Below are 57,671 nucleotides of genomic sequence, written 5' to 3' on the forward strand. Positions count from 1 at the left end.
GTGGGGCATTACTGTTTCATTTAATGAGTCAACTTCATGAAAATACCAGTGTTATCATTACGACAAACCTTGAGTTTTCAGAGTGGGGCACCCTATTTACTGAGGCAAAAATGACAAATGCACTTTTAGATAGGTTAATTCACCATTGCCATATTTTAGAAACGGGTAATGAATCTTATCGATTTAAACATCGTAATTAAGAAATAATAAAAGTGGATCACTTTTAAAGGATCTTTGTGGTTCAATTTTGGAAGATCATTGACACGTATAACTAAGCATATAACTAAAATCTGTAGCTGTAAACGTATAAACTCGTAAGAAAACGTATGAAGAAATAAAGTAAAATGGCGTTGAGGCTAGTGTTTATAAGGGTTTGGTTTATGAAAACGTAAGAAGAAATAAGATGAGAAAAGTCCGTTTGGTCCCCCCTACCGGACTTGAACCAGTGACCAAGCGATTATGAGTCGCCTGCTCTAACCGACTGAGCTAAGGGGGGAAAGTGCGGTGATTATAGAGAAATAATCCGTTGAAGTCTATAAGGAAAAGGATGGTCGCTGAAAAAACAACCACCCTTATACTCAATTATTGAAGCACGGAAATATCTGCTACTTGTAAGAACAAGCTTTGCAACGTATTCAGAATCGCTAAACGATTTTGGCGTAACGCCGGATCTTCTGCGTTCACCATTACAGTGTCGAAGAAATTATCCACCGGTGTACGTAAGTTAGCGAGTTTATCCAACACCTCTGTATATTTGCCTTGTGCAATTAACGGCTGCACGTCGGCTTTTAATGCCAGCACCGCTTCAGCTAAGGCTTTTTCCGCAGGCTCGACACAAGCGTTTAAATTAATCTCACCGATAGTAATATCCGCTTTCGCTAGAATATTTGCCACACGTTTATTTGCCGCGGCCAAAGCGTCTGCAGAATCTAAGGTACGGAAATGGGATACCGCACGCACGCGGGCATCAAAATCCGCTGGGCGGGTTGGGCGACGAGCCAATACCGCTTGAATAACATCCACTGCAATGCCTTCATCTTGATACCACGCGCGGAAACGCCCAAGCATAAAATCCACCACATCCGCAACCACATTTTTATTGGTGAGTTTATCACCGAAAAGTGCGGTGGCTTTTTGCACTAAATCTTCCAAATCAAGAGGGAGATTTTTCTCGACGATAATACGTAACGCCCCCAATGCAGCACGACGCAAAGCAAAAGGATCCGCACTGCCTTTTGGTGCTTGCCCGATACCGAAAATCCCAGTGAGGGTGTCGAATTTATCCGCTAATGCAACCGCACTTGCTACCAAGGATTTCGGCAACTCATCGCCGGCGAAACGTGGCATATATTGTTCGTTCAACGCTACCGCCACCTCTTCGTCTTCACCATCGTGGCGAGCATAGTGCATACCCATTACGCCCTGCGTATCGGTAAACTCAAACACCATATTGGTCATCAAATCACATTTTGACAGCAAGCCCGCCCGTTTCGCTTTGGCTTCGTCCGCCCCGATCTGTTTGGCAATTTCACCCGCAAGCTGTTCAATGCGATCCGTTTTATCACGCAATGTACCGAGTTGTTGTTGGAACAATACGGTTTCCAAACGTGGTAGGCGATCCACCAATTTTTGTTTTAAATCGGTTTTAAAGAAAAATTCCGCATCGGTTAAACGTGGACGCACCACTTTTTCGTTCCCTTCGATAATCGCACTTGGATCAGCTGGGTTAATATTCGACACGAAAATAAAGTGCGGTAATAATTTGCCCGCTTTATCATAAATCGGGAAATATTTTTGGTCGCCTTTCATTGTATAAACCAAGGCTTCCGCCGGTACGGCAAGGAAACGCTCTTCAAATTTCGCAGCCAACACGTTCGGATATTCCACCAATGAAGTCACTTCATCGAGTAAATCGTCCTCAATATCTGCCACACCACCAAGTGCGGTTGCTTTTTGTTGAGATTTTGCCAGAATTTCCGCTTTACGTTCGTTGAAATCGGCAATCACCGACCCCTTTTCACGCAATAATTGCGGATATTGATCAGCGTGTTGAATTTCAAATTCAGATTCGCCCAAGAAACGATGACCACGAATGGTGCAACCACTTGCCACACCTAAAATTTCACCTTCAATAAGTTCATCACCCAACAACATCGTTACAGTATGAACAGGGCGAATGAATTGCACGGTTTTATCCGCCCAACGCATCGGTTTTGGAATCGGCAATTTCGCTAAAGCGTTTGCCACAATCTCACCAAGCAAATTTTTTGTCGGCTGACCTTCAATTTTTGCCCGATGAACCAACCATTCGCCTTTGTCGGTAGCAAGGCGTTCCGCCTGATCAACGCTGATGCCGCAGCCTCTCGCCCAGCCCTCCGCAGCTTTGGTTGGCTTGCCTTCGGCATCAAACGCCGCCGATACCGCAGGACCGCGTTTTTCAATTTCTTTGCTCGGCTGTTGCGTAGCAAGTGCCAACACTTTCACCGCTAAACGACGTGGTGTAGCAAACCATTCAATTTTCTCAAAAGTTAAACCTGCTTGGTTCAATTCCGCTTGCACGTTATCCGCAAAGGCGGTGGCTAATGTTTTCAGAGCTTTTGGCGGCAGCTCTTCTGTACCGATTTCTACTAGAAAGTTTTGAGTTGTCATTGTTTTTCTCTTATCTAAAAATTCCGTGGGTTAAAACTATTATTTCTTCGTTTTTCACTTCATTAATTCGTTGCCATAATTTTCATTCCCGAGCAGTTTGATTGCTGCGTAATTTCTGAGCATTTTCCTTTAAATATTTTTCATAAGGCTGAATCATTCGCTAACTCGCCAATATCCAATCAAACTATAAAATATCAAATTCCAAAAACTAATTTTCCACTTCAAAATTATTTATGAATTTTGTCTTGTTCTTCGTTCTAATTGCACGCATTCACTTATAATGTTCTTCACTGTCAAGCGGTGATATACATCGTTGTTTTGTGTAAGAAAAACTTTCTCCGGCAGAAACTAAACAACCATACATATCCCGTTTTTCAATAATTTTTGTCGTTTGGGGTGTTTGGCTACAAGCACTTAAAACACCGGCAAAAATGACCGCACTTGCGGTCGTTTTGAGGTTTTTCTTCATTATTTATTTCGCTTCTTTTTGTGCCGCCAATGCGGTCGGATTTGGCGTAGCTTCTGCAATTTTAGTTAAACGGTTACGATCCGTGTGATGGAAAGGCTCGTCATAGTTCGGGATAATCATTACCGTATCCTGCTCGTAAGACCAAGTGCCGTCATCGTTGATTTTCACCTTAAGGGTGTAACTTTCCGTAGTAAAGTTTTGTTCAATAAACGGGTTAGAAATAATGCCATTGGTGAGTGAGCCCCGCACGGCTTTCACGGTAAATTCTTTTGCATCCGCTGCGGCATTTCCCGTTGCCATCAGGGTTTGTCCACGTGGAATACTTAAGGTGAAAAGAATATTACCCGTTGCCGGCTCCCATAACCAATAGCCCACTTGATCGTGGAAAGTTTCCACCTCATTGGGCTGAACAATACGGGTATGGTAGCGTAAACCATAAAAAAGCTGAGGACCGTTTGTTTGTGCATCAATGGGCTGTAATTCAATACGCTCGATATAGGGATCTTTCTCCGCACCTTCTGCTTTTGGATTGATATCCAACCCACGTTTGCCTTCCCAAATCCCAGCCATACCGGTTAAAGGACCAAGATTAGCTAAGGTGTTTACATCGGGTTCGGCTTCCGTGTAAATGTCTTTTGGATATTGGTAATCGGTCATTTTTATCTCCTGTTTAATCCTGTCTAAAGTGCGGTCGTTTTTCAGGTTATTTTTTACAACCTGGGAAACCTAAGGCTTCACGGCTGGCATAATAGGCCTCCGCTACCCCTTTGGTTAAGGCTCGAATACGTAAAATATAGCGTTGGCGTTCAGTCACTGAAATTGCTTTTCGTGCATCAAGCAAGTTAAAACTGTGCGCTGCTTTTAAAATGCGTTCATAGGCAGGCAATGGTAATGGTTTTTCTAATGCCAATAATTCTTGCGCTTCTTTTTCGTATTGGTCGAAACAGTAGAATAAGAAATCCGTATTGGCATATTCAAAATTATAAGTGGATTGTTCTACTTCATTTTGGTGGAATACATCGCCATAGGTGGTTTTACCAAGTGGGCCGTCTGACCACACTAAGTCATACACGCTATCCACGCCTTGAATATACATGGCTAAGCGTTCTAAACCATAGGTGACTTCGCCTGTCACCGGTTTACATTCTAAACCGCCCACTTGTTGGAAATAAGTGAATTGGGTGACTTCCATCCCGTTCAACCATACTTCCCAGCCCAAGCCCCAAGCACCAAGAGTTGGGTTTTCCCAGTTATCTTCCACAAAGCGAATATCGTTTTTGGTTGGATCAAAACCGAGCATTTCAAGGGAACCTAAATACAATTCTTGAATATTATCCGGTGAAGGTTTAATCACCACTTGGAATTGATAGTAATGCTGTAAGCGATTTGGGTTTTCACCGTAGCGACCATCAGTCGGGCGGCGTGAAGGCTGAACATAAGCAAATGCCATTGGCTCCGGGCCTAATGCACGCAATGCGGTCATTGGATGGGATGTGCCTGCTCCCACTTCCATGTCAAAGGGCTGAACAATAGTGCAACCTTGTTTTGCCCAATAATCTTGCAGGGCGAGAATCATACCTTGGAATGTTTTTACGTTGAATTGACTGCTCATAATCTTGAATATCAAATGTGATGAAAAAATGTCGCCATTATACTTGAAAGCAAGGGGCGGATAAAGGCGAAAAGTGCGGTGAGAAATAGGCGGGTTTTTATGAATGAAATTAACGCTTGATATGAAAAATCTCGATTAGGAAAGCAAAACCAGTTATGACAAAATACCCCTTTATTTAACCAAAGGAACATATCAATGAAAAAAAATCTAATCACAACCGCACTTTTGCTTGGTTCTTCCACTTTTGTCTATGGGGAGTCTTCCGACACAGAACTTCCGCCCATTAACGTTTATTCCGCTTATGCTACACCGGTCAATCAAGATCAAACCGCATCATCCGTTACCGTTTTGACTGAAAAAGATTTTGCATCACGTAATGCCACTTATGTGAGCGATGTGTTGAAAACCGTGCCGGGCGTGGCTATGGGAGTAAGTGGTGGGCGTGGAACTTCAACTAGCTTATTCTTACGAGGAGCGAATTCTAAACATACCGCGGTGATTATTGATGGTATTCGTGTAAATCCTGCTGATACTAACTTTGACTTTGGCGGATTATCTCTTAGCAATATTGAGCAAATTGAGGTATTGCGTGGCGAACAATCTGCTCTTTGGGGAAGTGATGCAATGGGGGGAGTGGTTTATATCACAACGAAAAGCGGTCTGTATAAAGACAAACCATTTAATATTGATTTTGATTTAGGTACAGGTTCACACCGTACACGTGATGGTTCAGTGACGATTGCTGGTCAAAAAGATGGTTTTTATTATGCCCTTCATGGTGATAGCCATCGTACTCGGGGTATTTCAGCACGTAGCGAACGTATATTTAATTATACAAGTATTGCAGGGAAAACAACCAGCAATGTACCAGCAAGTGAAAAAGATGGTTTCCATCGTGATCATCTGTCTCTACGCTTAGGTTTTGATGATGGTAAAAAAGGTATAGATTTTCTTACTTCACATTCTTCTCAAACACTACATTTTGATAATAGTGCAACAAATGAAAAAGCATTTGATGACAATACACATATCCGAGAAACTCATTACAAATTAAGTGGTTATGTAGGCAATTCAGATGACTTATTTGTTCATAAAGCATTGATAAGCCATATAAAAACAGACAATAATACAACCCAATATAGTTCATGGACATCTTCTGTGGGTAAAACAGAATATGAAAGCAAAAAATTAAATGCGAATTATCAGCTAGATATTAATTTTGATCGTGAAGGTGAAGTTAAACAAGCGATGAGTTTATTAGCTGATTATCAAAATACAAAATATATTGCTTCAACATATAATTTTAATAATAAAAAACTCACTGAAAAAAGTATTGCAGCCGAGTATCGTTTATTTACCGAATCAGATCACAGTCTTTCTTTCAGTGGACGTTATACCGACAACAGTTTATTTGAAAACGCTTTTACTGCTCGCATTGCCGGTGCTTACCGTTTATCGCCAAACTTTAAAGCTCATGCAAGTTTTGGCAAAGCCATTCATAATCCAACCATGTCAGAATTCTATGGTTGGGGTGGCACTTGGCTAGCAAATCCAAACTTGAAAGCTGAGAAAAGTCTAGGTGGTGAATTAGGTTTATTGATGGAAAGCAATAATAAGCACCATAGCTTAGATTTAACCTATTTTGCTCGTAATGTAGATAATTTTCTAAGTGACGAAAATTCAGTCTTGGGCGATTATTCTCGTGCGACTAACCGAGCAGTAAACCGCAATGGAAAAACAAAAATTAAAGGTATAGAAGTGACATATAGCGGTAAATTTACTAATAATCTTTCTGGCTACGCAAATTACACTTACACCTATATCAAATCTGAAAACGATCAGTATGGCTTAAATTATGTTCGCCGCCCTAAACATACAAGTAATCTTGGTTTAGCTTATCAAATCACTGAAAAGCTTGGCTCTAGTTTAAATGTTTCTTATATGGGCAAACGCCTTGATTCAGGTGATTTCAAAATGCCGTCTTACACATTGGTTAATTTAGGTGTGAACTATCAAATTATTTCAAACTTAAATATTTATGCTCATTTAAATAATGTTTTTGATAAAAAATACGAAAATATCATTGGCTACGGTCAAGACGGTCGCAATGTTTATGTTGGATTGAAAGGGTCGTTCTAAACCAAAAGTGCGGTCAATTTTAACCGCACTTTAGAACCACTTCATAAAAAACGGTATCCCAAATTCGATACCGTTTTTCTTTAATTTACTTCTTTAATTCGTAATTCTTTTGGTACTTCAAAGAACATATTTTCTTCCAGCCCTTGAAGTTCTTCCAATTCATTCGCACCAAATTCTTTTAAACGGGCAATGATTGATTGTACTAATTCTTCCGGTGCTGAAGCCCCTGCGGTAATCCCAATCGTTTCTACCTTATCAAACCAGTCCGGTTGAATATCGGCAGGATCGTCAAGGAGCTGTGATTGCACGCCCATACGGGAGGCTAATTCCGCCAAACGGTTAGAATTAGAGGAGTTTTTCGAGCCCACCACTAAAACAAGATCCGATAGTTTTGCCAACTCACGCACGGCTTCTTGGCGGTTTGTTGTAGCATAGCAAATATCATTTTTGTGAGGACCTTGGATTGAGGGATATTTTTCTTTTAATACTGAAATCGTTTCCGCCGTGTCATCCAAAGAAAGAGTGGTTTGGGTCATAAACGTCAGCTCATCGCTTTCTTGCACCGGTAAACGGGCAATGTCTTCGACGCTTTCAACCAGATAAATACCACCTTCATCATTGCTGTATTGCCCCATTGTACCTTCGACTTCCGGATGTCCTTTATGACCGATAAGAATCGCTTTCGTTCCTTTACGGCTAGCTCGAGCAACCTGCATATGCACTTTAGTCACTAACGGGCAAGTGGCATCAAAAACCTTTAATTGGCGATCTTTGGCTTCTTGGCGTACCGCCTGAGAAACGCCGTGAGCCGAGAAAATCACAATAGCGCCGTCCGGTACTTCACTCAACTCCTCAACAAAAATAGCGCCACGTTCACGTAAACCATTCACCACAAAACGGTTATGCACCACCTCATGACGCACATAAATCGGTGCGCCATGAATTTCAAGGGCAAGCTCTACAATGCTAATAGCACGGTCAACACCGGCACAAAAACCTCTTGGATTGGCTAAAATTATCTTCATTTTTGACCGCTCTTTTCTGTTTGTTTATCTTGTCCTTTTTTCTTTTCGCTTTTAAATGCATCCAGCATAAGCAAGCCCGCACCAATACAAATCGCCACATCTGCCACATTAAACACGGGGTAATGATAAATATCCCAATAAAAATCCAAAAAATCCACCACAAATCCGTGATAGGTGCGATCCACCATATTCGCCAATGCGCCGCCAATGATTAAGGCATAGGCGCTATTTTGTAGTTTTTGATCTGCGGTGTTTTTCTTTAAAAAATACATCAGCATCAGGGAAATACCGATAGCCAATACAATGAAAAAGTATTTTTGCCAGCCATCGTGATCGGCTAAAAAGCTGAAAGCAGCGCCGTAGTTACGCACATAAGTAAGATTGAATACAGGTAAGATATTAATGCTTTCGTATAAATCAAACTTCTGCACCACAAGATATTTCGTTAATAAATCAAGGGCAAAAGCCACCGCACTTAACCAAAGAAAGGAGAGACCGGATTTTGTTTTAGCCATAAAAAATTCCTAAATAAATGCAAAGTGCGGTCAAAATCAACCGCACTTTGAATATAACAAATCACATTATGCAAAATGGCGAATTTCACCATTACCTGCCACATTTTCCACACAACGTGGGCATAGCGCAGGATGTTGAGGATTGATGCCGATTTGGTCGGAATAATGCCAACAACGTGGACATTTTTCACCGCTTGAACGCACCACTCTCACCGCAATGCCCTCAAGTTCGCCTTCTGCTACCTCTGTTGGCTTATCCGCAAGTGGTTTGACTATGGCTTTTGAGGTAATGAGAACAAAGCGTAATTCATCACCAAGTTGTTCAAGCAATGCGCGGTATTCGTCATTGGCATAAAGGGTCACTTCTGCTTCTAACCCGCCACCAATCACTTTTTCATTACGGGCAATTTCCAACACTCGGTTCACTTCAGAACGTACATTAATGAGTTTTTGCCAATAGGCGTCATCTAATTTTTCGTTTTCACCTAATCCGAACAAGCCGGTGTAAAATTCTTCGGTGAAGACAAACTCCGCACGCTTATTTTCGATTGTTGGTAAATATTGCCAAATTTCATCTGCGGTGAAAGATAAAATCGGTGCCATCCAACGTACTAAGGCTTCTGAAATATGCCACAAAGCGGTTTGACAGCTACGACGAGCAAGGCTATCCGCTTTGGTGGTATATTGACGGTCTTTGATGATATCTAAATAGAATGATCCCATCTCCACGGAACAGAAACGCATTAAGCGTTGCACCACCGCATGGAATTGATAGTTATCATAAGCATCAATAATTTCTTTTTGTGCGTCCAATGCGCAAGCCACCGCCCAACGATCGAGGCTAATCATCTCTTCCGCTTTCACTAAATCACGTTTTGGATCAAAACCGTTTAGATTTGCTAACAAGAAACGCGCGGTGTTGCGAATACGGCGATAGCTATCTGCCGCACGTTTTAAAATTTCATCGGATACAGTCATTTCACCAGTGTAATCCGTTGATGCCACCCATAAGCGTAAAATATCGCCACCGAATTTATCCATCACTTCTTGTGGTGTCACAATGTTGCCGATGGATTTTGACATTTTTCGTCCTTGACCATCCACCGTAAACCCGTGGGTAAGCACCTGTTTATAAGGTGCTTTATTATCTGTTGCGGTAGAAAGCATTAAGGATGACATAAACCAGCCTCGGTGTTGATCTGAACCTTCCAAATACATATCCGCACTGTTGCCGGCAAATTCATCACGATTTGCCACCACGGAAGAATAGGTCGATCCTGAATCAAACCATACATCTAAGGTATCCGGTACTTTGCGATAATGTTCTGCATCCGCACCGAGTAATTCTTTTTCGTCCAAATCCCACCAAGCTTGAATACCGGCTTTTTCCACTCGTTTTGCCACTTCTTCAAGCAATTCTAAAGTACGAGGGTGTAATTCTTCCGTTTCCTTATGGACGAACATCGTCATCGGCACGCCCCAAGTACGTTGACGAGAAATACACCAGTCAGGTCGATTTTCCACCATTTTTTCAATACGCGCTTGTCCCCAACTTGGAATCCAGCGTACTTGTTTAATTTCTCCAAGCGCTTGTGGGCGTAGCCCTTTCACTTCCATACCGATAAACCATTGCGGTGTCGCACGGAAAATAATCGGGGTTTTATGACGCCAACAATGTGGGTAACTGTGCGTAATTTTTTCTACTTTCAATAAATTGCCCGTTTCTTGCAATTTTTCCACTACAAGGGGGTTGGCTTCAAATACGCCTTTACCGGCAAAAAATGGGGTTGTGGAAACAAATTTGCCGTCATTTGCCACAAGACATGCCATTGGCAAATCATATTTTTGCCCCACAATAAAGTCATCTAAACCGTGATCCGGTGCAGTATGTACCAAACCGGTACCACCATCGGTAGTAACATGATCACCTAAAACCACAGGCACACTATAATCGTTAAAAGGATGACGGAAACGAACTAACTCAAGGGCTTGACCTTTCACCGAACCCAATATTTCTATCTTTTCAATTCCAACAGCCTTCGCCACAGATTCAACAAGATCAGCCGCCAAAATCACTCTCTCATCGCCTAATTGAACAAGTTGATATTCTAGCTCCGCATTTATCGCAATCGCACGGTTAGAAGGAATTGTCCAAGGTGTAGTTGTCCAAATCACCGCAGAAAGTTTGCCGCTACCTTTGCCTTGTGCATTAAATTTGGCTTCAATTTCATCCGCACTTTCTGCCGGAAAACGGACATAAATAGACGGCGATACTTTGTCTTCATATTCCACTTCCGCTTCCGCCAAAGAAGAACCACAATCCAAACACCAATGGACAGGTTTTGAACCTTTATAGAGATGACCATTTTCAATCACTTTGCCAAGGGTGCGAATGATGTTGGCTTCCGTATCAAAATTCATCGTTAAATACGGATTATTCCAATCGCCCAAGACACCTAAACGAATGAAATCTTTCTTTTGACCTTCCACTTGTTCCGCTGCATATTCACGACATTTTTGACGAAATTCCGCCGCTGAAATTTTCTCGTTTGGTTTTCCCACCAAACCTTCCACTTTCAGCTCAATCGGTAAACCGTGACAGTCCCAACCCGGAATATAAGGGGAATCAAAGCCGAGTGCAGTCTTGGATTTAACAATAATATCTTTTAAGATTTTGTTTACTGCGTGACCGATATGAATACTCCCGTTTGCATAAGGAGGTCCATCGTGCAAAATAAAGGATTTTTTACCTTTTGCCGCTTCACGAATTTTTTGGTAAAGATTTTTCTCATACCAATTTTTCAACATCACAGGCTCGCGCTTGGCTAAATCACCACGCATTGGAAAACCTGTTTCCGGTAAATTAAGCGTGTTTTTGTAATCGACTGTCATTTTATTTTCCAATTTTTACTTTTTAAAATTCTTGCTAAAAAACGCTTTTGCGGTTTCAACATCCCGTTTAATCTGTGCTTTTAAATCATCAAAAGAGGAAAATTTCATTTCCTCTCTTATTTTATGGCAAAACTCAACCTCAACCTGTTCGCCATAAATCGTCTTTGAAAAATCAAATAAATGCACTTCTAATAATTGTATTACGCCATTAATCGTTGGGCGTCTTCCTATATTGGCGACACCGTTAAAAATCTCGCCGGATTTTAACCGCACTTTTACCACGTACACGCCTTGAATCGGATTCACTTGGCGATGCAAACGAATATTTGCGGTAGGAAACCCCAATGTTCTGCCTAATTTATTGCCATGAATCACACGACCAAAAATACGATAAGGTTTTCCTAACAAACTTTCTGCAAGGGATAATTCATCTTTTGCTAAGGCTTCCCGAATGGTGGTACTGCTAATACGTTGTTCATCCAAACAGAAACTGTGATTGTCTTCCACGGTAAAGCCGAAACGCTCTCCCGCTTTTTTTAACATGGCAAAATTGCCTTGACGGTTGGCGCCAAATTGAAAATCATCGCCAATACTTAAAAATTTTACGTGGAGCTGATTCACTAATGTTTGTTCAATGAACTGCCCTGCTGATTGTGCCGCAAAAGTGCGGTCGAATTTCGCTACAACTACCACATCCACATCGGCTTGCTGTAAATAATAGAGCTTATCACGCAAACGCATTAAACGAGCAGGCGCATTATCCCCCATAAAATATTCTCGGGGCTGCGGTTCAAACAATAGTACCGTCATGGGTAAATTTAATTCGTCCGCTTTTTGGCGAAGGTGGCGCAACACGGCTTGATGACCTAAATGCACACCGTCAAAGTTGCCGATGGTAAGCGCACAACCTTGTAACAGCCGGCTTGCATGGTGCAGCCCACGAATTAATTGCATTATTTTACCCACAAAAATGACAGAATTTCGGCATTATAACGATAAGTTAGTTTTTTGTCAGCAAATGGTGAGGACGAATACCCAAGAAAATCAACACCATCCCATAAACAATCGCTGCCAGTGCAATTAACCAAGCCAACCAATGGGTCCGTTGCATAAAACTCATGACCGCCCATTCACTAATCGTTGGAGTGTAATACCACACCGCCGCTCCCATAACACAGGCAGACAATAAAACTTTCACGAAAAAGACCGCACTTTGGCGTGAAAAATGATACACATCGGATTTCGCCAAACCACGATAAAGCAAGTAAGCATTAAGGGTCGCCGACATGGCTGAAGCCATGGCTAACCCCACATAGCTAAAGGGAATCGCCAATACATTAAATCCCATATTGCTCACCATGGCTATAATGCCGATTCTCACCGGTGTTTTGGTGTCTTGCCGCGCATAGTAGCCATTGGCAAGAATTTTAATCAGCATAAAACTCAACAATCCGGCATTAAACGCCCACAACGAATAGGAGGCGGCGTGCACATCCTTAAGTGTAAAACTCCCCCGCATAAAAAGCGTCAGTAACATAGGTTGAGCCAGTACGGCGATGCCTACCGCAGCCGGTACGCCAAGCAATAAAATCATTCGCACGCCCCAATCCATTGTGTTGCGAAAATCTACCGCACTTTGTTCGGAATTATCTTCCCTATTTACGTGATGACGTGCGAGTGTAGGTAAAATCACCGTAGAAATGGCAATGCCGAACAACCCGAGAGGAAATTCTAACAAACGATCTGAATAATAAAGCCAGCTAATAGATCCCGTCATTAAAAAACTGGCAATGACCGTATCCAGTAACAAATTAATCTGGCTGACGGATACACCAAACAACGCCGGAATCATCAATTTACGAATTTTTACCACGCCCTCATCGTGCCACGCCCATTTCGGTCTCACCAAAAGCCCGGCTTTTTTCATAAAAGGAATTTGGAATAAAAATTGCAATAAACCGCCAAGAAAAATCCCAATGGCAAGCGCAAGATCGGGATTATCCATTCTCGGCGCTAAGAAAAGTGCGGTCACAATCATCGCAATATTTAGTAACACCGGCGAAAAAGACATCACGCCAAACTTGCCCAGCGTATTCAATACTGCACCGAAAAGTGCAACAAAGGTGACAAACCACAAATAGGGAAAAGTAATTTTTAATAGTAAAGAGGCTTGTTCAAACTTATGGGCATCAGGGCCGTCATTCAGCCAATCGGTGAACCAGCCCATGCCAAATAATGCGGCAACAACAGGCGACCCCACCATCGCCAATAAGGTCACGATACTCACCAAACCGCCTAATGTGCCGGAAACTTTACCGATAAATTCACGGGTTTTGTCCAGATCACCCGTTTTACGATATTCTGCCAACACAGGTACGAAGGCTTGAGAAAATGCCCCTTCCGCAAACAAACGACGGAGAAAATTCGGAATACGGTTGGCAAATAAAAAAACATCAGCCGCCGCACCTGCACCAATCAGATGTGCGATGACGACATCGCGTACTAAACCTAACACACGTGATAATAATGTCATACTGCTGACAATCACGCCTGATTTTAAAAGTCGTTTACTCAAAACATTTTTCTCTTGGCTAAAAATTTTGCTTAATTGTATAGAAATTTTGTTTTTACGCTATATTCCACGTAAAAAAACTGATAAAATCCGCCCACATCGTTTGTGTGAGCCCCTATTGAAAGCGCTTGTAAAAATAACGATGCTTACTTTCGGTTGTGTCTCACCGAAATCAACACAAATTTTCCATTGACAAACGTATAAAAAATCGTCATATTGACGCCCTTTATTTTGTCACACTAATTAACAGAAATTTTAGGAGTTTGACCTTGGCTAATATCAAGTCAGCAAAAAAACGCGCGGTTCAATCTGAAAAACGTCGCCAACACAACGCAAGCCAACGCTCTATGATGCGTACTTACATCAAAAAAGTTTATGCTCAAGTAGCAGCAGGTGAGAAAGCAGCAGCTGAAGCAGCATTCGTTGAAATGCAAAAAGTTGTTGACCGTATGGCTTCAAAAGGCTTAATCCACGCTAACAAAGCAGCAAATCACAAATCTAAATTAGCTGCACAAATCAAAAAATTAGCGTAATTAAAACAGCTTAAAAAAAGACCGCACTTTGATGTGCGGTTTTTTATTGCCTAAATTATAGAAAAAGTGCGGTTAAAATTCTCTGTGATTTTTTCGGTATTATATAGAAAATGCACAAAAGCGGTCATTTTAACGAAATGTAGGGACACAGGCAGTGTGTCCCTACAAAAAAACAAAATAAAATTTGTGCAACAACGACATAATACCGTGATTTTTAACCGCACTTTTCGTTTTCTAATTGTCTTTCCCTGAACTCGGCTTTCTCCGCTTCCCGATATTTTTCGTATCCTTGTGACGCAATTTCACTTTTTTCTTCGCCTCTTCTTTTTTCTTTTCTTCCCGTTTGGCTTTAATGCGGGCTTTTTGCTTTTTAGTCACCGATTTAATTTCACCGTCTTTCGGTGGTTTGGTACGGGGTTCCAAACCTTCCAGAACACGGGCTTTTAATATTTCTTCCGTATAACGCTTAATTTTGCCTAGTAATTTATAATCGTGGGCTTCCACAAAAGAGACCGCTGTCCCTTTTTTGCCTGCTCGAGCGGTACGCCCAATACGGTGTAAATAAGTATCCGCACTATATGGCAAATCGAAATTCATCACATGGCTGACGTCATCAATATCAATACCACGGGCTGCCACGTCCGTTGCCACTAACACCGTCACAACGTCCGATTTTAATTTATCAATGGCATTATTACGCTGGGTTTGCGCCATTTCCCCTTCCAAATAGGTGGAACGAATCCCACGCTTGCGTAAAATTTCCGCCAGTTCACGCACTTCTTCACGACGGCGTACAAATACGATACCACGATCAACATTTTCCGTTTCAATGAAACGAGCCAATAATTTCACTTTGTGTTCATAACTATCCGCGTGGTAATACCACTGATTGATTTTTTTACGTTCACGGCGGCTTGGCTCCGCATCCACTTTCACCGGATCATTAAGCAAGCGTTCGGCAAAATCCACCAATAATTCACCTTCAAGGGTGGCTGAAAACAATAAGGTTTGTTTACGCCAACGGGTTTCCGCCGCAATTTTTTCCGCATCTTGCCCAAATCCCATTTGTAACATTCTATCGGCTTCATCAAAAATTAGGATTTCCACCGAACGACAATCAAAATTCTCTTCCTGAATATATTGTAATAAACGTCCCGGTGTCGCCACCACCAAATCCTGATTGGTGTTAAATACCTCACCGTGATTTTGATATGCCACACCGCCGGTGATTGTGGCAATATTTAAATGGGTAAATTGCGCCAATTCTTCCGCTTGTTGCGCCACTTGCATGGCTAATTCTCGGGTGGGCGTTAATACCAAAACTCTCGGTGGACCGGGCTTACGGCGCGGATAATCAAGCAGATGTTGCAATGCCGGTAATAAAAATGCGACGGTTTTTCCCGTGCCAGTGGGAGCAGAACCTAATACATCACGGGCTTCCATTGCCGCCGGAATTGCATTTAATTGGATCGCTGTTGGGCGTGAGTAGCCTTTTTTTTCAATAGCTTGAAGAAGTTCAGGGGAAAGATCGAATTGTTCAAATTGAGGAAAATTCATTATTGTACGGTTCTTTGTTAAAATTGCCGCGAATTATACCTGAAAAGCCCCGAAACGCCTAAAAATAAACAGGAAAGTGCGGTCAATTTTAAAAATATTTATGAGTAGTTTCACCTTTAAACAATTTCACATTAATCAACAACATTGTGCAATGAAAGTGGGCACAGACAGCATTTTACTGGGTGCTTGGGCAGATATTGAACAGGCTAAAAATGTGTTAGATATGGGCTGTGGCACCGGTCTGTTAGCCTTAATGCTCGCGCAACGAAGTTCTCCGGATTGTTCTATTTCTGCGGTGGAATTAGATCCTGCCGCCGCTCAACAGGCACGGGAAAATATTGCAATTTCGCCTTGGCAAGAACGCATCAATCTCATTCACGCAGATGTCCAACATTTTTTACATACCACATCGGAAACCTTTGATCTCATTGTCGCCAATCCGCCCTATTTTAAACAAGGCGTGGAATGTAAAAACGAAGAACGGGAATTAGCCCGTTATACTAAGCAAAGTCATTTAAACTGGCTGGTTTGGGCGGCTGAACGCTTATCCGAAAAGGGAAAAATCAGTTTTGTACTGCCTTATGAAGCGGCAAAAACACTCGAAAAACTAACCGCACTTTATTGCATAAAACAAACGGAGATCATCACAAAAATCGGCAAATCACCACAAAGAATGTTAATCACCTTTTCAAAACAACCACAAAAATTATTGCGTGATCAAATCGTGATTTACAATGAGAAAAATTGCTATACAGGCGAGTTTGTCGAATTAACGAAAGATTTTTATTTGAAATTCTAATGATAAAGGCGAGCTCAAATTTCTCAAGGTCGCCTTCTTCATATCCCAAATAGGAGGAATTTTATGCTTATTTTTTCAATTTCGTCCAGTTGTAATAACCGTAAAGGGAGTTCAGCAAATATGCGCTATACATTAAATACATCGCCTGCGTTTCCGCCCATAAAATAATAGAAAGAATATTAAGGACAATCCATAACAGCCATTGTTCACGATAACGCAAAATCATCAGCAACTGAGCCGCTACCACGATAATGGTTGTTAAACCGTCTAAATCGGTTGAGCTTCCGCCCGCTGTCTGTAAGACTTGCACAAATAAAAACGTACCGATACCGATAAAAAGCGCAAGGGCAATCCAACCTTTTGGTGTGAGTGCTTTTGCCACCACACTTTCACCGCCATTGTCATTTTGCATATTGTTTTTCCACATGAAATAGCCGATAAACTGTGCCGGCAAATAGACATAAAGTACGGTGTTCATTTCCCCTAAGAAATTTTGCCCCCATGCCACATAAAAATAGGTATAAGCAAAAATCAAGCCGAAGAAATAGTTGCTGATTTTCCCTTTACTCACCAATACCACACACAAAATACCCGATATGCCTGAAATCATTTCTAGCAGGGTATTATCATCTTGCTGCACATACGCCCAAATTTGTGCAATGATAAACACCACCAACCAGATCACCTCAAAAGGTTTCCAACCGGATAAAAACTCACGTTTAAGACGTTCAGACCAATCCATTTTTTACTCCATAATAATGAAAAAACATGTCATTTTTGCACCGCACTTTGGCAAAGTAAAGCATAGAATCGGAACAATCATCACGATTGTGATAGAGATCACGGTTTTCATTGCTTTCCCTTTGAATCTGGCTACAATAGCCGCCCGAATTTTAATGAATAAAAAATAGAGAACTGTATGACATCTTTTGCCCTTGGTCAGCGTTGGTTAAGCGGAAGTGAAAATAATCTTGGATTAGGCATCGTTACCGCCTTTGATACACGTACTGTGACTTTGCATTTTCCCGCCTCTGACGAAACACGTATTTATTCTATCGCTCAAGCTCCCCTTACCCGCATTCAATTTAACAAAGGCGAAGCCTTAAACCATAAAGACGGCTGGCAAGGCAAGATTGCGGATATTCAAACCATAAACGGCTTGAATTTTTATTTGGTAAAAAATCCGCAGGGTGAACAAGTGATCGTGCAAGAAGGCGATATTTCACCGCTTATTTCCTTTAGTTCGGCGAAAGATCGTCTATTTTCCGCACAACTCCATCGCAGCCATCATTTTGCTTTGCGTTATCGCACGCTAAAACATCAACAGGCCCAATTTCAATCACCATTGCGCGGTTTACGTGGTATTCGCGCGGGCTTAATTCCCCATCAATTACACATTGCTGCTGAAGTGGGGAATCGTGTGAATCCTCGGGTACTACTTGCTGATGAAGTGGGCTTAGGCAAAACCATTGAAGCCGGTATGATTTTACAAAATCAGCTGTTTGCCGAAAAAGTTCAACGTGTGTTAGTGCTTGTACCGGAAACCTTGCAACATCAATGGTTGGTTGAAATGCTCCGCCGATTTAATTTACATTTTTCACTGTTTGATGAAGAACGCTGTGCCGATTTTGCCACCACAGGGGAAAATCCTTTTAGCTCGGAATCGCTGATTATTTGCGCCTTAGATTGGTTAGTGAACTCGCCAAAACGAGCGGAACAAGCCCTTGATGCGGGTTTTGACTGCCTAATTGTGGACGAAGCCCATCATTTGGCTTGGTCTGAAACCGCCCCAAGCCGTGCGTATTTATATGTTGAACAACTTTCAAAGGTGATTCCTTCCGTATTATTACTTACCGCTACACCGGAACAATTAGGGCAAGAAAGCCACTTTGCCCGCTTGCGATTACTCGATCCCGAACGCTTTTTTGATTATGCAGCCTTCCAAGAAGAACAACAGCACTATCAACCGGTTGCCAATGCCGTTCAGTCTCTGTTAGCGGAAAAGCCATTAAGTGCAGTGGAAAAAAATCAGATTTCTACGCTATTAAAAGAACAACATCTCGATCAACTTTTCCAAGGATTGGCTTCCCAAAACGAGGAAATACAGCAAGAGGCACGTCAAACCTTAATCCAAAACTTGATTGATCGTCATGGCACAAGCCGTGTGCTATTCCGCAATACACGCCAAGGGGTGAAGGGGTTTCCACAACGTATTTATCACTCAATCACGTTAAGGGTTGAAAATCAGACTCAAACGGAAGAGGTGAAAACCCAATGGCTGTTAGATTTTTTAAAAACACAACGTGATAAAAAAATCTTTGTGATTTGCCAACACGCTCAAACAGCAATTCACCTTGAACAACATTTACGAGAAAAAGAAGGGATTCGTGCCACCGTTTTCCATGAAAAAATGTCTATCATTGAACGTGACCGTGCCGCCGCTTATTTTGCCGATATGGAAAATGGCGCACAGGTTTTACTCAGCTCCAGTATTGGCTCAGAAGGGCGAAATTTCCAGTTTGCAGACAGGTTAGTCTTATTTGATTTGCCGCAAAACCCTGATTTACTTGAGCAATGTATTGGGCGTTTAGATCGAATCGGACAGTTGAATGATGTGCAAATTTATCTGCCTTGTGTGGAAAAATCTGCCGATGAGGTATTGGCTCGCTGGTATCACGAAGGATTAAATGCCTTTGAACAAACCACACCAATGGGTATGGCATTATTTGAACAATTCTCTGAATCGCTACAAAAAGTGCGGTCAAATTCAACCGCACTTTCAGAGCTAGATAACCTCATTGCAGACACCAAACAAGCACGAGAAAAACTTAAAATAGCATTGGAACAAGGGCGCGATCGTCTTTTAGAACTGAACTCCAATGGAGGAGAACAGGCAAAACAGTTAGCCAATTCTATCGCCGCACAAGATAACGAGGTAGAACTCGTCAATTTTGCCCTGAATTTATTTGATATTATCGGCGTAGAACAGGATGATCTAGGCGAAAACAGTATTGTGATCACCCCGACCGGCACGATGCTTGTTCCTGATTTTCCGGGCTTAAAAGAAGAAGGAGTGACGGTCACTTTTGATCGCCAACTTGCCCTTGCCCGTGAAGAATTGGAATTTCTCACTTGGGATCACCCTATGATCCGCCAAGGTATCGATCTCATTGCTTCAGGTGATATCGGGAAAGCGGCAATGGCATTACTGATTAACAAACAATTACCTGCCGGCACACTCTTGTTAGAATTAATTTATGTGGTGGAAACACAGTCGCCGAAAGGATTACAGCTTAATCGTTTCTTACCGCCTACGCCGGTCCGCTTGTTGCTTGATAACAAAGGCAATAATATCGCAGAACAGGTAGCATTCGACACCTTGCACAGCAAATTAAAGCCCCTTGGTAAAGATGTAGCAAATAAAATGATCAAAATGGCACGTCCGACTTTGGAACCATTATTTGTTCTTGCTGAAAAAAAGATCCGGATGCTTGCCCCAACTTATATTAGCCAAGCACAGAAATTAGCGGATCAAACTCTGAGTGCGGAAATCAATCGATTACAAGCCTTACAAAAGGTGAATAAAAATATTCGCCAAAGTGAAATTGAGGTTTTAGCGGCGCAACGTGATCAATCTTTAGAAACATTGGCAAAAGCGACATGGCGATTGGATAGCCTCCGCGTTATCGTCACCAATAAGGAATAATTATGGCACTGATTGAATATCATCCCCCACTGAAACCGTATTTAGATATTATTTATCAAGATAACTATATTTGCGTGGTCAATAAACCGAGCGGATTGCTTTCCGTACCGGGCAATCAACCACAGTATTACGACAGTGCAATGAGCCGTGTGAAAGAAAAATTCGGTTTCTGCGAACCTGCGCATCGTCTTGATATGGCAACCAGCGGCCTTATTTTGTTTGCCTTAAGCAAAGCGGCAGACAAAGAACTCAAGCGTCAATTTCGTGAACGTGAACCGAAAAAGCATTATCAAGCTTTAGTGTGGGGACATCTTGCACAAGATCGTGGTGAAACGAATTTGCCGATGATTTGTGATTGGGAAAACCGCCCACGCCAGCGTTTAGATTTTGTCTTTGGCAAAAGAGCGGTCACAAAATTCGAAGTTCTAGCACGATTACCCAATAACAGCACAAGGGTAAAGCTAACCCCTATTACCGGACGTTCCCACCAATTACGTTTACATATGCTGGCATTAGGTCACCCGATTTTAGGAGATAAATTCTACGCCCACCCACAAGCCAAAAGTATGTCATCACGCCTTTGTTTACATGCACAATCATTAAGCATCACCCACCCTATCACGGGTGAACCGATGACTTTTTTTGCTGAGGTGGATTTTTAAAGAAAAACCTCCTCCCCAAAACGTGGGGAGGAGACAATTATCTAATCTTCTTTCCCTAAAATCTGATTTACTTCGCTTTTATATAAGACGGCTTTTGCCCCAAAAATGGCTTGAATTCCCCCACCAACTTCCAACACATCAATGGCACCAAGGGATTTTAAGCGGGCTTTATCCACCAATTTCACATCCCTAACAGAGACCCGTAAACGGGTAATGCAAGCATCCACATTTTCGATATTTTCCGCACCGCCAAGACCTGTGATGATCTGATGGGCATTTTCAGTTAGAGAGGAGCTTTGCTGTTCCACACTTTCCTCTATCTCTTCCCCTCTTCCCGGTGTCATCACATTGAAGCGGGTAATTAAGAAACGGAACGAGAAATAATAAAGGGCTGCCCAAGGAATCCCTACCAAAACCACGCGAATCCAATGTGTATTCCCATCGCCTTGTAAAATACCGAAGAGCAAGAAATCAATAAATCCGCCGGAGAACGTATTCCCAATGGAAATATTCAGTAAATCGGCAATATAGAAAGAAACACCGTCCAAAAATGCGTGGAAAACATAAAGCCAAGGTGCAACGAATAAGAACATAAACTCGATAGGTTCGGTAATACCGGTAATAAATGAGGTTAACGCTGCACCTAAAAATAATCCGCCAATTTTTGCGCGTCTGGATTTTGGTACACAATGATACATAGCTAAACAAGCAGCCGGTAAACCAAACATCATGGTATCAAAACGACCGGCAAAAAAACGCGTACCCTCGGTAAACAAACCTTGATGGTTAGGATCCGCTAATTGGGCAAAGAAAATTTTTTGTGCACCGACAATCGTTTCGCCGTTCACGATTTCAGTTCCACCCAATTCGGTGTACCAAAATAGCGGATAGATCATATGGTGTAATCCCACTGCGCCACTTAGCCGCATGAGGAAACCATAGAAAAATGTTCCGATCTCGCCCATTGAAGCAATGCTTTTGCCTGCGGATACCAGCCAGCCCTGAAAAGTCGGCCAAATTAAAAAGAAAATTGCGCCGATAAAAATCGACATAAATGCCGTAACGATTGGCACAAATCGAGAACCGCCAAAAAAGCCCAAAATTTGCGGTAATTGGATATTATGATAACGATTATGTAACTTTACTGTCACCAATCCCATCACTAATGCTCCGATCACACCGGTATCAATACTTTTTACTTCAGGGGAGAAAAGAGGAATTAAGGCAGAAATCGTTCCTGTCATAATTAAATAACCGACGACTGCTGCAAGTGCAGCCACCCCTTTATCCCGTTTTGCCAGCCCAATACCTAAACCGATACAAAGAAACAATGCCAAATTCGCAAATACGATCGAACCAGCGGAAGACATAATTTGAAAAATCCCCTGCAACAGTGAATTATCCAGTATGGGATAGGCTTGCAGTGTAGCTTTATTAGATAACGCTCCGCCGATTCCAAGTAGCAAGCCGGCGGCAGGTAAAATAGCAATCGGCAGCATAAAGGCTTTACCGATTTGTTGGAGTTGTTTAAACATAGGTTCCTCACATTAATTTGAAATTTGCGATTCCTATTATAAAGCTAATAGCCCCAAGCGAAATCACAAATGACACTATTTTTTCTTATCATCAGATCAGACAAGTCCAAATAGCTGCACTCTATGACTAAATAACCTTGTGATCAATAAGCAGACTCTCATTTTGTGATAGTACTAACTCTCTTTACAGAAATTTAATTTCCTAACTTTCTCTCTTTAAGAGTACACGTCATCAGAAAGCAAATGGGCTGCTAACCGTAACTCTCAAACTTTATATAAGGAGAAAATAATAAAAAAATCGAACAAAACTATCTTAGTCGCTTTATTAACCAGTGTTATGGCGTTCAGTGCGGTAAATATAGCACAAGCAATTTTCTGCTATGTTATTGAAAGTGGAGGATAACGGTAAAGGTATTCCCAAAAAACGGAAACACGTACTTGATCCTTTCTACCAAATTCTTAGTTCGGACGGAACAGCAAGGCAGAAGACTTAGCTTAGCAATCGCCATGGAAATCGTGAAGCAGTACGGTGAGACATTAACACTGAAAGACAGCGAGAAGTTTGAAACCGGGTTATTGGTGGAAGTATGGTTGCCGAGGGGATTATAGACAGTTTTTCTACCTATTTTATTATTAAAGTTTAAATTTATACTGAGAAGAAAGCATTCCATACAAGGAATGCTTTCTTCTGGTATTAAACAATTTCACTTAATTTGACCGGTCGTCCTTCATCAAGGGAACGTTTAGCCGCTAGAGCAATAACGACAGGTTGTAACCCGTCATTACCATTCACCAATGTTGGTTTGTCATTGATAATAGCATCAATAAAACAAGATATTTCATTAGCAAAAGATTGCATATAACGTTCTAAGAAGAAATATTTTGGTTTTTCAGCAATTACGCCTGTTTCACAAGAATAAACGGCTGTTGAATCGGCATCATTTTTTGTTTGAACCGCACCTTTTGAACCAAATACCTCGGCACGCTGATCATAACCATAAACTGCCTTACGGCTATTATCGATCACCGCTATCGCCCCATTTGCCAGTTTTAGGGTAATCACCGCAGTATCAATATCCCCTGCTTTTCCAATTTCCGGATTAACCAATACTCCTCCGGCTGCATAAACTTCAACCACCTCACTACCGGATAAATATCTAACCATATCAAAATCATGGATTGTCATATCGAAAAACATTCCACCAGATACTTTGACATATTCAATTGGCGGGGCATCCGGATCACGAGATGTAATACGAATTAAATGAGGTTCACCAATATCTCCATTTTCTACGCGTGTCTTAATTGCCTTAAAATTATGGTCGAAGCGACGATTAAAACCTACTTGGAATTTCACGCCTGCTTTTTCTACTTCATGGAGTACCTCTTTAATTCTGTTAATATCAGCATCCACCGGTTTTTCACAAAAAACGTGTTTTTCGGCTCGAGCCGCTTCAATTGAAATGAGGGCATGAGTGTTAGTTGAGGAACAAACTAAAACTGCATCAATTTCCGGATCTTGAAGAATTTTTTTATAATCTTCATAGATATTTGGAATTCCCATTTCTTTTGCCCAATTAATTAGCTCGTCTGTTATTTTTACATCTGAAATTGCCTTAACTTCCGCCCCTTTGACATATTTTGTAATACTTTCCGAATGCACACGTCCGATACGTCCGGCACCAATAATACCAACCTTAATCATAATTAAATCCCCGCTGTTTCTTTAATATATTGACGACCTTTCACGGCATACTCAAACGGATTGGCAATAGCCGGATCTTGCTCAGCTTCTACCACCATCCAACCTTTATAATCGTGCTTCTCAAGAAGCTCAAAAATCGGTTTGAAATCAATAACTCCATCGCCCGGAACAGTAAATGTTCCTTTACGTACCCCTTCTAAGAAACTTAAGTTTTTCTCCTTCACCTCTGTAACAACATCATCACGCACATCTTTCAGATGAACATGGCAAATGCGGTCGATATATTTTTCTAATACCTCAAGCATCGCTTTTTGAGATCCTTCGGAATAATAGAGATGACCGGAATCAAAGAGTAAATAAACGTTATCATTGACAACCGACATATATTTATCAACTTCAGCCGGCGTTTGAATCCCTGTTCCCATATGATGATGCAAACAAACTTTCATCCCTTTTTCTTCTGCAAGTTTGGCAAGCTCGTTATAACCTTCAGCAAGTTTTTGCCACTCTTCCTCAGTAAAAATTGGTTTTTCCTTAAAAACGGCTTTTGTTGTCCCTTGAATACTGTAGCTTTGTTCCGAGCAACCGATAACTGTCGCCCCCATCGCATGCAAGAAATCACGATGTTTGATAAATTCTTGAATGGTTTTCTCTTTTTTGCCCTCAACAAAAAACGTACTAAACCAAGCGTTGCAAATTTGTATACCGCGAACATTTAATTTATGTTTCAATACGTCCACATCGCGCGGATATTTATTGCCCACTTCACAGCCCGTGAAACCGGCAAGAGCCATTTCACTAATACATTGTTCAAAAGTATTTTCTTTACCGAGATCCGGCATATCATCATTAGTCCAACCAATAGGAGCAATCCCTAGTTTCACATTTTCAGCTTTCATAATTTTTCCTCACTAATTAAATGATTAAATTCAAATACCGTGTTTAATAGCGCCGAGATTCGCGAATATGTTTCACACTATTTTGATGCGCCTCTTGAATACGTTCTTTCTCAGAAACCTCTGCCACACCAACATGCCACCAACTTCCATAACCGTGAATCATCGTTTTTGGTAGAACTTTGATATCAATTAAGGTTGAAATTACTTGTTTTTTCGCATCTTCAAGTGCGAAACGTAGCTCTTCTTCATTTGTGACCTTGTAGGTTTTACAACCGTAAGAAGCGGCATTCATCGCAAAATCAACGGGGACAAAATTTCCATCCAATTGGTTCGTTAGCGGATTTCTGAAGCGGAATTCTGTTGCAAAACTATCCATTCCATGACCGATTTGTAAATTGTTAATACATCCGTTAGTCATATTATCGAATAAAACAACATTAATTTTTTTGCCTTCTTGAATAGATGTCACAAGCTCTGAATGCAACATCATATAGGAACCGTCACCCAATAACGCATAGACTTCTTTTTCAGGTTGAGCCAATTTAACGCCTAAAGCCGCATTGATTTCATAACCCATACAGGAATAACCGTATTCCAAATGGTAAGTTTCTTCGCCTTTTGATTGCCAAGCCCGTTGTAAGTCGCCGGGGAGGCTGCCGGCAGCACCGACAATCACGCTATTTTCATCTAGAACCTCATTTAAAATTCCAAGTACCCGACTTTGGGGTAAATGAGATTTCGTCAGCTTAATAAATTCCTCATAGACTTTTTCTCTATCTAAGGCATCATCCACTTCAGGAATAAAATTATCAGAATAAGAAATGTGATAGATACGCTGTAATTCTTCATTAAAACGTTGTTTTGCTTCTGATATTTGATCTCCCCAGTTCGCTTGGTAATGTGCCGATTGTAAAAGTGCGGTCAGTTTTTCCAGTGTTTTCTTCGCATCGGCAACAACTTGCACACCATCAAGTTTATAAGCATCAAATCGGGCAATATTAATATTTAAATATTTTGCATTTGGATTTTGGAAAAGCCATTTTGAGGAGGTAGTGAAGTCGGTATATCTCGTTCCTATTCCGATAATAAGGTCCGCCTCTTTGGCAAGTAAATTAGCGGATAAACAACCGGTTTCACCAATGCCTCCTACATTAAATCCGTGAGAAGAAATGACCGCACTTTTTCCTGCCTGTGTTTCCGCAAACGGAATATGGAATGCTTCTGCAAAAATTTTTAATTGTTCCGCAGCTTCAGAATAACGAACTCCGCCACCGCAAATAATGAGGGGCTTTTGACTTTTCATAATGAGCTCAAATGCGGAAGAAAGCATAGGTTCGGTTGGTAAGGTTCGTTCAATTCTATGAATCCGTTTTTGTAAGAAATAATCAGGGAAATCATAGGCTTCGGACTGAACATCTTGTGGAAGTGCGATAGTAACAGCTCCTGTTTCCGCCGGATCCGTTAATACACGCATAGCATTGATACAAGCAGTCATCAGTTGTTCCGGACGATTCACTCTATCCCAGTATTTACTCACTGCTTTAAAAGCATCATTGGTACTGATACTCAAATCATAGGGTTGTTCGATTTGCTGTAGCACGGGATCAGGTTGACGAGTGGCGAAAACATCACCGGGGAGTAAAAGAAGTGGAATTCTGTTTGCCGTTGCGACCGCCGCAGCGGTAATCATATTTGCTGCACCGGGGCCTACGGAGGAAGTGCAAGCATAAATTTTTTTACGTAAATTTTGCTTTGCAAATCCTGTAGCGACATGCGCCATTCCTTGTTCATTACGCCCCTGTCTCACAATCAGTTCGCCGCTGTCTTGTTCTAGCGCCTGCCCAATTCCTAATACGTTGCCATGCCCAAAAATACCAAATACACCTTCAACAAATTTCGTGACTTTACCATCAAATTCCACATATTGATTATCAAGAAATTTTACCAATGCTTGTGCAACTGTTAGTTTTATCGCTTTCATTACGGTCTCCTTCGGGATAATTTGATATCCGTTGTAGTATATTTATGCTTTTTTTAAATTGGAATATATTTGAAATGAAAATTTCATTTTTGAGACATAGATCAAACTTTTAGGCTAATGTCTCCGACTTTAGTTGGCGGTACATTTACTTTTAAGGAAAATCGTCCATAAACTTTAGAAAGATATGTGATCGACATCTCAAAATCATTTTTTTGAAGTTGATTTTTTTTGAAAAAAATATTTCAATATTAAAAATATGATAGCTTTAAAAATACAAGGGGGTAACATCATGAAAGAAGTTGAAAAAAAATTAGATCTTATCTGTTTGGGACGCGTAGCTGTTGATTTTTATGCACAACAAATCGGTGCCAGATTAGAGGATGCCTCATCATTTTCTAAATACCTTGGCGGTTCTTCCGGTAATGTTGCTTATGGAACAGCTGTTCAAGGAATAAAATCCTCTATGTTGGCTCGTGTCGGTGATGAGCATATGGGGCGTTTTCTCCGTGAAGAACTCCAACGTGTCGGTGTAGATACGAGCCATCTCATTACAGATAAAGAGCGATTAACCGCACTCGTTATCTTAGGGATCAAAGATCAGGATACGTTCCCGCTCATTTTTTATCGTGAAAATTGTGCCGATATGGCCATTAACAAAAACGATTTTGACGAAGCATATATTGCTTCCGCAAAGGCATTGGCAATAACAGGAACCCATTTATCTCATCCCAAAACACGTGAGGCCGTATTAACAGCCTTAGAATATGCAGGACGGAATAATACTAAGCGTTTACTTGATATTGATTATCGCCCTGTTCTATGGGGATTAACTTCCTTAGGCGATGGTGAAACACGTTTTATTGATTCAGAAGCCGTGACAAAATCGTTACAAGAAGTATTACACCATTTTGATGTTTTAGTAGGAACCGAGGAAGAATTTCATATTGCCGGTGGTTCCACCGATACATTAACCGCATTAAAAAATATCCGCCAATTATGTGATGCCGTCTTAGTGTGTAAACGAGGCGCATCAGGTTGCTCTGTTTTTGAGGGAAAAATTCCGGATGATCTTGACGGAGGTCTTAATGTATATGGTGTTCGTGTTGAAGTGCTGAATGTTCTCGGTGCCGGCGACGCTTTTATGTCAGGGTTAATTCGAGGCTACATTAATAACGAAGGTTGGGAACAATCTTGCCGCTATGCAAATGCCTGTGGTGCTTTAGTCGTTTCCCGTCATGGTTGTGCTCCTGCTATGCCAACAAAAGCCGAATTAGATGATTATTTAGCTCGGGTACAATTTGTTCCCCGTCCTGATATTGATGAAAGACTTAATCACTTACACCGAGTGACGACAAGAAAAAATCAATGGGACGATTTATGTATTTTTGCTTTTGATCATCGCAAACAACTTGTTGATATGGCGAAAAAAGTCGATGCCGACATTGCACGAATACCAAAATTAAAACAGCTTCTCTTAAAAGCAGCAGAAAAAGCGGCAAGTGATGAAAATATTACTCAAGGACACGCAGGCATTTTGGCCGATACCACATTTGGGCAAGCCGCGCTTAATGAAATTACCGGTAAAAAATGGTGGATTGGCCGCCCGATTGAGCGCCCTTCTTCTCGTCCTTTACGTTTAGAGCATGGCGACCTTGGTAGCCAATTGGTCAATTGGCCACAAGAACATATAGTGAAATGTTTGGTATTCTACCATCCAAAAGATGCACCTGAAATGAAGGCGGAACAAGACGAAAGTTTGAAACAAATTTATCAAACTTGTTGTAAAACCGGACATGAATTTCTACTTGAAGTTATTTTGCCTCATGATATGGAGCAAGATGAGAAATATTACGCCGAAATGCTTACTCACTTTTATCAATTAGGCATTAAACCGGATTGGTGGAAATTACCAGGATTATCTTCATCAGAATGGGACAAAATCAGCGAGCTAATCCAAAAAAATGATATCGATTGCCGAGGTATTTTAATTTTAGGTTTGGATGCTCCGGAAGAACAATTTGAATCGACCTTTAATGCGGCAGCCAATAAACCTTTGGTTAAAGGCTTTGCGGTAGGAAGAACAATCTTTGGGCAACCTTCAATGGAGTGGTTAGCGGGTAAATTAAATGATGACGAGTTGATTCAACAAGTCTCTCAACGTTATCAACGATTAATCAAACTTTGGAAATTACGTAATGAACCTTAGTTTGTATTAAGAAAAAATGCCCTTGATTAAAAAACAGGGGCATTTTTATTATTCCTTATCCTTTTCTTTTTCCAGACCGAGCGTAATAGCAAGAGTTTGAACAAGGCTCATTGTGACACATTGAGAGCGGAATCCCAGTACTTGAGCTTCTTTTACAACAAAAGAAACATCACTAAAAACGAGTAACGGGCTAATTTGGCTATCCGTAATAGCAATTTGTTTAATTCCTTTTTTAGCCGTAGTCTGGGTAATATTAAGGGTTTCATTTGCATAAGGCGAAAAACTAATGGAAACCACCACATCGCCAGCTTTTACTTGATTAAGTTGTTCATCAAACATTCCACCTAATCCGTTAATTAAGAAAGAACGACAATCTAAATGATGGAGTGCATAATTTAAGTAGCAAGCAACACTAAAAGAACGTTTTAATCCCACAATAAAAATATTATTTGCTTCTTTTAGTATTTTAACCGCTGCATAAATTTGCTCGTTTTCAGTACTATTCGCTAATTGTTGTAATGACTGACTATTGGCATGTGCAAATATGGCTAAAATATTTTCCGGAGATTCACTTCCTTCAACTTGATTGATCTTATGTGATAATTGTAAACGTTCCGTATAATTTGTTGTTTTCTCCATTAAGTTTTCACGAAAAATCTGCTTCATTTCATTGAATCCGGAAAAACCGAACTCCGCAGCAAACCGAATCAATGTAGAAGGTGGAACATTTGCTTTTTCCGCTATTGTTGCAACAGTATCAAAGACCACACTGTCACTGTTATCAAGAATATATTGAGCAACCTGCTTTAATCTTTTACTTAAACCGTCATAACGTGTTTGAATTTCCATTTTCAACATGGTCAATTGAGATTTCTCTTTCATAAGTTCTGTACCCTAATTGTTCAAATATTTTTATTATCCTATCCGGTTAAATAAATATTTCAAGAAAAACGGTCATTTTCTTAAAAAATGACCGCACTTTTAGATGATATTTTATTGATTCCGGATTGAATCAAGATTTCTTCTCATATTCTTCCGTATTAATCCATCGATGATCTTGTTCCCAAGTAAATTTCCATTTTCTTACCGGTCCCGCCATAACATTTAAATAATAATTATCATATCCCGCAATAGTTGCAACAGGGTGATAACCACGAGGAACTTGAACCACATCACCATCATAGACAGCCATACATTCATCTAAAGAACGATCATCCGTGTAAACACGTTGTAGTGCAAACCCTTGAGAAGGAGAGAAACGGTGATAATAGGTTTCTTCCAAATAAGTTTCTGTGAGTGAATTTTTATCATCATGCTTATGGCTTGGGAAAGAACTCGTATTTCCTTCATCTGTAAAAACCTCAACAACCAGCAACGCATCTGCGCTTTCCGTTTCAGGCAAGATATTATGAACAAGACGCTTATTCTTGCCATATCCCCGTTTTTCTACGCCAATATCCTCAGGTTTAATCAATCTTATTGGAAAATTCCCCTGACTTGGTGCACGACAAACGGCTAATTCTAAATAACTATCCGCCTGAATAATGACAGATTGTGAGTGAGGAACATAAAGTGCATAGGGAGGGATACGTTCAAAAGGCGTACTACGATTACCTACCTGAATAAAGGTTTCCGTTGCTGTTTTAAACGTCGCTTTACCCGCAATAATGACAAAACAAACCTCCGTATTTTGTGTATCAAATTCAAGTTTTTGTTGAGCCTGTAAATGATACATTTCAAATCCTACATATTCCCATCCTGCTGTTAGCGGTGTAATTTTTTGTACTTCACCATTTTTTTCCGGATGGTTTTTTCTTGATTTAGAAAGTAAATTTGACATATTTTCTCCTTTACTAGTAAGAGATAGGACGTTAGCTTTCCATCATACTCCATTTATTTATCTAATCTATGACGACTTTTCTAAAATTAGACATGGATCACAAAAATAAAACAAACATTTCATTTTAAGATAAGAATGATTGAAAAAGATATATTAATTTCATAAGCTATATTTGTTAAAGCTAATCACAATGTAAATCTTAACCTTACAAATATCTTATCTTAATACTATATAAGGAGCTCAAAATGGAAACTGTCTATAATTTTATTAATGGTAAACAAGTTCCAAGTAGAGGAACTGAAGCATATCCTATTTATAATCCCGCAACCGGCGAACAAATCCGCCAAGTCATAATGAGTACATCAGAAGATGTGTATGAAGCCATTGATGTAGCACAACGTGCTTTTGCGGAATGGTCTGCAACATCACCATTACGCCGCTCACGTATTATGTTCAAATTTAAAGAGTTATTACAGCGAGACTGGGATGTATTAGCTAAAATTATTGTTGAAGAGCATGGTAAAGTGTATTCTGATGCCTGTGGAGAACTCACTCGAGGTTTAGAAGTGGTTGAGTTTGCATGTGGAATTCCCCATTTACTTAAAGGCGAATTTTCTGAACAGGTAGGACGAGGAATTGATATCCATTCTTCACTGCAACCATTAGGGGTGGCAGTCGGCATTACACCATTTAACTTTCCTGCTATGGTCCCTATGTGGATGTTCCCGGTGGCAATTACTTGCGGTAATACCTTTATTTTAAAACCGGCAAAAGCGGATCCTTCACTCTCCATTAAATTAGCAGAATTATTAAAAGAAGCGGGTTTACCAGACGGAGTTTTCAATGTTGTTCATGGCGATCGCCAAGATAATGAAATTTTATTACGCGATCCAAGAGTACATGCTGTAAGTTTTGTCGGTTCTACACCTGCCGCAGCTCATGTCTATAAAATGGGAGCTGAGTTTGGTAAACGGGTGCAAGCTTTTGGTGCAGCGAAAAATCATGCTTTAATCATGCCGGATGCAGATATTGAATCAACGGCTAATGCATTATTAGGTGCCGCATTCGGTGCCGCTGGAGAGCGTTGTATGGCAATTTCTTTGGCTGTCACCATTGATGATGAAACCGCAGACAAATTAATAGCTACATTAAAACCTAAAGTTGAGGCCCTTCGCTATGGTCCGGGTATTCCCAAAGAAGGGGAAAAAGAAATGGATTTCGGACCGCTTATTAGCCAACAACATCTTAATAATGTTACTAATTACATTACAAAAGGCGTGGAGGAAGGTGCAACCCTGCTTGTGGACGGGCGTGGTAAAAAACCGGTTGGACATGAAAACGGCTTCTTTATTGGAGGCAGTTTGTTTGACAACGTTACCCCTGATATGGTGATTTATAAAGAAGAAATCTTTGGTCCTGTTCTTGGTATTGTTCGAGCGAAAAACTTTGAGCAAGCGATGAAATTAATTAACGAGCATCCTTACGGTAACGGTACGGCAATCTTTACCTCCAATGGCGGTGCCGCACGTGAGTTTGCCTATCACGTTCAAGCAGGTATGGTCGGCGTTAATGTTCCGATTCCAGTTCCGATGTCCTTTCATTGTTTTGGCGGTTGGAAACATTCAGCCTACACAACATTAAATATTTACGGACCTGATGGCGTGCGTTTCTACACGAAAATGAAAACAGTCACAACCCGCTGGCCGAGTAAATATGTGATTGAAAATGCTGCATTCAGTATGCCAACATTATAAATGTTTAGAGAGATAGCTAAAACCAAAGGCTATCTCTCTTATTTTTATACGTACAATAAAGGAGAGCATAATGAAACAGATAAGAACCGGTTTGATTGGTACAGGATATATTGGACGTTGTCATGCAATTGCCTATTCACAAGTAGCAACGGTTTTCCCGCTTAAAGCAGAACTAGTATTAGATTATTTAGCAGAAATTACACCGGAATTGGCAGAACAAAAAGCCAGAGAATTTGGTTTTAAGCGCGCCACAGGAAATTGGCGCGATATAGTCAACGATCCGAATATTGATGTAATTGATATTTGTACGCCGAACTTTCTTCACAAGGAAATTGCATTAGCGGCTATCGCAAACGGCAAACACGTTTACTCAGAAAAACCTCTTGCATTAACTGCCGCAGATGCCAAGTTAATGTATCAAGCGGCAAAAAAAGCCAGTGTTAAAACCTTGGTCGGGTTTAACTATATCAAAAATCCAACCACCCAATTAGCAAGGGAAATCATTACAAAAGGTGAAATAGGTGAGGTTATCCACTTCTACGGTACACATAATGAAGATTATCTTGCCAATGAAAATACACCGTTAGATTGGCACTGTATAAAAGAAAAAGCCGGTTTAGGCTCATTAGGCGATCTTGCCGCACACATTGTACGAATGTCCCAATATTTGCTGGGACAAGAGATCATCTCTGTTATCGGTGATATGCAAACTGTCATTCAAACACGACCGAATCCTAACAATCTCCAAGAGCGTTTAGCCGTAGAAAATGAAGATCAGGCAACGGCATTAGTCCGCTTTGGTAACGGGTGTATGGGGACGATTGAGACCTCCCGTATTGCTTGCGGGCGTAAAATGGGACTAAGTTATGTCATTACCGGCACTAAAGGCTCTATTATCTATACACAAGAAAGAATGGCTGAATTAAAACTCTATTTGCACGATGAAAACCCCGCCAGACAAGGATTTAAAACTATTTTAACCGGACCGCTTCATCCTGATTATAAGAATTTTTGTGTCAGTGCGGGCCACGGAATTGGGTTTAATGATCAAAAAACAGTGGAAATAAGGGATTTAATCAACGGAATTTCTGAAAATTCGACCGCACTTTATCCTGATTTTGAAGAAGGTTATAAAGTATCAAGAATCTTGGATGCTATCGCGTTATCTTGTGAACAAAAACGCTGGGTTAATGTGGAAGAAATCGAGTAACAAAGATTTCTCAAGATCTCATAAATAGGTGCTTGTAAAGCACCTATTTTTACATCGAAAAATGAATTAAATATTTCACTATTTTAAATTAAAACTTTTAACACTAAAACAAGATCTAGTTCACATTTTTGAAATTTGACCATTGCAGAGCATATAAACTAAATGATATATATACAACAAATTATTTATTCCAATTTTAAATTTAGCGAAATTTATATTTCTTAAATATTCTAGTAGGATAGCCGTATTTCTATTCTTTTTGTTATCCATTAACTAAAAAAGGAGTAATCTCATGAAAAAAACACTATTGGCATTATTATTTGGTAGTGCTTTATTAACCTCCCAAGCGACCATGGCTAAAAATATAGTCATTGGCGCACCAATGGTTGCCTTCTCCGACAAATGGCAAACCTATCTTCAAGATGCGGTTCGTGAGTTTGATAAAGCTCATGATGATGTCGAAATTAAACTTGCCGATGCTAACGGCGATCCGGCGCGTTTGTTAAATGATGCAGAAACCTTTATTGATCAAAAAGTTGATGCATTACTTGTTGTTCCAACGGATCCGAATATTGTCAAAGTAATCGGAAGAAAAGCCAAACGAGCCGGCATTCCTCTCATTGTGATTAATCGTAAACCTTTAGATGAAGATATGCAGTATGTCACCAGTTACGTCGGCTCCGATGAAATTGAAGGTGGACGCATTCAAGCAAACTTTATTGTAAATACATTAGATGGTAAACCTGCCGAAGCCGCTATTTTAATGGGGCCTTTAGGTCAAGATGCACAAATTAAGCGGACCCAAGGTAACAAAGAGATTTTTGCGCAAAATAAAAATATCAAGATCTTTACCGAGCAAGAAGGTAAGTGGGATAGAGCTAAAGGATTAGAAATTGCTGAAAACTTACTTGCGGTAAATAAAAACCTAAATGTCATTGTAAGTAATAATGATGAAATGGCAATAGGCGCCGTATTAGCGGGTAGAAAATTAGGGCTTAAAGACGAAGATTTAATTATTGTAGGTTTAGATGCCACACCGGATGCACTAGACTACCTTGGTAAAGGATTAGATGCAACCGTGTTCCAATCTGCTGCTGGTCAAGGTATGACCGGTGCGGAAATGGCATATCTGGCAGCTAAAGGCGAAAAAGTACCTTCTGTAAAATGGGTTCCTTTTGAACTTGTCACACCGGATAAAAAAGAGGAATACCAAGCAAAATATAAAAAATAGTGTTTCAATCAACCCTAATGGAAAGGACCACATTGTCCTTTCCACTTACTCACTAAGGTATCTCAAACGAAGGAATAAGCTATGTTAAAAAAGATATACATCTTAGTTCTTGGTCTTTTTTTCACTCCTCTCATTCTTGCTAAATCCGTTGTGGCTGGCGTTTCAATATATAGCCTTGCCGATAAATACCCGACTTATTTACAGGATTCAATGAATAAATTTGTGTATTCACAAGCTAATCTTAAATTTAAATATGCTGATGCCAATGGCGATCCGGCAAAAATGCTAAATGATATAGAAAATTTTATTGATTCCAAGGTGGATGCATTAATCGTGATGCCAACAGATCAGAAAATTGTAAAAGCTATCGGATTAAAAGCAAAGAAAGCTAAAGTTCCTTTAATTGTCGTTACTGTAAAACCAAATGAAGAAGATATGCAATATGTAGCAAGTTACGTAGGGTCTGAGGAAATTAAAAGTGGAGAAATGCAAAGTGAATTTATTATTAATTCACTAAATGGAAAACCGGCTAAAGCAATGATTTTATTAGGTCCATTGGGGTTGGAAGCTCAAATTAAACGCACAGAAGGTAATAAAAAGATTTTTGCTCAATATCCTGAAATTAAAGTGGTCGCGGAACAAGAAGCAAAATGGGATCGCTCAAAGGGTATGGAAGTAACAGAAAATTTACTTTCGGCACATCGCGATATTAATGTGATTCTTAGCAATAATGACGAAATGGCAATCGGGGCATTGCTTGCAGCAAAGAAATTAGGTTTCAAAGATAAAGATCTGCTCATTGTAGGAATTGATGCAACACCGGATGCACTGAGTTATTTAGGTAAAGGTCTTGATGCTACCGTTTATCAATCAGCCTCTGAACAGGGGCGATTGAGTGCCGAGATGGCATACAAAGCCGCATTAGGTGAAAAAATTCCAAAATATAACTGGATTCCTTTTGAATTGGTGACACCTGATATGAAAGAAAAATATATCAATAAATATAAGGAGTAAATTGACCGCACTTTCTCACCATAATGACGATTTTTAATATTCATTCTTAACCGATTTAAGGAGTTAAAAATGGCTAATAATTCAAACTCCCCATATATTTTAGAAATGAGAAACGTATCAAAAACATTTCCGGGGGTGAAAGCACTTGACGGTATCAATCTTCGTGTTAGACGCGGAAGCATCCATGCATTAATGGGAGAAAATGGTGCCGGAAAATCTACTTTGATGAAAATACTATACGGAATCTATATCCCCGATGAGGGAGGAGAAATAATTTTAGACGAAAAACCCTTTAAACCAAACCGCCCGATTGATGCTATTCGTTGTGGCTTGACGATGGTTCCACAGGAAATTTCTCCGGCAGCCAATTTAACTATTGCGGATAATTTTTACTTAGGACGTGAAATCACACAAGGTAAGTTTTTTCTCGATCAAAAGACAATGAATAAACAAACCTCGGCTATTTTAAAAGATTTAGGCGTACCAATGGATGTTACAACTAAAATGTCTGATGTGTCGGTAGCAAAAGCACAATTGGTAGCCATCGCGACTGCCGTTTCCAACGATGCAAAAGTCATCATTATGGACGAACCCACCACCGCATTAACGGAAAATGAAGTTGAACAGCTTTATCGAATCATTGAAACAGTCAAAGCGAGGGGAATTGCGATTATTTTTATTTCCCATAAGTTAGACGAAGTTTTCCGTGTATCCGATGAAATTACGGTCATTCGTGACGGTCAATATGTGGATACCAAACCAACTAAAGAAGTCAGTAAAGAACAACTCATTTCTATGATGGTCGGGCGCGATATGTCCGAAATGTTTCAACGTGAACGTTTTGAACTTTCAGATGAAATTGCACTTGAAATAAAAAATTTCACTCGTGCAGGATATTACCAAGATATTAATTTCTCCGTACGTAAAGGCGAAATTTTTGGTATCGCCGGATTAGTCGGTGCCGGGCGTTCTGAGATCGTGGAGGGATTATTCGGTTATAAGCCGGCGGATAGCGGCGAAATTTATATTAAAGGTGAAAAGACTATTATTCATAATCCGCTTGATGCCATGAAGTATAAAATCGGCTTTGTAACGGAAGATAGAAAACTAACCGGACTGTTTTTGAACCTAAGCATTACTGACAATATGATTATGCCGAAAATGTCCCCCTATCTTGAGAACCTCCTAGTGTCAGTGACAAGAGCTCAAAAAACAGCCAATGAACAAAAAATAAAATTAAAAATTAAAGCACCCAATGTTCAGGTCATGACTAATAATCTTTCCGGTGGGAATCAGCAAAAAGTATTACTTGCCCGATGGTTGTTGTTAGAACCGGACATCCTTATCCTAGACGAACCGACAAAAGGGATTGATGTAGGCGCAAAAGCAGAATTGTATAAACTGATGGTAGAGCTATCAAAACAAGGAAAAACCATCATTATGATTACTTCGGATATGTTGGAACTTTTATCAATGAGCGATCGAGTAATGGTAATGCACGAGGGGCGTCAAGTAGGCATTATTCCTCACACGGAGCTAACACAAGAACGGGTTCTTGAATTGGCTTCAGGTTAGTTATTTTATTCAGCACGAGCAGCTTTTAATTAAAAATGAGAGGTTTACTATGGAAAACGTGACATTGAAGAAAATGATCAATGCTTATGGGATGGTCTTAATTTTAATTCTTCTCTTTTTGGGATTATCAATTTCAATTGATGGTTTTTTCTCAGCAAGAACAGTATGGAGTATTATTGAACAGGTCTCTATGTTCGGCATTATCGCCATTGGGGTAACATTTATCATCATTACCACCGGTATTGATTTATCATCTGGTTCAGTCGTGGCTTTAACTGCGGTAGTATCAGCTTCGGTGGTCACAGGGGGAGATACCGTTTCAGCAGCGTTACTCGCTTTTGCCGTCTCTATTCTAATTGGTGCCGGATTGGGATTAATTAACGGAGGACTTACGGCAATGGGTGGCATTCCGCCATTTATCTCCACATTAGGAATGATGATTATTGCACGCGGAGCGGCGCAACTTTATTCTGACGGTCGTCCGATTGACGCCTCTTCCGAAGCCTTTACTTGGATTGCCGATGTCAATATTTTAGGACTACCGGGATTGGTACTACTATATATTTTAATTGTTATCATCAGCCACATTTTACTCAGCCGTTCGACATTCGGTCGCCATGTTTATGCGGTAGGCGGAAACTTAAATGCCGCAAAAATTTGCGGAATTAATACAAATCGTACCTTAATCTGGGTTTATATTCTTGGTGGTGCATTATCCGGTCTGGCAGGTGCATTGCTCGCATCCCGTACTTATGCGGGTAACCCTTCTTATGGATTAGCTTGGGAACTTGATGCTATTGCCGCAGCTGTTATCGGTGGCGTTTCCCTAAGCGGCGGTTTCGGCACAATTCCCATGTGCGTGATCGGCGCATTAATTATTGGCACAACCAATAAAGGATTAAATATGCTCGGCGTTGATCCATATTGGCAACAAATTGTAAAAGGTGCAATTATTGTTATTGCCGTATTACTTGATACATTAAAACGTCGCAAAAAAGGTTAATCAAATAGATAAGCGGATTTTGAATCCGCTTCTTCTTTATATTTTTCACCTAATTATCCTATTCCCTTGCATTCTCCCCTTTACAGTGTCAAACTCTCCTCAATTTTTAAAACTGTAAAACATAATGACAAAAAGAAAATATCAAGATCCCCATTACCAACAAGAATTAGCGAAGTACGGTAATCCTATCCCAAGTCGGGAGCTTATTTTAAGTGTGATTCGCGAAAATAATGCACCAATGAATCGGGAAGAAATTTTGACCGCACTTTCCATTCGTAATGAGGAAAAAATGGAGGCAATGAGACGCCGTTTACGTGCTATGGAAAATGATGGACAGCTAGTGTTCACTAAACGTAAACGCTATGCCCTGCCGGAAAAATTAGATCTTGTTAAGGGGCTAGTGATCGGTCATCAAGAAGGCTACGGCTTTTTACAAGTCGAGGGCAAAAAAGAGGATTTATTCATTCCCAATCATCAGATGCAACGAGTTATGCACGGTGATTTTGTATTGGCACAACCGACAAATTTAGATCACCGTGGACGCCGTGAAGTACGTATTGTACGAGTATTGGAAAGCCGCAAAAAACAAATTGTCGGTCGCTTTTTCTTGGAAAATGGCTTTGGTTATGTTGTGCCTGACGACAACCGTATCGGGCGTGATATTCTTGTACCAAACGAACACCGCAACGGCGCACGTATGGGGCAAGTGGTTGTGGTGGAATTGCAACAACGCTCCGCTGCTTTCAATCAGCCAATAGGGGTTATCACAGAAATTTTGGGCGATAGCATGGCGAAAGGGATGGAAGTCGAAATTGCCTTACGCAATCACGACATCCCCCACCAATTCCCAAGTGCGGTGGAAAAATATGTTAAAAAATTCACTGAGGAAGTCCCTGAAGACGCAAAGAAAGGTCGTGTGGATTTGCGTGATTTACCGCTCGTCACCATTGACGGTGAAGATGCACGGGATTTTGATGATGCAGTGTATTGCGAAAAACAGAGCAAAGGTTGGAAACTTTGGGTAGCGATTGCGGATGTCAGTTATTACGTACGTTTGCATTCAGCCCTAGATAACGAAGCCCATAATCGGGGGAATTCGGTGTATTTTCCAAATCGAGTCGTGCCGATGCTACCGGAAATTTTATCTAACGGCTTGTGTTCGCTCAATCCGCAAGTGGATCGTCTATGTATGGTGTGCGAAATGCACATTTCTGCCAAAGGCAAACTCACCAGTTATCGTTTTTATGAAGCAGTGATGAATTCCCACGCACGTTTGACCTACACCAAAGTGGCGAAAATTTTGGAAGGTGATAGGGAACTTCGTGAACGTTATTACGCGCTCGTCCCTCATTTAGAGGAACTTTATCATCTTTATCAGGCATTACTTTCCGGCCGTCATCAACGTGGTGCCATTGATTTTGAAACCATTGAAAGCAAATTTATCTTTAATGCCATGGGGCGCATTGAACGAATTGAGCCTGTGATCCGCAACGATGCCCATAAAATCATTGAAGAATGTATGATTCTTGCCAATATCGCTGCCGCTAATTTTATGGAAAAACATAATGAACCGGCCCTGTATCGTATTCACGCTACGCCAAGTGAAGAAAAACTCACATCATTCCGCGCCTTTCTTAGCGAGTTTGGTTTAACCTTGGAAGGAGGACTAAAACCGACCACGAAAGATTACGCCGAACTGTTAGAAAAAGTCAAAGCTCGACCGGATCACGAGCTGATTCAAACTATGCTACTCCGCTCTTTAAGCCAAGCAGTGTACAATGCGGACAATATCGGACATTTTGGTTTAGCATTAGAACAATACGCCCATTTTACTTCGCCTATTCGCCGTTATCCTGATTTAACGCTTCACCGAGGTATTAAATATCTGCTTGCTAAAGAACAAGGTGTAAAACGTAAAACTACCGACAGCGGCGGTTATCATTATTCTTTTGATGAGATGGATCTACTTGGCGATCATTGCTCTATGACCGAACGTCGAGCAGATGATGCCACCCGTGAAGTGGCGGATTGGCTGAAATCTGAATATATGCAAGATCACGTTGGCAATGAATTTAATGGCGTGATTTCTTCTGTGACCGGTTTTGGTCTGTTTGTACGTTTAGACGACTTATTCATTGATGGCTTAGTGCATATCTCAACCTTAGAAAATGATTACTATCAATTTGATGCCACAAGACAGCGCCTAATCGGTGAAAACAGTGGAATGCAATATCGTTTAGGCGATAAAGTGCAGATTCGTGTTGAAGCGGTTCATCTAGAACAAAAAATGATCGACTTTTCACTTATCGGTAGTGAACGCAAACCTCGTCGAGCAGGAAAAACGGCAAAAGAGAGAGAAAAGAAAATCTTTAAAGAACTACCGCCCAAAGCCACGAAAAAGCGTAAAAGTGCGGTTAAAAATACAAAAGTTTTTCAAAAAAAGACAAAACGGAAATAAGAGGATGACAGCATTCATCCTAAAATCAAAAAATAGAGAAAAATTATGTCAGAACAGATTTATGGTATTCACGCCGTCAATAGCATTTTAGCCCATACGCCGGAGCGTTTAATTGAGGTATTTGTATTAAAAGGACGTGAAGATAAACGCTTACAGCCTTTGCTTAATGAACTCCACGCAATGGGTATCAGTGTACAATTTGTCAATCGCCAAACCTTAGATAAAAAGGCAAACGGTGAAGTACATCAAGGGGTTATTGCACGCGTACAGGCCGCAAAAGAGCTTAATGAAAATGATCTTGATGCAATTCTTACCGGCAAACAAAATCCACTTTTATTGATACTTGATGGGGTAACCGATCCCCATAATCTTGGAGCTTGTTTACGTACCGCAGATGCGGCAGGGGTAACGGCAGTCATTGTACCAAAAGATAAGTCCGCACAACTCACCTCAGCGGCACGCAAAGTCGCCTGTGGTGCTGCGGAAACCGTGCCTCTCATTCGTGTCACTAATCTTTCCCGCACCCTGCGTGATTTACAACAAAATCACAATATTTGGATAGTAGGCACTGCCGGTGAAGCGACAGAAACCCTTTATCAAAGCAAATTGACCGGTGCACTGGCTCTCGTGATGGGTGCAGAGGGAGAAGGAATGCGCCGTTTAACCCGTGAGCATTGCGATCAATTAATTAGTATTCCAATGGCAGGATCTGTCTCATCGTTGAATGTTTCGGTCGCAACCGGCGTATGTTTATTTGAAATCGTGCGTCAACGGTTCAGTACATAAATATCTAAAAAAGCGACCGCACTTTATAAAAAAATACCGAGTATCTTAGACTCGGTATTTTTTACTGTTCATATATTTTTAAACTTTTTTTCGTCCTAATAATAACGATAAAGCCAAGGCAACAAATGCCGGAATCAACCATGCCATACCATCGGAATAAAGCGGTAAATGACTCAGTAAATTCTCAAGGGTTTGTGGTAGTAAATCAACATTTTTCAAACTATCACAAGCACTAAAGAATACCGTAACCAATAAAGTGAAGTAATAACTGAATTTAATATTCGGCAATTTACTACGGACAATTTGCAGTAATACCAACATTATCGCTACCGGATAAATCAGCAACAATGCAGGAATAGTAATTCTCAATAATTCCGTTAAACCTGTTTGAGCAACCGTTGTGGTTACAATCGTAAATACAACGACCCAAAACGGGTAAGATAAACGGACATGAAATTTAGAGAAATAATCCGCACACGCACTGGTCACCCCCACAAGTGTGGTCATATTCGCCAGAATAATAATGCCCGACATAATCCAAGTCCCGGTAAAGCCAAATAAAGCATTAACATAACGGGAGAAAATTTGCCCGCCGTTGGTTGCACCGTCCGCCACTTGTGCACTGGTTGCCCCCAGATAGAACAATGAAAAATACAGCATTGCCAATAAAAGCACGGAAATCAATCCTGCAGAAATCGTATATTTCATGACTTTTTGTGGAGAGGTAACATCCCGTACTGCTAAGGCTCGTGCAACAATCCCACCAAAGGCAATAGCCGCCAGCACGTCCATAGTTTGATAGCCACTGATTAAACCGGATGTAATTGCAGGATTTGTGGCATAAGCCTTGCTTGGTTCAACAATGTCAGAAAGTGGGGAGATAATGACATTCACGGCAACAACAACTAATAATACAAGCAATGCCGGTGTCATAAATTTCCCTACTGTCGAAATAATTGTATTCGGACGCAACATAAACAGCATACCGACAATATTAAAAATAAGGGAAAAAATAAAATGTGCGTGACTGCTGTCATCCACGATATTCAGCGGTAACCATGCCATTTCATAGGCAACATTGGTCACACGCGGCATTGCGAATAATGAACCAATCACTAAATATAAGGTGATTAAAAATATTACCTCAGCCCATTTTGGCAAATCGCGGGTAAGTTCTTCCCCTCTCCCAAGCATAGCCACAATAACCAAAGTAATGAATGGCATGAATACACCGGTCAATACAAAACCCAAAGATGCCGTTGCCCAATGCGTGCCTGCTGTAAACCCTTCCATTGGCGGAAAAATAACATTTCCAGCGCCTAAAAAAAGCGCAAAAATCATCATTCCTAAAATAATAATATCTTTACGAGTAAACATAGTATTCTCAATTAATAAAAAGGAGTTCATTCTACTATAAAGTACCCGATAACCCTAATCTTCAAATAAAAAAATGTGAGCTCGATCATTCTGTTAATATCAACGCAAAAACAACCATAGAAACCACCGCACTTTCATACCGATATTTTCCGCAGATAAATAAAAATATGGTAGTATCCAAGCTTCTTTGAGTTTTTATTGTAGTTATTTTTTTATTTTTGGGAGATCTTTTAATGTTGCAATTGATACAACAATTTTTCAAACTCGAATCATCTAGCGGAATTTTATTACTCTTTGCCGCTCTTATCGCCATTTTGTTTGCCAACTCACCGTTAGGTACCATTTACAATGATTTTTTACATTTACCGGTGAGTGTTCAAGTTGGGACTTTCGCTATTGGCAAAACCTTACTCCATTGGATTAATGATGGCTTTATGGCAGTCTTTTTCGTTTTAGTAGGGTTAGAGGTAAAGCGTGAATTGTTAGAAGGGTCTCTTTCCAGCTATCAAAAAGCTATTTTCCCTGCTTTCGCCGCAGTCGGCGGAATGGTCATTCCGGCATTAGTCTATGTCTTTATTGCCTATCAAGATCCTACGCTTGCCAATGGCTGGGCAATTCCAATGGCAACGGATATTGCTTTTGCCCTTGGAATTATGGCACTTTTAAGCAAACAAGTGCCACTACCGTTAAAAGTTTTTTTGCTGGCACTTGCCATCATTGATGATTTAGGCGCTATTGTCGTCATTGCGTTGTTCTTCTCCCACGGACTAAGTATTCAAGCACTTATCTTCGCTGCTATTGCGATTATGTTACTCATCATACTCAATCGTTTTAAAGTAACCGCACTTTGTGCCTATATGGTAGTTGGCATAATTTTATGGGCATCCGTATTAAAATCCGGCGTACATGCCACACTAGCGGGCGTCATTATCGGTTTTTGTATCCCACTGAAGGGAGAAAAAGGTGAAACACCATTAGAGGATTTTGAGCATTTACTTGCACCTTGGACTTCATTCCTTATTTTACCTTTATTTGCTTTTGCTAATGCCGGAGTAAGTTTTGAAGGGTTAGATTTCTCTATGCTGACATCGCCATTGTTACTCGCCATTGCCCTAGGATTGATTATCGGCAAACCGCTTGGCGTATTTGGTTTCAGTTATCTTTCCGTTAAGTTGGGAATTGCCAAGTTACCGGAAGATATTAATTTTAAACAAATTTTTTCTGTTGCTATTTTGTGTGGTATCGGTTTTACCATGTCCATGTTCCTCGCAAGCCTTGCTTTTGATGAGAATACCGGAGAAAGTGTCAATACCCTATCCCGTTTAGGCATCTTGCTCGGCTCAACATTTTCCGCTATTGTGGGGTATATTTTCTTAAAACAAACCACAAAAGCATAATATTACACTAAAAAGTGCGGTTAATATTGACCGCACTTTTTTTAATTTCACTATTTTGGCTCGGCACAGAAGTTTCACCTTCTGATTATTTGACTTATATTCCCATTTGGGCAAGTCTGATTTTGTTGGGGCTAAACGGCTTGATAAAAAACAGAGATAAAAATAACCGCACTTTAGCCTACAAGATCTATAAATAAGTCATTCTCTTGCGAATAAAGTGCGGTCACAAAAAACAACGTTTTTGAACATTGGCTTTGCCCACCCCCTCAATAGGGGAACGAACGAGCTAGAGAGTTTATGAAAGCCTTTTCAAAAATTAGTTTTAAGAATCGCTGTATGCTAACCTTCCACTTCCTAGTGTGTCTGTCGAAATGATTTGTCCGCCGTAGCTTCTACCTTCCGGAGCTAGATTCAATCCACAATCCAATTGGCAGTTTTGACCGTGCTTTCACTTTACATCTTCATTATTTGACTTTAAATAATTTTAATAACAAGTCAAAAATATAATTCTCAACTGTTGAATAATTATTTTTCTTTAACCGACAGAGCGTAACCCGCCATAAAATCGGTTCATTAATTTTACGGCATACAAATTCTGGTGATTGATATTGCTCAGCGATTGGATAAGGTAATATCGTTAATAAATCCGAATTTAATTTAACCGCATTTAGCATAAAGTCCCAAGAACCGGATTCAATAATAATCTTTGGATAAATATTATAGCGTTCAAAACGTTCTTTTAATTGATGGGCTATCATAAAATTCTTATCAAAAATTGCCATTTTTTGTTTATTTAAATCTTCCCATTCAATCTTTTCTTTTTTTGCTAACGGATGATTTGGAGATAGAAAAAGTGCCAGCTCAGAATGATGAATAGCAAAAGAATCAATAATATTTTTAGATATTCCTTCAGGATAAAGCAGAACCGCGAGATCGACCTGTTCTAGTAATAATTCACTTTTTAATGCAAACGCACCTTGTTCTTTCACTGTAATGTTAATTGCAGGATTATTTAATATAAGTGAAGGAATAACATCGGAAAATACGACGGATAAGATTAAGGGAGGAATGCCAATAGTAATATTACCGACTATCTTTGTATGTTCATTATGTAAATTACGGTGCATTTCATTATGTTTAGTAATCAGTGCTTTTGCATCGTGATAATAATTCTCGCCGATGTAAGTTAGCCCCATTATTTTTCCATTTGATCGTTTAAATAATTGAATTTCCTCTTTATGTTCAAAGTCAGAAATCATCATACTAAGGGTCGGCTGAGAAATGTATAAATTTTGAGCCGTCTTGCTTAAATTAAAGTTATTTTCAACAATAGCAACAAAGTAGCGTAAATGGCGAATATCCATCTTTCTGTTCTCCGTAAAACTTATAGGCAATATAAGTGACTTTTCTATTTTCGTATAAATTAAATTTATATAGTTCTAAAAAATCTGTATTTCTCCTCCTAAATTCATTCTGATATTCTGCTTTTTAAGCTTGGTAAATAACAGGAAAATACATTCTCGTAACGAAATTTTTTGCCATTTTATACCTGAAGTTAGGCATATTTCCAGTATTTATGCCATTCATTAAATAAAAATTTATGATGTTCGTTTTATTTTAAACGAAAGGCGTTTTTATTATAAAAATTTTTGATTGGAAACGTTAATTTGGAGAAAACTATGTCAAAAATTATTCCTATCACTGAATTAAAGAAACATTTCTTTGACGGTATGACGTTAATGTCAGGCGGTTTTATGGGGGTGGGTACGCCTGAGAAAATCGTTCAAGCTATTTTGGCAGCGGAGGTTAAAAATATTCAGCTGATTTGCAGCGATACCGCACAGGTTCACAATGGTGTCGGTCCATTAATTGTGCATGATCGGGTTAAAAAGGTTTTTGCTTCTCATATTGGTACTAATCCGGAAACGGGGAAAAAAATGATTTCCGGTGAAATTGAGGTTGAGTTAATCCCTCAGGGAACCTTTGCAGAACGGGTGAGAGCCGGTGGCGCAGGGTTAGGCGGATTTTTAACGCCTACCGGCGTCGGTACAGTGGTAGAAGAGGGTAAACAAAAAATTGATCTTGACGGCACGACTTATTTATTAGAACGCCCACTCAAAGCGGATATTGCCATTCTTAAAGCGGATATTGCCGACGAAGACGGTAATTTGATTTATAACGGGGCCGCTCGCAATTTTAATCCGCTGATGGCTCTGGCGGCGAAAACCGTCATTGTTGAAGCTGACCAAATCGTCAAGGCAGGAACACTCGATCCAAATCAAATTATGACTCCTGCAATGTTGGTTGATTACCTTGTTTCTAGTCATTAAAGGAGAACATTATGAACGCAAAAGAATTAATTGCCCGCCGTATCGCAATGGAACTTAAAGATGGTGATATCGTTAATTTGGGAATAGGCTTACCGACTTTAGTCGCCAATTATCTACCCGATAATGTCGATATTACCTTGCAATCCGAGAATGGTTTTTTAGGGCTAACCGCTCACGATCCACAAAACGATAATCCGAATGTAGTGAATGCCGGCGGTCAGTCTTGTGGAATTAAAGCCGGCGGGGCATTTTTTGACAGTGCATTTTCATTCGCACTCATTCGAGGCGGACACGTTGATGCTTGTGTACTCGGTGGATTAGAAGTCGATCAACAGGCAAATTTAGCTAATTGGATGGTGCCGGGCAAAATGGTGCCGGGAATGGGCGGTGCAATGGATTTAGTTACCGGGGCAAAAAAAGTCATTATAGGTATGGAGCATTGTGCTAAATCCGGTAGTTCAAAAATCCTCAAGCAGTGTAGTTTACCTCTGACAGCAGTAAAAAAAGTCAAAATGATTGTTACCGAGTTAGCCGTATTTGAATTTGAACAAGATAAACTCATTTTAAAAGAACATGCACCGAATGTGGATTTAACGACAATTCGAGCAAAAACAGAGGCAGATTTTATCGTTGCCGATGATTTCAAACCGATGGTAATTAGCCAAAAAGGATTGTCCCATGATTAACCGCATTTCCCGTGGTATGACAACGTTTGTCAGTCGATATATGCCAGAACCGCTTGTATTAGCGGTTTTGCTGAGTATCGTTATCTTTTTTTGTGCATGGGGATTTACCGAGCACACTCCTATTCAATTAGTCAATATGTGGGGAGACGGCTTTTGGAATTTGCTCTCATTTAGTATGCAAATGGCAATGGTGGTTGTAACAGGAAATGCGCTTGCCTCTGCCCCACAAATCCGGCGTTTTCTTGGTATTACCGCTTCTATCGCCCAAACGCCTTCTCAAGGAGTTATGCTGGTTACTTTTATGAGTGCTCTTGCTTGTATGATTAACTGGGGATTTGGTTTAGTTGTAGGAGCGATGTTTGCTAAAGAAGTTGCCAGACGTATTCAAGGAAGCGATTATGCTCTCCTCATCGCCTGTGCCTATATCGGCTTTATGACGTGGGGAGGCGGATTTTCCGGCTCAATGCCCCTACAAGCCGCCACACCGAATAATCCTATTGCCCACCTCATTAGTTCAGAAAACAATCCTCTAGGCATAGTGCCTGTTAACCAAACCTTATTTACCGGCTATAACATTTTTATCGTTCTGATGTTGTTAACTTGCCTACCTTTTATTACCAAAATGATGAACCCAAAAGGTAATGAAGTACGCACTGTCGATCCCGCATTATTACAACCTGATCCCGATTTTACGAAAAGATTAGATCAAAATGCCACATTTGCCGAAAAAATTGAAGAGAGCCGGCTATTAGCTTATCTCATTGCAGGTACAGGTTTTGGTTATTTAGCAATCACTTTTTATCAAAATGGATTTAGTCTAACCATTAATACGGTCAACCTTATTTTCTTGATGGCCGGGATTTTATTACACGGTTCTCCGGCAGCCTATGTTAGAGCAATTACTAATGCCGCACGTAGTACCGCAGGTATTTTAATTCAATTCCCGTTTTATGCCGGTATGCAACTGATGATGGAACATTCCGGGTTAGGCGGAATGATTACCGAGTTTTTTGTCAATATCTCCAATAAAGAGACGTTTCCGCTTTTAACTTTCTTTAGCTCTGCCCTCGTCAATTTTGCCGTACCGTCCGGTGGCGGACATTGGGTAGTACAAGGACCATTCGTCATTCCTGCCGCCCTTTCCCTTGAAGCCGATTTAGGTAAATCGGTAATGGCGATTGCTTATGGCGATATGTGGGCAAATATGGCACAGCCGTTCTGGGCATTGCCGGCACTTGGCATAGCTGGACTCGGGGTAAGAGATATTATGGGCTACTGTATGACAGCCCTTATTTTCACCACGCCAATTTTTGTCATCGGACTCTATTTCTTATAAATCAACAGGAGAAAATAATGGAAAATATTGTAATTGTCAGTGCTGCCAGAACAGCAATCGGTCGCTTTGGTGGCGGATTAGCGAATACAAGTGCGGTCGATTTAGGGGCTATTGTGATTGATGAAGTGCTAAAACGTGCTGCTCTTAATGCTTCTGAGGTAGATGAAGTCATTATGGGCAATGTTTTACAAGCCGGTTTAGGACAAAATCCTGCCCGCCAAGCGGCACTTAAAGCAGGAATTGGTGAAGATGTTTCATCTTTTACGATCAATAAAGTATGTGGTTCCGGTTTAAAAGCAGTTGTCCTTGGCGCACAAGCAATTGCAGTGGGTGATGCCGATATTATTGTCACAGGCGGAATGGAAAATATGAGCCAAGCTCCCTATGTACTGGATAGTAAAGTTCGCTTTGGTGCCAAAATGGGCAATTTAACCCTAAGAGATACAATGGTAGAAGACGGTTTAACCTGTGCGATTAACCATTACCATATGGGGATAACCGCAGAAAATATCGCTCAGCAATATCAACTTAGCCGAGAAGAGCAGGATCAATTTGCGCTTCGCTCACAAACTTTAGCAAAACAAGCGATCGAATCCGGTGCTTTTTCTGCAGAGATCGTACCGGTGAACGTGAAAACCCGTAGAGGAGAAAGCTTGTTTAACCAAGATGAACATCCGACTTTTGATACGACTGCCGAAACACTAGCCAAATTGCGCCCGGCATTTATCAAAGACGGAACCGTCACTGCCGGTAACGCCTCCGGTTTAAACGATGGTGCGGCTGCATTACTGTTAATGAGCGAAAGCAAAGCCAAATCGCTCGGTTTAACGCCGTTAGCCCGTATTCGCAGCTACGCCGCCGCAGGTAATGACCCAAAAGTAATGGGATTAGGTCCAATCCCTGCGGTTCAAAAAGCCTTAGCCAAAGCGGACTTAACGCTTGAACAAATTGATTTAATCGAAGCCAACGAAGCCTTTGCCGCTCAAGCCCTAGGCGTTGCAAAATCGCTGCAACTGGATCTCACTAAAACCAATGTAAACGGTGGTGCAATCGCACTTGGTCATCCGATTGGCGCAAGCGGTGCGAGAATTTTAGTCACCCTACTTTACGGCTTGCAAGCAAGAAACAAGACATTGGGCTTAGCCACCTTGTGTATTGGTGGTGGGCAAGGTATTGCAATGATTGTTGAGCGCCTTTAAACCCTTAACCTTTATTTAAACAGGAGCTATCTATGTTAAGTAACAAAACGGCCATTGTAACCGGTGCAGCAAGCGGTATCGGTTTAGCGATCAGCCAAAGCCTCACACAAGCGGGAGCAAATGTTGTGATGGTTGATATTAACCAACCCCTTTTAGCACAACAAGCCCAAACCTTACAAGCCGCATCTATTTCGGCGGATCTTTCTAAACGAGTGGAATGTAAAGCGGTTGTAGATTATGCGGTTGAGCAGTTTGGCGGGGTGGATATCCTCGTGAATGTTGCCGGAATTCAAACCGTCTCACCGATTGTGGATTTTCCCGAAGATCGCTGGGATTTTATGATGAATGTGATGCTAACTGCCCCTTTCTTACTCACCAAATATAGTTGGCCTTATATGCAAAAGAAAGGTTGGGGACGGGTGATTAACTTAAATTCTATTCACGGTTTGGTCGCTTCGGAGTTTAAAGCCGCCTATGTTTCCGCCAAACACGGCTTATCCGGATTTACTAAAACAGCCGCCTTGGAGGGAGGACCTTATGGTATTACGGTTAATTCTATTTGCCCGGCCTATGTACGAACTCCGCTAGTCGATAAGCAAATCGCCGATCAAGCAAAACACCACCACATTTCCGAACAAGAAGTCATTAGTCAGATTATGTTGCAAAAAGCAGCGGTAAAACGGCTAATTGAACCGACTGAAATTGGAGAATTCGTGAAGTTCCTCTGTTCAGATGCTGCGGCCTCCATTTCCGGTGCCAGTTTACCGATTGATGGCGGCTGGACAGCCGGCTAACCCCATACACGCACCGTTACAAGCGGTGCGTTGGCCCTACTTTTTTGCAACCACGAACGGGAGTATTCAACGTTCAATATAAAAAGAAAATAAGGAGAACTTATGCTCAGTTTAATCGGTATTTTTGTCGGATTAGTTTTACTGATGTTTTTAGCCTTTAGAGGGTATTCAATTGTGTGGATTGCCCCTTTATGTGCCGCCATAGTGGCATTCACCGGTGGGCTTGATATTTTAGATGCCTATTTAGGCAGCTATATGAACGGCTTAGTCGGTTTTGTCAAAGCGTGGTTTCCGGCATTTTTATTAAGTGCCATATTTGGTAATTTAATGGACGTAACCGGTGGAGCAAAATCTATCGCCGTTTGGCTAACCAAAGTAATGGGATCAAAAAGTGCTATAGCCTCTATTGTGTTGGGTTGTGCATTATTAACCTATGGTGGTGTGAGTTTATTCGTGGTTGTTTTTGCGGTTTATCCGCTGGCTTTAGCGGTATTTAAAGAGGCAAACATTGGCCGCCGCTTAATTCCCGGTACGATTGCCTGCGGTGCATTTACCTTTACGATGACGGCATTACCCGGCTCACCACAAATTCAGAACCTTATCCCAACCCAATATTTCGGCACAGATGCAATGGCTGCCCCGATAATGGGCTTAACCGCATCTGCCGTGCTATTCTTTGGTGGCGTCGCCTACCTTGAATATCGTCGCAAAAAATATGCCGATAACGGCGAGTATTTTGTTGAACCTGAAAATTCGATTGTAGCGGAACAGCAAGAGCAGCTACCCAACCCATTACTCGCCATTTTGCCCTTAGTAAGCGTTATTGTTGTACTAAATTTTATACCGCCACTGATCGGGCTAAACAATGGCGATCCCAAAAATATTGTACTGGCATTATTAGCCGGCATTGGGCTCGTTGTTTTACTTAATCTGAAACAACGCAGTCGCTTTATCCCAGCGATCGGTAAAGGCGCAAATGGTGCGGTCGGTGCGATTATCAATACCGCAGCGGCTGTCGGATTTGGCAGTGTCGTCAGAATGGCACCGGGCTTCGAACATTTAACTGCGATGATCTTAAACATTCCGGGCAGCCCATTAATTTCCTTATCCGTTGCCGTCAATATTTTAGCCGGCGCAACCGGATCTGCCTCCGGCGGAATGGGTATTGCGTTAGAAGCCTTAGGTGAAAAATACTTAGCGATTGCCAAACAAGCCAGTATTTCCCCCGAGGCTTTTCACCGTATCGCCTCATTATCTTCCGGCGGTTTGGATACCATGCCTCATAATGGCGCAGTATTAACCTTACTGAGTAATACGGGGATGACTCATAGAGACTCTTATCTTGAGATTGCCATAACGTCGTTTATTATGCCGATAGTTGCCACAATCATTGTTATCTTATTATTTAGTTTATTTGGCATTTACTAGGAAAAACACTCAATAAATTGACCGCACTCTCTGCCTCAACAGAGCCTAAAGTGCGGTCGATTTTTATCAAGTTTTCTCCCATTAACCTTTCTCTAATATAGGTTTCAAGAATCTCGCTGTATGCGAACCTTCTATTTTCGCTACATCTTCCGGTGTGCCTGTCGCAATAATTTGTCCGCCACCACTGCCCCCTTCCGGACCAAGATCCACAATCCAATCGGCGGTTTTGATCACATCTAGATTATGCTCAATCACCACAATGGTATTGCCTTGATCACGCAAGCGGTGAAGCACAGCAAGTAATTGTTTAATATCGGCAAAATGTAACCCCGTGGTCGGTTCATCCAAAATATAAAGGGTTTTCCCCGTATCACGTTTGGAAAGCTCAGTCGCCAATTTGACACGTTGAGCCTCCCCACCAGAAAGCGTCGTGGAGGATTGCCCTAAACGGATGTATGACAATCCCACATCTATTAAGGTTTGCAGTTTACGAGCAATCATCGGAATGGCATCAAAAAACTCACGCGCCTCTTCCACCGTCATATCCAAGACTTGATGAATGGTTTTGCCTTTATAGCGGATTTCTAAAGTTTCACGGTTATAACGTTTCCCTTTACATTGATCACAAGGAACATACACATCCGGTAAAAAGTGCATTTCCACTTTGATCACACCATCGCCTTGGCATGCCTCACAACGACCGCCACGTACGTTAAAACTAAAACGCCCCGGATTATAACCACGAGCCCGGGCTTCCGGCACACCGGCAAAAAGTTCACGGATAGGTGTGAATAAACCGGTATAAGTCGCAGGGTTAGAACGTGGTGTTCGCCCGATTGGACTTTGGTTAATATCGATGACTTTATCGAAATGCTCCAATCCTTCAATGGATTTATAAGGAGCATAATCGGTTTTATCTGCACGGTTTAAGGCATTTTGAGCAAGAGGGAATAAGGTATCGTTAACCAACGTGGATTTGCCCGAACCCGATACGCCTGTAATACAAGTGAATAAACCGACGGGAATATCTAAATTCACATTTTTTAAATTATTACCGGATGCGCCTTTAAGTTTTAACCATTTTTTCTTATCAAGTGCGGTCCGTTTTTTCGGAATTTCAATTTGTTCGGCTCTCGATAAAAATTTTCCTGTAATTGAATTCGGATTTGTCATAATAGCTTTCGCATCACCCTGTGCGATCACTTGTCCACCGTGAACACCCGCCCCCGGTCCGATATCAATAATATGATCGGCAGCACGGATCGCATCTTCATCATGTTCTACCACAATCACCGTGTTACCAAGATTGCGTAAATGAATCAGCGTGTTCAATAAACGTTCATTATCACGCTGATGCAAACCGATAGAAGGCTCGTCCAGCACGTACATCACGCCCACTAAGCCTGCTCCGATTTGGCTGGCAAGACGAATCCGTTGCGCCTCACCGCCCGAAAGAGTTTCGGCAGAACGGGAAAGAGAGAGGTAATTTAACCCTACATTCACCAAGAACTGTAAACGCTCACGAATTTCTTTCAGAATTTTCTCGGCAATTTGTGCTTTTTGCCCCGTTAATGAAAGTGCGGTAAAAAATTCGAGGGTTTCACCAATGCTTTTTTCAGAAATCATTGGTAAATTAGTCGGTCCGATATAAACATTCCGAGCTTCCGGACGCAAACGTGAACCGTCGCAATCGGCACAAGGACGATTGCTGATATTTTTTGCTAATTCTTCCCTCACCGACATAGACTCCGTTTCTTTATAACGGCGCGCCATATTGTTTAAAATACCTTCAAAAGGATGTTTCCGAATCACCACATCACCGCGATCATTCATATATTGAAATTCAATCTCTTCCTTGCCTGAACCGTGCATGATTATCTGCTGAATTTTTTTCGGCAAAGTTTCGTAAGGCACATCCACATCAAAATCATAATGTTTTGCAAGGGAAGTAAGCATTTGATGATAATAAAAATTTCGGCGATCCCAGCCTTTCACCGCTCCACCAGAAAGGGAAATACTCGGATTTTGTACCACACGCGTTTCATCAAAATATTGCTGAACGCCCAGACCATCACAAGTTGGACAAGCCCCCGCCGGATTGTTAAAAGAGAACAAACGGGGTTCTAATTCCGGTACGGAATAGCCACAATGCGGACAGGCAAAATTGGCAGAAAACACCAATTCTTCCGCTTTCGGATTATCCATATCCGCCACAATTACCGTACCGCCGGAAAGCTCCAATGCCGTTTCAAAAGATTCCGCTAAACGAGTGGCTAAATCCGACCGCACTTTGAAACGATCTACGACGACTTCAATAGTATGCTTTTTCTGTAATTCAAGTTTTGGCGGATCAGACAAATCACAAATCTCGCCATCAATTCGCGCACGAATATAACCTTGTGCCGCAATGTTTTCTAATATTTTAACGTGCTCCCCTTTACGATTTTTAACCACCGGTGCAAGCAACATCATTTTAGATTCTTCAGGTAAACTTAACACCTTGTCCACCATTTGACTGATGGTTTGAGCGGTAAGCGGTACATCGTGATTCGGGCAGCGAGGTTCACCTACTCGGGCAAAAAGGAGACGTAAATAATCGTAAATTTCCGTGATAGTTCCCACTGTGGAACGAGGGTTATGGGAGGTAGATTTTTGTTCGATAGAAATCGCCGGCGATAAACCTTCAATGGAATCCACATCCGGTTTTTCCATCAAAGATAAAAACTGACGGGCATAGGCGGAAAGAGACTCTACATAACGGCGTTGTCCCTCCGCATACAACGTATCAAATGCCAAAGAGGATTTGCCGGAACCGGAAAGACCGGTGATCACAATCAATTTATCGCGGGGAATGGTTAAGTTGATATTTTTTAGATTGTGGGTTCGCGCCCCACGAATGTCGATATTTTCCATAAATAATTCGTTCTGCTAATTATTTTTTCAATAATTGCGAGCATTATCGCACATTTCAATATCTGTGCAAATATCCAGTTAAATCTTATAGATCTTTTCCAAAATTTCAGGCAAAATAACTTCACTTTTTTAATACGAAAAATGAGGATTCTTCAATGGCAGGAGTAAATAAAGTTATTATTGTGGGTCATTTAGGTAATGACCCTGAAATTCGCATGATGCCAAATGGTGATGCCGTCGCTAATATTAGTGTCGCAACCAGTGAAAGTTGGAATGATCGTAATACCGGTGAACGTCGTGAAGTCACAGAATGGCATCGCATCGTGTTCTATCGTCGTCAAGCAGAAATTTGTGGCGAATATTTGCGTAAAGGTTCGCAAGTATATGTAGAAGGTCGCCTGCGTACCCGCAAATGGCAAGATCAAAACGGACAAGATCGCTACACTACAGAAATTCAAGGTGATGTGATGCAAATGTTAGGCGGTCGCAACCCAAATGCAGGTGGATACGGAGCACCGGATATGGGACAAAGCAGTCCGCAACCATCTTATCAAGCAAGCTCTAATAACAGTTATCAGTCATCCCGTCCAGCCCCACAACAAGCAAAACCACAGGCTGAACCGCCAATGGACGGTTTTGATGATGATATTCCGTTCTAGCACCCATATATTTTATAAATGTAAAATATAAGTCTTAATACTCAAGAGAATCCTTTTAAATAAAGGATTCTCTTTTTTACATTAATTTTGACCCCAAGCATCATAACGCCCCCGCCAAATCAGTTTACCATCACTGTCCGTCTCTCTCGGTATGCCGATTTGGTCACAGTGGAAGTAGTTAATCTCGTGCTCAATCCGGTTTCCCTGTCCGTCCGTGCGGGCAATACATTGTGCCAACGGCTCGTAGCTATTTGAATCTCGGTAAAGAGAGAAACACTAGCTATCGGGAGGTTGTCTTTAAAACTATTTGTTTAGTTTTTGGAAAGTATATTTATCACAATAAATAGCAACAGCCTCCCAATTTGTCGTAACTTCCTCATTATTAACAATGATCCTAACCTCTTTTTTGTTTTTCTCTAGATACTTATCACGTAGAACTTCTGTAGGCAGTAATCCAAATTGATTTAGATTATTTTGATTATGTATATATATTTCTTTATTGGGATCATCAATATCTAAAAATATCGGATAAATGCCCTCTATAATCGCACCATCTTGATTGTTATAAATATCCCACCCTAAGAAATATAAATCATTTAAACTTAATCGTTTATCCCAATCATCTTTATAAAATAAGGAAACTCTTTCCCGATACAAATTTGTTGTAGCGGTGAATATTAAATAACAATCATCCATTGACAACTTTTCTATTAGCCTCCTATCTTTTAAGATTAAATCATTTGTATAGTCAAGCTCTTGAAATTCCACATATGGTTTGATTTTTTCTATAAATTCATGACTATTCATATCCTCACATAAATATGAAGATATTATTTTTTGATTGCCTAATTTATATACTTCTTTATATATATCAAAATGATGTAAATATAGCTTCATATATTATTCACCTTATATATTAAGGGTAAGAAGGAGGATCTACTTTACCATTCAAATTAATTGCACCTGTTGGAATATAGTAAGTATGATGACCATACTCACGCATTACTTTTTTAGTGTGTTCCCAGCGACAAGAACAATCATTTGGGTTTTGGTTTATTGAAAATAATTTAAAATGAGGAATACCTTGCCCTCCATTATTTCGAGCTCCATCAACGCCTATTTGAACAGTTCTTGGACCAATATAACCTATAGTTCCTACTGGATAAGGTTTACAAGGCGGACACTTCTTCTTATCACATTTAGAGGTGTTTTCCGATTTAGCTTG

The 57,671-nt window shown here is 40.8% G+C and carries 47 protein-coding genes and 1 tRNA gene (1 of these 48 running past the window's edge); 24 read left to right on the forward strand and 24 right to left on the reverse strand.

All coding sequences use genetic code 11. From position 1 onward, the window contains the following. Positions 1-200: ATP-binding protein (locus A3GE_RS11180; RefSeq protein WP_018356386.1), on the forward strand; the 200-nt coding region annotated here is incomplete at its 5' end. A 219-nt stretch (positions 201-419) separates the two neighbouring features. Here A3GE_RS11180 and A3GE_RS0106170 read toward each other — a convergent pair. The 5 genes from A3GE_RS0106170 to glyQ form a co-directional block, all read right to left on the reverse strand. Further along, positions 420-496: transfer RNA gene (locus A3GE_RS0106170), tRNA-Ile, on the reverse strand. An 86-nt stretch (positions 497-582) separates the two neighbouring features. Beyond that, the gene (glyS, locus tag A3GE_RS0106175) at positions 583-2,649 is read right to left on the reverse strand and encodes a glycine--tRNA ligase subunit beta (protein WP_018356387.1); all 2,067 of its coding nucleotides are present in this window, start codon (positions 2,647-2,649) and stop codon (positions 583-585) included. 271 nt (positions 2,650-2,920) lie between these two features. Further along, on the reverse strand, positions 2,921-3,118 hold the full coding sequence (locus A3GE_RS11185; RefSeq protein WP_018356388.1) for a hypothetical protein: 198 nt from the start codon (positions 3,116-3,118) through the stop codon (positions 2,921-2,923). Positions 3,119-3,121: 3 nt separating this feature from the next. After that, the gene (locus tag A3GE_RS0106185; protein WP_018356389.1) at positions 3,122-3,775 is read right to left on the reverse strand and encodes an FABP family protein; all 654 of its coding nucleotides are present in this window, start codon (positions 3,773-3,775) and stop codon (positions 3,122-3,124) included. Between the two features lie 46 nt (positions 3,776-3,821). After that, complete coding sequence (gene glyQ / locus A3GE_RS0106190; protein ID WP_018356390.1) at positions 3,822-4,730, reverse strand: glycine--tRNA ligase subunit alpha; 909 nt, start codon at positions 4,728-4,730, stop codon at positions 3,822-3,824. 195 nt (positions 4,731-4,925) lie between these two features. Here glyQ and A3GE_RS0106195 point away from each other — a divergent pair, with 195 nt between their 5' ends. Further along, positions 4,926-6,869, forward strand: a complete 1,944-nt coding sequence (locus A3GE_RS0106195) for a TonB-dependent receptor plug domain-containing protein (protein ID WP_018356391.1) — start codon at positions 4,926-4,928, stop codon at positions 6,867-6,869. An 80-nt stretch (positions 6,870-6,949) separates the two neighbouring features. Here A3GE_RS0106195 and ispH read toward each other — a convergent pair whose 3' ends face one another. The 5 genes from ispH to murJ form a co-directional block, all read right to left on the reverse strand. Beyond that, positions 6,950-7,894 (reverse strand): 4-hydroxy-3-methylbut-2-enyl diphosphate reductase, encoded by a 945-nt coding sequence (gene ispH, locus A3GE_RS0106200; protein ID WP_018356392.1) that lies wholly within the window; start codon positions 7,892-7,894, stop codon positions 6,950-6,952. Next, on the reverse strand, positions 7,891-8,409 hold the full coding sequence (gene lspA, locus A3GE_RS0106205) for a signal peptidase II (RefSeq protein ID WP_018356393.1): 519 nt from the start codon (positions 8,407-8,409) through the stop codon (positions 7,891-7,893). The genes ispH and lspA overlap by 4 nt, the downstream gene beginning before the upstream one ends. A 66-nt stretch (positions 8,410-8,475) precedes the next feature. Next, positions 8,476-11,301, reverse strand: coding sequence for an isoleucine--tRNA ligase (gene ileS, locus A3GE_RS0106210; protein ID WP_018356394.1), 2,826 nt, complete (start codon positions 11,299-11,301; stop codon positions 8,476-8,478). A gap of 15 nt (positions 11,302-11,316) precedes the next feature. Continuing rightward, positions 11,317-12,255, reverse strand: coding sequence for a bifunctional riboflavin kinase/FAD synthetase (gene ribF, locus A3GE_RS0106215; protein ID WP_018356395.1), 939 nt, complete (start codon positions 12,253-12,255; stop codon positions 11,317-11,319). Between the two features lie 46 nt (positions 12,256-12,301). Then, positions 12,302-13,876, reverse strand: a complete 1,575-nt coding sequence (gene murJ, locus A3GE_RS0106220; RefSeq protein ID WP_018356396.1) for a murein biosynthesis integral membrane protein MurJ — start codon at positions 13,874-13,876, stop codon at positions 12,302-12,304. Positions 13,877-14,142: 266 nt separating this feature from the next. On the opposite strand from murJ, the gene rpsT reads away from it, so the two are divergent. Further along, positions 14,143-14,406 (forward strand): 30S ribosomal protein S20, encoded by a 264-nt coding sequence (gene rpsT, locus A3GE_RS0106225; protein ID WP_005548279.1) that lies wholly within the window; start codon positions 14,143-14,145, stop codon positions 14,404-14,406. 234 nt (positions 14,407-14,640) lie between these two features. Here the strand turns inward: rpsT and srmB are convergent, their stop codons facing one another. Beyond that, positions 14,641-15,963, reverse strand: a complete 1,323-nt coding sequence (gene srmB / locus A3GE_RS0106230) for an ATP-dependent RNA helicase SrmB (protein ID WP_018356397.1) — start codon at positions 15,961-15,963, stop codon at positions 14,641-14,643. A 100-nt stretch (positions 15,964-16,063) separates the two neighbouring features. On the opposite strand from srmB, the gene A3GE_RS0106235 reads away from it, so the two are divergent. Then, positions 16,064-16,762 carry a tRNA1(Val) (adenine(37)-N6)-methyltransferase gene (locus A3GE_RS0106235; RefSeq protein WP_018356398.1) on the forward strand — a complete coding sequence of 233 codons (699 nt, stop codon included), beginning with the start codon at positions 16,064-16,066 and terminating at the stop codon, positions 16,760-16,762. A gap of 67 nt (positions 16,763-16,829) precedes the next feature. On the opposite strand, the gene pnuC is transcribed toward A3GE_RS0106235, so the two are convergent. After that, a complete protein-coding gene (pnuC, locus tag A3GE_RS0106240; protein WP_018356399.1) occupies positions 16,830-17,504 on the reverse strand; it encodes a nicotinamide riboside transporter PnuC in 675 nt (224 codons plus the stop codon). Positions 17,505-17,681: 177 nt separating this feature from the next. Here pnuC and rapA point away from each other — a divergent pair, with 177 nt between their 5' ends. Together rapA and rluA are read left to right on the forward strand one after the other, a co-directional pair. Beyond that, positions 17,682-20,468 (forward strand): RNA polymerase-associated protein RapA, encoded by a 2,787-nt coding sequence (rapA, locus tag A3GE_RS0106245; protein ID WP_018356400.1) that lies wholly within the window; start codon positions 17,682-17,684, stop codon positions 20,466-20,468. A 2-nt stretch (positions 20,469-20,470) separates the two neighbouring features. Then, entirely contained in the window at positions 20,471-21,130 is a 660-nt protein-coding gene (rluA, locus tag A3GE_RS0106250) for a bifunctional tRNA pseudouridine(32) synthase/23S rRNA pseudouridine(746) synthase RluA (RefSeq protein WP_018356401.1), read from the forward strand. A 41-nt stretch (positions 21,131-21,171) separates the two neighbouring features. Here rluA and A3GE_RS0106255 read toward each other — a convergent pair whose 3' ends face one another. Beyond that, complete coding sequence (locus A3GE_RS0106255; RefSeq protein ID WP_018356402.1) at positions 21,172-22,665, reverse strand: PTS transporter subunit EIIC; 1,494 nt, start codon at positions 22,663-22,665, stop codon at positions 21,172-21,174. A gap of 438 nt (positions 22,666-23,103) precedes the next feature. Here A3GE_RS0106255 and A3GE_RS12120 point away from each other — a divergent pair, with 438 nt between their 5' ends. Continuing rightward, positions 23,104-23,274 (forward strand): ATP-binding protein, encoded by a 171-nt coding sequence (locus tag A3GE_RS12120; protein ID WP_154647137.1) that lies wholly within the window; start codon positions 23,104-23,106, stop codon positions 23,272-23,274. An 85-nt stretch (positions 23,275-23,359) separates the two neighbouring features. Here the strand turns inward: A3GE_RS12120 and iolG are convergent, their stop codons facing one another. Genes iolG through iolD form a run of 3 tightly spaced genes read right to left on the reverse strand, consistent with a single transcriptional unit; the run spans position 23,360 to position 27,250 of the window. Further along, positions 23,360-24,370: an inositol 2-dehydrogenase gene (gene iolG / locus A3GE_RS0106265; protein ID WP_018356403.1), complete on the reverse strand. Its 1,011-nt coding sequence runs from the start codon at positions 24,368-24,370 to the stop codon at positions 23,360-23,362. A 2-nt stretch (positions 24,371-24,372) separates the two neighbouring features. Further along, the gene (iolE, locus tag A3GE_RS0106270) at positions 24,373-25,269 is read right to left on the reverse strand and encodes a myo-inosose-2 dehydratase (RefSeq protein WP_018356404.1); all 897 of its coding nucleotides are present in this window, start codon (positions 25,267-25,269) and stop codon (positions 24,373-24,375) included. A 43-nt stretch (positions 25,270-25,312) separates the two neighbouring features. Then, complete coding sequence (iolD, locus tag A3GE_RS0106275; protein ID WP_018356405.1) at positions 25,313-27,250, reverse strand: 3D-(3,5/4)-trihydroxycyclohexane-1,2-dione acylhydrolase (decyclizing); 1,938 nt, start codon at positions 27,248-27,250, stop codon at positions 25,313-25,315. A 289-nt stretch (positions 27,251-27,539) separates the two neighbouring features. Between iolD and A3GE_RS0106280 the strand changes: the two genes are divergently transcribed. Next, the gene (locus A3GE_RS0106280) at positions 27,540-29,456 is read left to right on the forward strand and encodes a bifunctional 5-dehydro-2-deoxygluconokinase/5-dehydro-2-deoxyphosphogluconate aldolase (protein WP_018356406.1); all 1,917 of its coding nucleotides are present in this window, start codon (positions 27,540-27,542) and stop codon (positions 29,454-29,456) included. Between the two features lie 48 nt (positions 29,457-29,504). On the opposite strand, the gene A3GE_RS0106285 is transcribed toward A3GE_RS0106280, so the two are convergent. Together A3GE_RS0106285 and iolB are read right to left on the reverse strand one after the other, a co-directional pair. Continuing rightward, positions 29,505-30,338 carry a MurR/RpiR family transcriptional regulator gene (locus A3GE_RS0106285; RefSeq protein ID WP_018356407.1) on the reverse strand — a complete coding sequence of 278 codons (834 nt, stop codon included), beginning with the start codon at positions 30,336-30,338 and terminating at the stop codon, positions 29,505-29,507. 130 nt (positions 30,339-30,468) lie between these two features. Then, on the reverse strand, positions 30,469-31,296 hold the full coding sequence (iolB, locus tag A3GE_RS0106290; RefSeq protein ID WP_018356408.1) for a 5-deoxy-glucuronate isomerase: 828 nt from the start codon (positions 31,294-31,296) through the stop codon (positions 30,469-30,471). A gap of 245 nt (positions 31,297-31,541) precedes the next feature. Between iolB and A3GE_RS0106295 the strand changes: the two genes are divergently transcribed. The 8 genes from A3GE_RS0106295 (at position 31,542) to rlmB (ending at position 42,327) form a co-directional block, all read left to right on the forward strand. Further along, positions 31,542-33,050, forward strand: a complete 1,509-nt coding sequence (locus tag A3GE_RS0106295) for a CoA-acylating methylmalonate-semialdehyde dehydrogenase (protein WP_018356409.1) — start codon at positions 31,542-31,544, stop codon at positions 33,048-33,050. Between the two features lie 70 nt (positions 33,051-33,120). Continuing rightward, positions 33,121-34,260 carry a Gfo/Idh/MocA family protein gene (locus A3GE_RS0106300; RefSeq protein WP_018356410.1) on the forward strand — a complete coding sequence of 380 codons (1,140 nt, stop codon included), beginning with the start codon at positions 33,121-33,123 and terminating at the stop codon, positions 34,258-34,260. A 292-nt stretch (positions 34,261-34,552) separates the two neighbouring features. Further along, a complete protein-coding gene (locus A3GE_RS0106305) occupies positions 34,553-35,491 on the forward strand; it encodes a substrate-binding domain-containing protein (protein WP_018356411.1) in 939 nt (312 codons plus the stop codon). Between the two features lie 81 nt (positions 35,492-35,572). Continuing rightward, a complete protein-coding gene (locus A3GE_RS0106310) occupies positions 35,573-36,505 on the forward strand; it encodes a sugar ABC transporter substrate-binding protein (protein WP_018356412.1) in 933 nt (310 codons plus the stop codon). A gap of 69 nt (positions 36,506-36,574) precedes the next feature. Next, positions 36,575-38,080 carry a sugar ABC transporter ATP-binding protein gene (locus tag A3GE_RS0106315; protein WP_018356413.1) on the forward strand — a complete coding sequence of 502 codons (1,506 nt, stop codon included), beginning with the start codon at positions 36,575-36,577 and terminating at the stop codon, positions 38,078-38,080. Positions 38,081-38,129: 49 nt separating this feature from the next. Then, complete coding sequence (locus A3GE_RS0106320; protein ID WP_018356414.1) at positions 38,130-39,083, forward strand: ABC transporter permease; 954 nt, start codon at positions 38,130-38,132, stop codon at positions 39,081-39,083. A gap of 124 nt (positions 39,084-39,207) precedes the next feature. Continuing rightward, a complete protein-coding gene (rnr, locus tag A3GE_RS0106325) occupies positions 39,208-41,541 on the forward strand; it encodes a ribonuclease R (protein WP_018356415.1) in 2,334 nt (777 codons plus the stop codon). 45 nt (positions 41,542-41,586) lie between these two features. Then, the gene (rlmB, locus tag A3GE_RS0106330; protein ID WP_018356416.1) at positions 41,587-42,327 is read left to right on the forward strand and encodes a 23S rRNA (guanosine(2251)-2'-O)-methyltransferase RlmB; all 741 of its coding nucleotides are present in this window, start codon (positions 41,587-41,589) and stop codon (positions 42,325-42,327) included. A gap of 78 nt (positions 42,328-42,405) precedes the next feature. On the opposite strand, the gene brnQ is transcribed toward rlmB, so the two are convergent. Continuing rightward, positions 42,406-43,704, reverse strand: coding sequence for a branched-chain amino acid transport system II carrier protein (gene brnQ / locus A3GE_RS0106335; protein WP_018356417.1), 1,299 nt, complete (start codon positions 43,702-43,704; stop codon positions 42,406-42,408). A 233-nt stretch (positions 43,705-43,937) separates the two neighbouring features. On the opposite strand from brnQ, the gene nhaA reads away from it, so the two are divergent. Continuing rightward, positions 43,938-45,101 carry a Na+/H+ antiporter NhaA gene (nhaA, locus tag A3GE_RS0106340; protein WP_018356418.1) on the forward strand — a complete coding sequence of 388 codons (1,164 nt, stop codon included), beginning with the start codon at positions 43,938-43,940 and terminating at the stop codon, positions 45,099-45,101. A gap of 464 nt (positions 45,102-45,565) precedes the next feature. On the opposite strand, the gene A3GE_RS0106345 is transcribed toward nhaA, so the two are convergent. Next, positions 45,566-46,465: a LysR family transcriptional regulator gene (locus A3GE_RS0106345; RefSeq protein WP_018356419.1), complete on the reverse strand. Its 900-nt coding sequence runs from the start codon at positions 46,463-46,465 to the stop codon at positions 45,566-45,568. Between the two features lie 315 nt (positions 46,466-46,780). Here A3GE_RS0106345 and atoD point away from each other — a divergent pair, with 315 nt between their 5' ends. From atoD to A3GE_RS0106375, 6 genes are all read left to right on the forward strand, one after another. Beyond that, on the forward strand, positions 46,781-47,431 hold the full coding sequence (atoD, locus tag A3GE_RS0106350) for an acetate CoA-transferase subunit alpha (protein WP_018356420.1): 651 nt from the start codon (positions 46,781-46,783) through the stop codon (positions 47,429-47,431). 11 nt (positions 47,432-47,442) lie between these two features. Further along, positions 47,443-48,117, forward strand: coding sequence for a 3-oxoacid CoA-transferase subunit B (locus tag A3GE_RS0106355; RefSeq protein WP_018356421.1), 675 nt, complete (start codon positions 47,443-47,445; stop codon positions 48,115-48,117). Further along, complete coding sequence (locus tag A3GE_RS0106360) at positions 48,110-49,453, forward strand: TIGR00366 family protein (protein ID WP_018356422.1); 1,344 nt, start codon at positions 48,110-48,112, stop codon at positions 49,451-49,453. The genes A3GE_RS0106355 and A3GE_RS0106360 overlap by 8 nt, the downstream gene beginning before the upstream one ends. A 17-nt stretch (positions 49,454-49,470) precedes the next feature. Further along, on the forward strand, positions 49,471-50,652 hold the full coding sequence (locus A3GE_RS0106365) for an acetyl-CoA C-acetyltransferase (protein ID WP_018356423.1): 1,182 nt from the start codon (positions 49,471-49,473) through the stop codon (positions 50,650-50,652). Positions 50,653-50,684: 32 nt separating this feature from the next. Then, positions 50,685-51,446: a 3-hydroxybutyrate dehydrogenase gene (locus tag A3GE_RS0106370; protein ID WP_018356424.1), complete on the forward strand. Its 762-nt coding sequence runs from the start codon at positions 50,685-50,687 to the stop codon at positions 51,444-51,446. Positions 51,447-51,548: 102 nt separating this feature from the next. Beyond that, the gene (locus tag A3GE_RS0106375) at positions 51,549-52,874 is read left to right on the forward strand and encodes a GntP family permease (RefSeq protein ID WP_018356425.1); all 1,326 of its coding nucleotides are present in this window, start codon (positions 51,549-51,551) and stop codon (positions 52,872-52,874) included. An 81-nt stretch (positions 52,875-52,955) separates the two neighbouring features. Here the strand turns inward: A3GE_RS0106375 and uvrA are convergent, their stop codons facing one another. After that, a complete protein-coding gene (uvrA, locus tag A3GE_RS0106380; protein ID WP_018356426.1) occupies positions 52,956-55,787 on the reverse strand; it encodes an excinuclease ABC subunit UvrA in 2,832 nt (943 codons plus the stop codon). Positions 55,788-55,942: 155 nt separating this feature from the next. On the opposite strand from uvrA, the gene A3GE_RS0106385 reads away from it, so the two are divergent. Continuing rightward, positions 55,943-56,446, forward strand: coding sequence for a single-stranded DNA-binding protein (locus A3GE_RS0106385; RefSeq protein ID WP_018356427.1), 504 nt, complete (start codon positions 55,943-55,945; stop codon positions 56,444-56,446). Between the two features lie 81 nt (positions 56,447-56,527). On the opposite strand, the gene A3GE_RS11835 is transcribed toward A3GE_RS0106385, so the two are convergent. From A3GE_RS11835 to A3GE_RS12205, 3 genes are all read right to left on the reverse strand, one after another. Then, on the reverse strand, positions 56,528-56,683 hold the full coding sequence (locus tag A3GE_RS11835) for an RHS domain-containing protein (RefSeq protein WP_078060902.1): 156 nt from the start codon (positions 56,681-56,683) through the stop codon (positions 56,528-56,530). A 66-nt stretch (positions 56,684-56,749) separates the two neighbouring features. Further along, positions 56,750-57,343, reverse strand: a complete 594-nt coding sequence (locus A3GE_RS0106390) for a hypothetical protein (RefSeq protein WP_018356428.1) — start codon at positions 57,341-57,343, stop codon at positions 56,750-56,752. A 19-nt stretch (positions 57,344-57,362) separates the two neighbouring features. Next, positions 57,363-57,671 carry the 3' portion of a hypothetical protein gene (locus A3GE_RS12205; RefSeq protein ID WP_018356429.1) on the reverse strand. It continues 147 nt past the right edge of the window, so only the last 309 of its 456 coding nucleotides appear in the window; its start codon lies off the right edge, out of view; it ends in the stop codon at positions 57,363-57,365.

Origin of the sequence: Rodentibacter pneumotropicus DSM 21403 (assembly GCF_000379905.1) — a bacterium.
GTDB classification, from domain to species: Bacteria; Pseudomonadota; Gammaproteobacteria; order Enterobacterales; family Pasteurellaceae; genus Rodentibacter; species Rodentibacter pneumotropicus.

Coding starts and splice junctions, on each gene's coding strand:
- glyS (WP_018356387.1), bottom strand. CDS start 2,649: ATGACAACTCAAAACTTTCTAGTAGAAATCGGTACAGAAGAGCTGCCG.
- A3GE_RS11185 (WP_018356388.1), bottom strand. CDS start 3,118: ATGAAGAAAAACCTCAAAACGACCGCAAGTGCGGTCATTTTTGCCGGT.
- A3GE_RS0106185 (WP_018356389.1), bottom strand. CDS start 3,775: ATGACCGATTACCAATATCCAAAAGACATTTACACGGAAGCCGAACCC.
- glyQ (WP_018356390.1), bottom strand. CDS start 4,730: ATGAGCAGTCAATTCAACGTAAAAACATTCCAAGGTATGATTCTCGCC.
- A3GE_RS0106195 (WP_018356391.1), top strand. CDS start 4,926: ATGAAAAAAAATCTAATCACAACCGCACTTTTGCTTGGTTCTTCCACT.
- ispH (WP_018356392.1), bottom strand. CDS start 7,894: ATGAAGATAATTTTAGCCAATCCAAGAGGTTTTTGTGCCGGTGTTGAC.
- lspA (WP_018356393.1), bottom strand. CDS start 8,409: ATGGCTAAAACAAAATCCGGTCTCTCCTTTCTTTGGTTAAGTGCGGTG.
- ileS (WP_018356394.1), bottom strand. CDS start 11,301: ATGACAGTCGATTACAAAAACACGCTTAATTTACCGGAAACAGGTTTT.
- ribF (WP_018356395.1), bottom strand. CDS start 12,255: ATGCAATTAATTCGTGGGCTGCACCATGCAAGCCGGCTGTTACAAGGT.
- srmB (WP_018356397.1), bottom strand. CDS start 15,963: ATGAATTTTCCTCAATTTGAACAATTCGATCTTTCCCCTGAACTTCTT.
- A3GE_RS0106235 (WP_018356398.1), top strand. CDS start 16,064: ATGAGTAGTTTCACCTTTAAACAATTTCACATTAATCAACAACATTGT.
- pnuC (WP_018356399.1), bottom strand. CDS start 17,504: ATGGATTGGTCTGAACGTCTTAAACGTGAGTTTTTATCCGGTTGGAAA.
- rapA (WP_018356400.1), top strand. CDS start 17,682: ATGACATCTTTTGCCCTTGGTCAGCGTTGGTTAAGCGGAAGTGAAAAT.
- rluA (WP_018356401.1), top strand. CDS start 20,471: ATGGCACTGATTGAATATCATCCCCCACTGAAACCGTATTTAGATATT.
- A3GE_RS0106255 (WP_018356402.1), bottom strand. CDS start 22,665: ATGTTTAAACAACTCCAACAAATCGGTAAAGCCTTTATGCTGCCGATT.
- iolG (WP_018356403.1), bottom strand. CDS start 24,370: ATGATTAAGGTTGGTATTATTGGTGCCGGACGTATCGGACGTGTGCAT.
- iolE (WP_018356404.1), bottom strand. CDS start 25,269: ATGAAAGCTGAAAATGTGAAACTAGGGATTGCTCCTATTGGTTGGACT.
- iolD (WP_018356405.1), bottom strand. CDS start 27,250: ATGAAAGCGATAAAACTAACAGTTGCACAAGCATTGGTAAAATTTCTT.
- A3GE_RS0106280 (WP_018356406.1), top strand. CDS start 27,540: ATGAAAGAAGTTGAAAAAAAATTAGATCTTATCTGTTTGGGACGCGTA.
- A3GE_RS0106285 (WP_018356407.1), bottom strand. CDS start 30,338: ATGAAAGAGAAATCTCAATTGACCATGTTGAAAATGGAAATTCAAACA.
- iolB (WP_018356408.1), bottom strand. CDS start 31,296: ATGTCAAATTTACTTTCTAAATCAAGAAAAAACCATCCGGAAAAAAAT.
- A3GE_RS0106295 (WP_018356409.1), top strand. CDS start 31,542: ATGGAAACTGTCTATAATTTTATTAATGGTAAACAAGTTCCAAGTAGA.
- A3GE_RS0106300 (WP_018356410.1), top strand. CDS start 33,121: ATGAAACAGATAAGAACCGGTTTGATTGGTACAGGATATATTGGACGT.
- A3GE_RS0106305 (WP_018356411.1), top strand. CDS start 34,553: ATGAAAAAAACACTATTGGCATTATTATTTGGTAGTGCTTTATTAACC.
- A3GE_RS0106310 (WP_018356412.1), top strand. CDS start 35,573: ATGTTAAAAAAGATATACATCTTAGTTCTTGGTCTTTTTTTCACTCCT.
- A3GE_RS0106315 (WP_018356413.1), top strand. CDS start 36,575: ATGGCTAATAATTCAAACTCCCCATATATTTTAGAAATGAGAAACGTA.
- A3GE_RS0106320 (WP_018356414.1), top strand. CDS start 38,130: ATGGAAAACGTGACATTGAAGAAAATGATCAATGCTTATGGGATGGTC.
- rnr (WP_018356415.1), top strand. CDS start 39,208: ATGACAAAAAGAAAATATCAAGATCCCCATTACCAACAAGAATTAGCG.
- rlmB (WP_018356416.1), top strand. CDS start 41,587: ATGTCAGAACAGATTTATGGTATTCACGCCGTCAATAGCATTTTAGCC.
- brnQ (WP_018356417.1), bottom strand. CDS start 43,704: ATGTTTACTCGTAAAGATATTATTATTTTAGGAATGATGATTTTTGCG.
- nhaA (WP_018356418.1), top strand. CDS start 43,938: ATGTTGCAATTGATACAACAATTTTTCAAACTCGAATCATCTAGCGGA.
- A3GE_RS0106345 (WP_018356419.1), bottom strand. CDS start 46,465: ATGGATATTCGCCATTTACGCTACTTTGTTGCTATTGTTGAAAATAAC.
- atoD (WP_018356420.1), top strand. CDS start 46,781: ATGTCAAAAATTATTCCTATCACTGAATTAAAGAAACATTTCTTTGAC.
- A3GE_RS0106355 (WP_018356421.1), top strand. CDS start 47,443: ATGAACGCAAAAGAATTAATTGCCCGCCGTATCGCAATGGAACTTAAA.
- A3GE_RS0106360 (WP_018356422.1), top strand. CDS start 48,110: ATGATTAACCGCATTTCCCGTGGTATGACAACGTTTGTCAGTCGATAT.
- A3GE_RS0106365 (WP_018356423.1), top strand. CDS start 49,471: ATGGAAAATATTGTAATTGTCAGTGCTGCCAGAACAGCAATCGGTCGC.
- A3GE_RS0106370 (WP_018356424.1), top strand. CDS start 50,685: ATGTTAAGTAACAAAACGGCCATTGTAACCGGTGCAGCAAGCGGTATC.
- A3GE_RS0106375 (WP_018356425.1), top strand. CDS start 51,549: ATGCTCAGTTTAATCGGTATTTTTGTCGGATTAGTTTTACTGATGTTT.
- uvrA (WP_018356426.1), bottom strand. CDS start 55,787: ATGGAAAATATCGACATTCGTGGGGCGCGAACCCACAATCTAAAAAAT.
- A3GE_RS0106385 (WP_018356427.1), top strand. CDS start 55,943: ATGGCAGGAGTAAATAAAGTTATTATTGTGGGTCATTTAGGTAATGAC.
- A3GE_RS0106390 (WP_018356428.1), bottom strand. CDS start 57,343: ATGAAGCTATATTTACATCATTTTGATATATATAAAGAAGTATATAAA.